The 57,671-nt window shown below is 51.4% G+C and carries 50 protein-coding genes (1 of these 50 running past the window's edge); 21 read left to right on the top strand and 29 right to left on the bottom strand.

What is annotated here, in order from left to right:
* The 19 genes from QUF18_RS06330 to QUF18_RS06240 all read right to left on the bottom strand — a co-directional run.
* Window positions 1-900 carry the 5' portion of a LysR substrate-binding domain-containing protein gene (locus tag QUF18_RS06330; RefSeq protein WP_289386230.1) on the bottom strand. Its footprint begins 54 nt before the window's first position, so 900 of the gene's 954 nt are visible here — the first part of the coding sequence; it begins with the start codon at window positions 898-900; the stop codon falls past the left edge of the window.
* Between the two features lie 81 nt (window positions 901-981).
* Complete coding sequence (locus QUF18_RS06325; protein WP_289386228.1) at window positions 982-2,187, bottom strand: NAD(P)/FAD-dependent oxidoreductase; 1,206 nt, start codon at window positions 2,185-2,187, stop codon at window positions 982-984.
* Window positions 2,184-2,999, bottom strand: a complete 816-nt coding sequence (locus QUF18_RS06320) for an NAD-dependent epimerase/dehydratase family protein (RefSeq protein WP_374807056.1) — start codon at window positions 2,997-2,999, stop codon at window positions 2,184-2,186. The genes QUF18_RS06325 and QUF18_RS06320 overlap by 4 nt, the downstream gene beginning before the upstream one ends.
* A complete protein-coding gene (locus tag QUF18_RS06315) occupies window positions 3,000-4,217 on the bottom strand; it encodes a pyridoxal phosphate-dependent aminotransferase (protein WP_289386226.1) in 1,218 nt (405 codons plus the stop codon).
* Window positions 4,214-5,833 (bottom strand): hydantoinase B/oxoprolinase family protein, encoded by a 1,620-nt coding sequence (locus QUF18_RS06310; protein ID WP_289386225.1) that lies wholly within the window; start codon window positions 5,831-5,833, stop codon window positions 4,214-4,216. Before QUF18_RS06310 ends, QUF18_RS06315 begins: the two co-directional genes overlap by 4 nt.
* Window positions 5,830-7,914 carry a hydantoinase/oxoprolinase family protein gene (locus tag QUF18_RS06305; protein WP_289386224.1) on the bottom strand — a complete coding sequence of 695 codons (2,085 nt, stop codon included), beginning with the start codon at window positions 7,912-7,914 and terminating at the stop codon, window positions 5,830-5,832. Before QUF18_RS06305 ends, QUF18_RS06310 begins: the two co-directional genes overlap by 4 nt.
* Window positions 7,911-9,578 (bottom strand): thiamine pyrophosphate-dependent enzyme, encoded by a 1,668-nt coding sequence (locus tag QUF18_RS06300; RefSeq protein WP_374807058.1) that lies wholly within the window; start codon window positions 9,576-9,578, stop codon window positions 7,911-7,913. The genes QUF18_RS06305 and QUF18_RS06300 overlap by 4 nt, the downstream gene beginning before the upstream one ends.
* Before the next feature lie 134 nt (window positions 9,579-9,712).
* Window positions 9,713-10,921 carry an FMN-dependent L-lactate dehydrogenase LldD gene (lldD, locus tag QUF18_RS06295; protein WP_289386222.1) on the bottom strand — a complete coding sequence of 403 codons (1,209 nt, stop codon included), beginning with the start codon at window positions 10,919-10,921 and terminating at the stop codon, window positions 9,713-9,715.
* Window positions 10,922-11,007: 86 nt separating this feature from the next.
* The gene (locus QUF18_RS06290) at window positions 11,008-12,285 is read right to left on the bottom strand and encodes an L-fuconate dehydratase (RefSeq protein WP_289386220.1); all 1,278 of its coding nucleotides are present in this window, start codon (window positions 12,283-12,285) and stop codon (window positions 11,008-11,010) included.
* 13 nt (window positions 12,286-12,298) lie between these two features.
* Window positions 12,299-13,144 (bottom strand): fumarylacetoacetate hydrolase family protein, encoded by an 846-nt coding sequence (locus QUF18_RS06285; RefSeq protein WP_289386219.1) that lies wholly within the window; start codon window positions 13,142-13,144, stop codon window positions 12,299-12,301.
* Between the two features lie 36 nt (window positions 13,145-13,180).
* Window positions 13,181-13,915 (bottom strand): SDR family oxidoreductase, encoded by a 735-nt coding sequence (locus QUF18_RS06280; RefSeq protein WP_289386485.1) that lies wholly within the window; start codon window positions 13,913-13,915, stop codon window positions 13,181-13,183.
* 2 nt (window positions 13,916-13,917) lie between these two features.
* Window positions 13,918-14,364 carry a MaoC/PaaZ C-terminal domain-containing protein gene (locus QUF18_RS06275; protein ID WP_289386217.1) on the bottom strand — a complete coding sequence of 149 codons (447 nt, stop codon included), beginning with the start codon at window positions 14,362-14,364 and terminating at the stop codon, window positions 13,918-13,920.
* 2 nt (window positions 14,365-14,366) lie between these two features.
* Window positions 14,367-15,446: a Gfo/Idh/MocA family protein gene (locus QUF18_RS06270; RefSeq protein ID WP_289386216.1), complete on the bottom strand. Its 1,080-nt coding sequence runs from the start codon at window positions 15,444-15,446 to the stop codon at window positions 14,367-14,369.
* On the bottom strand, window positions 15,439-15,771 hold the full coding sequence (locus tag QUF18_RS06265; protein ID WP_289386214.1) for an L-rhamnose mutarotase: 333 nt from the start codon (window positions 15,769-15,771) through the stop codon (window positions 15,439-15,441). Before QUF18_RS06265 ends, QUF18_RS06270 begins: the two co-directional genes overlap by 8 nt.
* Window positions 15,771-16,886: a mandelate racemase/muconate lactonizing enzyme family protein gene (locus QUF18_RS06260; RefSeq protein ID WP_289386213.1), complete on the bottom strand. Its 1,116-nt coding sequence runs from the start codon at window positions 16,884-16,886 to the stop codon at window positions 15,771-15,773. The genes QUF18_RS06265 and QUF18_RS06260 overlap by 1 nt, the downstream gene beginning before the upstream one ends.
* A 2-nt stretch (window positions 16,887-16,888) precedes the next feature.
* On the bottom strand, window positions 16,889-17,980 hold the full coding sequence (locus tag QUF18_RS06255; protein WP_289386212.1) for an ABC transporter ATP-binding protein: 1,092 nt from the start codon (window positions 17,978-17,980) through the stop codon (window positions 16,889-16,891).
* A 7-nt stretch (window positions 17,981-17,987) separates the two neighbouring features.
* Complete coding sequence (locus QUF18_RS06250; protein WP_289386211.1) at window positions 17,988-18,866, bottom strand: carbohydrate ABC transporter permease; 879 nt, start codon at window positions 18,864-18,866, stop codon at window positions 17,988-17,990.
* A gap of 2 nt (window positions 18,867-18,868) precedes the next feature.
* Window positions 18,869-19,762 (bottom strand): carbohydrate ABC transporter permease, encoded by an 894-nt coding sequence (locus tag QUF18_RS06245; protein WP_289386210.1) that lies wholly within the window; start codon window positions 19,760-19,762, stop codon window positions 18,869-18,871.
* A gap of 91 nt (window positions 19,763-19,853) precedes the next feature.
* Window positions 19,854-21,164, bottom strand: coding sequence for an ABC transporter substrate-binding protein (locus QUF18_RS06240; RefSeq protein ID WP_289386484.1), 1,311 nt, complete (start codon window positions 21,162-21,164; stop codon window positions 19,854-19,856).
* Between the two features lie 171 nt (window positions 21,165-21,335).
* Here QUF18_RS06240 and QUF18_RS06235 point away from each other — a divergent pair, with 171 nt between their 5' ends.
* On the top strand, window positions 21,336-22,115 hold the full coding sequence (locus QUF18_RS06235; RefSeq protein ID WP_289386209.1) for an IclR family transcriptional regulator: 780 nt from the start codon (window positions 21,336-21,338) through the stop codon (window positions 22,113-22,115).
* 33 nt (window positions 22,116-22,148) lie between these two features.
* Entirely contained in the window at window positions 22,149-22,997 is an 849-nt protein-coding gene (locus QUF18_RS06230; RefSeq protein WP_289386208.1) for an amidohydrolase family protein, read from the top strand.
* An 89-nt stretch (window positions 22,998-23,086) separates the two neighbouring features.
* On the opposite strand, the gene QUF18_RS06225 is transcribed toward QUF18_RS06230, so the two are convergent.
* The 3 genes from QUF18_RS06225 to QUF18_RS06215 form a co-directional block, all read right to left on the bottom strand.
* On the bottom strand, window positions 23,087-24,214 hold the full coding sequence (locus tag QUF18_RS06225; RefSeq protein WP_289386207.1) for an ABC transporter substrate-binding protein: 1,128 nt from the start codon (window positions 24,212-24,214) through the stop codon (window positions 23,087-23,089).
* On the bottom strand, window positions 24,211-25,368 hold the full coding sequence (locus QUF18_RS06220; protein WP_289386206.1) for a CaiB/BaiF CoA transferase family protein: 1,158 nt from the start codon (window positions 25,366-25,368) through the stop codon (window positions 24,211-24,213). The genes QUF18_RS06225 and QUF18_RS06220 overlap by 4 nt, the downstream gene beginning before the upstream one ends.
* Before the next feature lie 261 nt (window positions 25,369-25,629).
* Window positions 25,630-26,364, bottom strand: a complete 735-nt coding sequence (locus tag QUF18_RS06215; RefSeq protein WP_289386205.1) for a FadR/GntR family transcriptional regulator — start codon at window positions 26,362-26,364, stop codon at window positions 25,630-25,632.
* A gap of 249 nt (window positions 26,365-26,613) precedes the next feature.
* On the opposite strand from QUF18_RS06215, the gene QUF18_RS06210 reads away from it, so the two are divergent.
* The 9 genes from QUF18_RS06210 to QUF18_RS06170 all read left to right on the top strand — a co-directional run bounded on the left by QUF18_RS06210 (window position 26,614) and on the right by QUF18_RS06170 (window position 35,665).
* Window positions 26,614-27,615, top strand: coding sequence for an arabinose ABC transporter substrate-binding protein (locus QUF18_RS06210; protein ID WP_289386204.1), 1,002 nt, complete (start codon window positions 26,614-26,616; stop codon window positions 27,613-27,615).
* A gap of 103 nt (window positions 27,616-27,718) precedes the next feature.
* Complete coding sequence (gene araG / locus QUF18_RS06205) at window positions 27,719-29,254, top strand: L-arabinose ABC transporter ATP-binding protein AraG (protein ID WP_289386203.1); 1,536 nt, start codon at window positions 27,719-27,721, stop codon at window positions 29,252-29,254.
* Window positions 29,255-29,257: 3 nt separating this feature from the next.
* On the top strand, window positions 29,258-30,208 hold the full coding sequence (araH, locus tag QUF18_RS06200; protein WP_289386202.1) for an L-arabinose ABC transporter permease AraH: 951 nt from the start codon (window positions 29,258-29,260) through the stop codon (window positions 30,206-30,208).
* Window positions 30,209-30,213: 5 nt separating this feature from the next.
* The gene (locus QUF18_RS06195) at window positions 30,214-31,164 is read left to right on the top strand and encodes a 2-dehydro-3-deoxygalactonokinase (RefSeq protein WP_289386200.1); all 951 of its coding nucleotides are present in this window, start codon (window positions 30,214-30,216) and stop codon (window positions 31,162-31,164) included.
* Window positions 31,165-31,167: 3 nt separating this feature from the next.
* Window positions 31,168-31,809 (top strand): 2-dehydro-3-deoxy-6-phosphogalactonate aldolase, encoded by a 642-nt coding sequence (locus QUF18_RS06190; RefSeq protein WP_289386199.1) that lies wholly within the window; start codon window positions 31,168-31,170, stop codon window positions 31,807-31,809.
* A complete protein-coding gene (locus QUF18_RS06185; protein ID WP_289386198.1) occupies window positions 31,802-32,680 on the top strand; it encodes an SMP-30/gluconolactonase/LRE family protein in 879 nt (292 codons plus the stop codon). Before QUF18_RS06190 ends, QUF18_RS06185 begins: the two co-directional genes overlap by 8 nt.
* A gap of 12 nt (window positions 32,681-32,692) precedes the next feature.
* Window positions 32,693-33,616 carry an aldose 1-epimerase gene (locus tag QUF18_RS06180; RefSeq protein ID WP_289386197.1) on the top strand — a complete coding sequence of 308 codons (924 nt, stop codon included), beginning with the start codon at window positions 32,693-32,695 and terminating at the stop codon, window positions 33,614-33,616.
* Window positions 33,617-33,709: 93 nt separating this feature from the next.
* Entirely contained in the window at window positions 33,710-34,858 is a 1,149-nt protein-coding gene (gene dgoD / locus QUF18_RS06175; RefSeq protein ID WP_289386196.1) for a galactonate dehydratase, read from the top strand.
* Window positions 34,859-34,885: 27 nt separating this feature from the next.
* A complete protein-coding gene (locus tag QUF18_RS06170; protein ID WP_289386194.1) occupies window positions 34,886-35,665 on the top strand; it encodes an SDR family oxidoreductase in 780 nt (259 codons plus the stop codon).
* A 64-nt stretch (window positions 35,666-35,729) separates the two neighbouring features.
* On the opposite strand, the gene QUF18_RS06165 is transcribed toward QUF18_RS06170, so the two are convergent.
* Window positions 35,730-36,740: a zinc-binding alcohol dehydrogenase family protein gene (locus QUF18_RS06165; RefSeq protein WP_289386193.1), complete on the bottom strand. Its 1,011-nt coding sequence runs from the start codon at window positions 36,738-36,740 to the stop codon at window positions 35,730-35,732.
* A gap of 181 nt (window positions 36,741-36,921) precedes the next feature.
* On the opposite strand from QUF18_RS06165, the gene QUF18_RS06160 reads away from it, so the two are divergent.
* Window positions 36,922-37,812, top strand: a complete 891-nt coding sequence (locus QUF18_RS06160) for a LysR family transcriptional regulator (RefSeq protein ID WP_289386192.1) — start codon at window positions 36,922-36,924, stop codon at window positions 37,810-37,812.
* Between the two features lie 12 nt (window positions 37,813-37,824).
* Here QUF18_RS06160 and QUF18_RS06155 read toward each other — a convergent pair whose 3' ends face one another.
* The 6 genes from QUF18_RS06155 to QUF18_RS06130 form a co-directional block, all read right to left on the bottom strand.
* Window positions 37,825-38,622, bottom strand: a complete 798-nt coding sequence (locus QUF18_RS06155; protein ID WP_289386191.1) for an ABC transporter ATP-binding protein — start codon at window positions 38,620-38,622, stop codon at window positions 37,825-37,827.
* Window positions 38,619-39,683 (bottom strand): dihydrodipicolinate synthase family protein, encoded by a 1,065-nt coding sequence (locus QUF18_RS06150; protein WP_289386190.1) that lies wholly within the window; start codon window positions 39,681-39,683, stop codon window positions 38,619-38,621. The genes QUF18_RS06155 and QUF18_RS06150 overlap by 4 nt, the downstream gene beginning before the upstream one ends.
* Window positions 39,684-39,771: 88 nt before the next feature.
* Entirely contained in the window at window positions 39,772-40,599 is an 828-nt protein-coding gene (locus tag QUF18_RS06145) for a GNAT family N-acetyltransferase (RefSeq protein ID WP_289386189.1), read from the bottom strand.
* Window positions 40,586-41,653: an NAD-dependent epimerase/dehydratase family protein gene (locus tag QUF18_RS06140; protein ID WP_289386188.1), complete on the bottom strand. Its 1,068-nt coding sequence runs from the start codon at window positions 41,651-41,653 to the stop codon at window positions 40,586-40,588. Before QUF18_RS06140 ends, QUF18_RS06145 begins: the two co-directional genes overlap by 14 nt.
* The gene (locus QUF18_RS06135; protein ID WP_289386187.1) at window positions 41,650-42,462 is read right to left on the bottom strand and encodes an ABC transporter permease; all 813 of its coding nucleotides are present in this window, start codon (window positions 42,460-42,462) and stop codon (window positions 41,650-41,652) included. Before QUF18_RS06135 ends, QUF18_RS06140 begins: the two co-directional genes overlap by 4 nt.
* Before the next feature lie 88 nt (window positions 42,463-42,550).
* Window positions 42,551-43,195 (bottom strand): TetR/AcrR family transcriptional regulator, encoded by a 645-nt coding sequence (locus QUF18_RS06130; RefSeq protein WP_289386186.1) that lies wholly within the window; start codon window positions 43,193-43,195, stop codon window positions 42,551-42,553.
* Between the two features lie 187 nt (window positions 43,196-43,382).
* Between QUF18_RS06130 and QUF18_RS06125 the strand changes: the two genes are divergently transcribed.
* From QUF18_RS06125 to QUF18_RS06085, 9 genes are all read left to right on the top strand, one after another.
* Window positions 43,383-44,375, top strand: coding sequence for an ABC transporter substrate-binding protein (locus tag QUF18_RS06125; RefSeq protein WP_289386185.1), 993 nt, complete (start codon window positions 43,383-43,385; stop codon window positions 44,373-44,375).
* 468 nt (window positions 44,376-44,843) lie between these two features.
* Window positions 44,844-45,923 (top strand): HlyD family secretion protein, encoded by a 1,080-nt coding sequence (locus QUF18_RS06120; RefSeq protein ID WP_289386184.1) that lies wholly within the window; start codon window positions 44,844-44,846, stop codon window positions 45,921-45,923.
* A gap of 2 nt (window positions 45,924-45,925) precedes the next feature.
* Window positions 45,926-48,700, top strand: coding sequence for a ribosome-associated ATPase/putative transporter RbbA (rbbA, locus tag QUF18_RS06115; RefSeq protein ID WP_289386483.1), 2,775 nt, complete (start codon window positions 45,926-45,928; stop codon window positions 48,698-48,700).
* Between the two features lies 1 nt (window position 48,701).
* The gene (locus tag QUF18_RS06110) at window positions 48,702-49,814 is read left to right on the top strand and encodes an ABC transporter permease (protein WP_289386182.1); all 1,113 of its coding nucleotides are present in this window, start codon (window positions 48,702-48,704) and stop codon (window positions 49,812-49,814) included.
* A 63-nt stretch (window positions 49,815-49,877) separates the two neighbouring features.
* Window positions 49,878-51,062, top strand: coding sequence for an acetate/propionate family kinase (locus tag QUF18_RS06105; protein ID WP_289386181.1), 1,185 nt, complete (start codon window positions 49,878-49,880; stop codon window positions 51,060-51,062).
* Window positions 51,063-51,078: 16 nt separating this feature from the next.
* Window positions 51,079-53,460 (top strand): phosphoketolase family protein, encoded by a 2,382-nt coding sequence (locus QUF18_RS06100; RefSeq protein WP_289386180.1) that lies wholly within the window; start codon window positions 51,079-51,081, stop codon window positions 53,458-53,460.
* A gap of 98 nt (window positions 53,461-53,558) precedes the next feature.
* Window positions 53,559-54,491 carry a ribose-phosphate pyrophosphokinase gene (locus QUF18_RS06095; protein ID WP_289386179.1) on the top strand — a complete coding sequence of 311 codons (933 nt, stop codon included), beginning with the start codon at window positions 53,559-53,561 and terminating at the stop codon, window positions 54,489-54,491.
* On the top strand, window positions 54,491-55,849 hold the full coding sequence (locus tag QUF18_RS06090) for an MBL fold metallo-hydrolase RNA specificity domain-containing protein (protein WP_289386177.1): 1,359 nt from the start codon (window positions 54,491-54,493) through the stop codon (window positions 55,847-55,849). The genes QUF18_RS06095 and QUF18_RS06090 overlap by 1 nt, the downstream gene beginning before the upstream one ends.
* Complete coding sequence (locus QUF18_RS06085; protein WP_289386176.1) at window positions 55,846-57,366, top strand: thymidine phosphorylase family protein; 1,521 nt, start codon at window positions 55,846-55,848, stop codon at window positions 57,364-57,366. Before QUF18_RS06090 ends, QUF18_RS06085 begins: the two co-directional genes overlap by 4 nt.
* Window positions 57,367-57,671: the final 305 nt, after the last annotated feature.

Here is a 57,671-nt window from a genome sequence, read left to right as displayed (position 1 = left end):
CCAGTCTTCGCCTTTGATCCAGTCGCAAAAAGCCGCAATGGTTTTCACACGCCGGTAGCCGCGCGGCACAACCAGATAAAAACCCGGAATATCTTCTTCTTTCATGGTGCTTAAAGCATCAATGCCAAGCGGAGCAATCAGCCGTCCCTGACGCAAATCGTCAATCGCATCAATGGCTGAAACCAACCCCATCCCCATACCTGCCAGAGTGGCGCGGCGCATAGTGGCGGCATCCTGAAACTGCACATCACCTTTGGCTTCAATATCCTGCAGATCAAGGTGACGCAGAACTTTTTGCCATAGATTGGTGGCCAGAACAGGATGCAGCAAAGTCATGCTCAGCAGATCCTCCGGTTTGCGCACCCGATGTGCGAGCGCCGGTGCACAGCAGATAATTTTGGGGTCGCGTACCAGCAATGTCTGGTCAAATTCCGCCCATTCGCCAAAGCCCCATTGAACTGAGACATCAATATCATCGCGGCCAAAATCGGGGATTTCCACCATAGTGGTCAGCTGCAATACCACACCGGGCATTGTGGTGCGGAATTGCTCAAGGCGGTCCATCAGATAGCGGGTGGCGAAATAGGGGCTGGCATTGACATTGATACGATTGCGGTGGCCGGTCTTGGTAACACGACGCACACCTTCGGCGAACTCGTCAAAACCGGCTTGCACAAAATGCGCGAGCAGAATGGCCTGTTCTGTCGGATCAACCATGCGGCCTTTGCGGTCAAACAGCATAATCCCCAGCGTGTCTTCCAGCAGTTTGATCTGCTGGCTGACCGCTTGCGGACTGACAAATAATTCGTCAGCCGCTTTGCGAAAACTGCGATAGCGCATCACCGCGTGAAAGACGCGCAAAGCATTGAGCGGGGGAAGACGCGGCACCCTGTCATTCATGGTCTGTAACCAATCTTGATTGTGACCTGACTGATATGCATTGCCTGCCTCCGCTCTCCCTTATGCTCGTTATGGTTTATATCAAATCACAGCCTTTTCAAGGAAAGGCTTATTGGCAATCACGCGCTCATAACCGACCTCTGAGAGATCAAGCGTGCGGAACGCATTATAGGTGATCAGCTCGGACACAGCGCGTCCTGTTGCCGGACCTTGCTGCAAGCCGTGGCCGGAAAAACCATTGGCATAGATGAAGTTTTCCACCTCAGGATGACGGCCGACGATTAGGTTATGATCCAGCACGTTGAAATCATAATGCCCCGCCCATTGGTTGACGACTTTGATTGCCTCAAAAGCCGGTGAGCGTTCTGCGAGCGCTGGCCAGATGATATCTTCAAACTCTTCATAGCGCGGCGTGAAATCATCCCAATCGACTGCTGGGTCTTCTACCGGTGGGCAACCAGTCAAGAAGAAACGGCCTTCTGGACGGCAGAAAACGCCGCTCGGATCAATCATCAACGGCAGGCGGCCGCCATTGACTGTGGCACTGCCTTCCGGTGTTTGGGCGCAGTCATAGACAAACAATGTGCGTTTGCGTGGCTCAATCGGCACGTCCAGCCCTGCCATACGTGCGGTCAAAGCCGCACTGACACCAGATGCATTGACGATTATACCCGCCGAAATCGTCTGGCCGGACTTCAGTTCCACACCGGTGACACGATTATTGTCACGGTGAATGGCCACCACTTCATCGGTGATATAATCGGCACCGAGTTCACGGGCTTTATTCTTGAATCCATACATCAGGCCGGTATTGTTGAACCAGCCTTCACCGGAGCGGCCATAGGAGGCCAGCAGAATATCGTCAGTATTGAGGTGCGGGAAAGCACGGCTCAGTTCCTCACGATCCCACAGCACAACATCAGCGCCGCAGGCGATTTGCACTTCGTGATTTTCACGCAAAGTCTGCACCTGATCCGACGTATTGGCGAGGAACAGATAACCGCCTTCATGGAATTGCAGATCCGGCTTGTCACCGGCAACTTGCATCACCTCCGCAAAATTGCGGATAAATTCTGTGCCGAAACGACTGATTTCCACATTAATCGGATTGGAAAACTGGTTGCGGATCGAAGAGGACGACAGCGAGGTGGCCGCGCGCACATAGGTCGGATCGCGTTCCACAACGAGGATTGAACCGTTAAAATCAGGGTTCTGTGACAGAAAATAAGCGACCGAAGAACCGATGACCGCGCCGCCGATAATCACGACATCATAATGTTGTTTCATGATTTCACCTCATCATCAGGATGGCCGATATCGACGAACCAGCCGCCGAGATAGCGGGTTGCTGGTGCATATGGATCGGAGCGCTTGGTGCGGCTTTCGACAGCGGCACGATAGCTTTCCGTATTATCCTGCGGCTGATAACCGAGATGGCTTGCCTTGCTGTTATCGACCGGCGACACGCAATTATCCGACATGCCGAAACTGACGGTAAAGCCGACACGCGGTGCAGTGAGCGCGGCGGAAACGAGACGCACGCAATCATCAAATGACAGCCATGACCATAACATGCGGCGGTCTGCCGGTTCAGGGAAGGAAGAGAAAATGCGCAGTGCGACTGTCTCAATGCCGAATTTATCCCAATAAAGCCGTCCGAGGTCTTCGACAAAACATTTGGACAGACCATAGAAACTGTCAGGACGATGCGGGGCATCCGCATCAATATGGCTTTCCAGTTCATGATAGCCGATGGCATGGACGGAGGAGGCATAGATCACGCGTTTCACACCATTTTTACGGGCGGCTTCATAAATATTATAGCTACCCTGAATATTGGAGCGCAGAATACGTTCCCAAGACACTTCCAGCGGTTCACCGCCGAAATGCAGGATTACATCCACACCTTCCGCCAGTTTCATGATCGCATCAGCGTCATCAAGATCGCAGATCACGGCTTCTTCATTCGGCTGAAGATCATTGAGTGCAACACGATCCGTGAGACGCAATTTACGTGCCAGCGGTGCCAAGCCGCGGCGCAGTTCGGTGCCGAGCCTTCCGGCAGCGCCGGTGATAAGAATTGTATCAAAATCCATGATTTATGCCTTTGATGCCGGTTTCAGACGTGCAACAGCACCGGCAATGCGCCTGATCGCTTCACTCAGCACCTCATCAGATGTTGCTGTCGAGATGCGGAAATAAGGTGACATGCCGTAAGCAGTACCCGGCACTGCGGCGACATGGCCTTCATTGAGCAGGTAGTTTGCAACCGCCGTATCATCACTCAGCACAGAGCCGTCCGGACATTGCTTGCCGATCAGACCGGCGCAATTAATAAAGGCATAGAACGCACCTTCCGGCACACGCAGGCTCAAACCTTCAATCGCATTGATGCCTTTAACCACCAGATCGCGGCGATTTTGAAATGCATCGCGGAAAGTGCGGATATGATCCTGCGACCCTTCAAGCGCCGCTGTACCGGCGGCCTGTGCAATCGAGCAGACAGATGTAATCGACTGGCTCTGCACCGTGGCCATAGCTTTGATGAGAGGCAAGGGGCCAGCGGCAAAGCCGACACGCCAACCGGTCATCGCATAGGCTTTGGACATGCCGTTGACGATCAGGCTGCGGTCTTTAAGCTGCGGACAGGCTTTGGCAAAAGAGATAAATTTCAACCCGTCAAAGATGATGTGCTCATAAATCTCGTCGGACAGAACCAGCACATGCGGGTGGCGTTCCAGCACCGCACCGAGCGCCTTGAGGCTGGCTTCATCATAGACTGCGCCGGATGGATTGCCGGGGGAGTTGAGAAACAGCCATTTGGTTTTCGGTGTAATTGCCTGTTCCAGAATTTCCGGTGTCAGGCGAAACCCGTCTTCTTCACGGCACTGGGCAATCACCGGTTTGCCGCCAAGCAATTTCGCCATTTCCGGATAGGACACGAAATACGGTGTCGGCAGAATAACTTCGTCACTATCTTCCAGTGTTGCCATCAGCGCATTGAAAATGATCTGTTTGGCACCGTTGGAAACGATGATCTCATCAGTGGCATAATCCAGCCCGTTCTCGCGGGAAAATTTGGCCACGATCGCCTTGCGCAGCGCCAATGTGCCAAGCGCTGCCGTATAGAGCGTATCACCGGCTTTGGCTGCCTGATAGGCAGCCTCAGTAATATGCGCCGGTGTCGGGAAATCCGGCTCGCCAAGTCCCAGATCAATCACATCAATGCCTTTGGCACTGAGTGCTTTGGCAGCTTGCGAAACGGCCATGGAGGCAGACGGCTTAACCGCTGCCAGCCGTGAAGAAATATAGGTCATTGTCTCTCCTCCGTGACATAACCCTGAATTTTATCCTGCTCGTGTGCCTTTGCGCAGCGCTGCGCCGGATCGCCATATCCGCCGCCGCCCGGCAGGTTAAGCACCAGTCTTTTACCTGCAGGCACATGCTGCCAGCCTTTAGAGCGCATTGCGGTGCCGTCATCGAGTTTCACAGAACCTGCAGTTCCGTTTTTCCCGCCATTACGGCCACGCGGCGCTTGTGTAACACGGTCAAACATCGCGGAAAAATCAAATTCATGATTGTCCGCCGCACCGATTTCAATGACCTGTCCGAGACCGCCGCGGAACTCACCGCCACCACCGGAATCCGGTCGCAATTCTTTACGCCAGATAATCACGGGGCCGGTATGTTCAGTTGCTTCAATCGGCATCGTGTGAACACCCGACGGGAAGGCGGTTGCTGACAAGCCGTCAAGGGCAGGGCGCGCACCCATGCCGCCGGAATTGAACATCAGCACTTCGGCATTCTGTCCGCTTTGTCCTGCCACAGGGCGCACGGAAATATGAATATTCCACAATGCACCGGCACCTTCAGCCATGATCTGACCCGGCAAAGCCTTGGCCAGTGCGCCGAACACCAGATCCGGCACCATGTGACCGATCACATGACGCAGGCTAACCGGCGCAGGGCGTTGCGCATTGAGAATATTGGTCTCGGATGACACGGTGAAGAAAGCCAGCGAGGCGGCATTATTCGGAATTTCCGGTGCCAGCACGCATTTCAACGCATAGGATGCATAGGCCTTGGTATAGATGATCGGAACATTGATACCCCAACGGCTCATCGGGTCGCTGCCGGTGAAATCCACATTTACCAGACCGTCTTTCATATCAACTACAGCTGCAAGACGGATCGGTTCATCATAACCGTCTGTCATCAGCTCATTTGACCACGAGCCTTCAGGAAACTGCGCCAGACGCTCGCGCATGGCATTGGTGGTGCGTGAAAAGATAAATTCCGACAGATTATCAAGCGATGTCAGGCCGATCTCGCGCATCATATCGACAAGACGACGATGGCCGACTTCGTTACAGGCGGAGAGGGAGTAGAAATCGCCGATCACCTGATTAGGCTCGCGCACATTGGCACGCAGAATGCGGATCAGGTCTTTATTGACCACACCACGTTCGGCAAATTTCATAATCGGAATCTGAATGCCTTCTTCATAGACGGATTTACCATCTGCACCGAAGCCACGGCCGCCAACATCGACCACATGGGCAGTACAGGCGAAGAAGGCCACCAGCTCGCCATTGAGGAAGGACGGCGAAACCATCGTGATATCATGGAGATGGCCGGTGCCTTTCCATGGATCATTAGTGACATAGGTGTCACCCTCGAACATCTCTTCACGCGGAATTTCATTGATAAATTCCAGCACCGCTTCGGCCATGGTGTTCACATGACCCGGTGTGCCGGTCACTGCCTGTGCCAGCATCTGACCCTGCGGATCAAACACACCGGCAGAAAGATCGCCTGCCTCACGCACAGAGGTGGAAAAAGCCGTGCGCAGTAGGGTCAAGGCCTGTTCTTCGACCACGGAGATCAGACGGTTCCACATGACCTGCATGCGGATTTCATCCAGTTCACTCATGCGGATTTTCCTTTTTTCACCAGCAGAATTGTGCCGTCTTGCTGGATAACCGCATCAAATGGTGCGGTCACAATGGTGGAGGTTTCGCGCTCGGTAATAATCGCAGGCCCTGCTACACGATCGCCGGTCTGTAAGGTGCCACGATCAAAAATACCGGTCGGCAACATAGCGCCATGGCTCGGGTCAAATACATCGCGCTGTAAGGCAGGGGTGATGACACGATCGCCATGGCTGACAGTGCCGCTTTGGGTGAAGTTTTGTTTGACTTCCACTTTCACCGACCATGTGACGATTTCAATTTCCGCACCTTCAATCGGGCGGCCAAAGAAGCGTGCGTAATTCTCAAGGAAACGCTCGCGGATTGTCGCCAGCGCCTCATCGTTAAATGGTGGCTGTGGTGCGGTGACCGGAATTTCCCAACCCTGACCCGCATAGCGCATGAAGGCGGTGACTTCGCGCTCCAGCGGCGCATCAGTGCCGCTGCGCACAAAGCTTTCCGCTGCCGTGCTGAGGTCCGCCAGCGTGGCATTGACCGCATCAAGATTGATACCGGATAATTTGGCGAGATGCGAAACCAGAGCTTCATAACCGAATGGTGCTTTGAGGAAGCCGATAGCGGAACCGACACCTGCGCCCTGCGGGATGAGACATTGCTCAACGCCGAGTTTTTCGCACAGGCGGGCAGCATGCAACGGTGCGGCACCGCCAAAGGCGATCATAATATTATCGGAGATGTTTTTGCCGTTTTCCACTGCATGAACACGGGCGGCATTGGCCATATTTTCATCGACCACTTCGCAAATGCCGAAAGCAGCAGAAAGCGGTTTCAGATTAAGCTTGGAGCCGACATCTTTGTCGATGGCCGTTTCTGCATTTTGTACCGAGAGCTTAATCGCGCCACCGGCGAAATTATCGGCATCGAGTTTGCCGAGCATCAAATCGGCATCGGTAATCGCAGGGCGGGTACCGCCACGCTGATAACAGGCAGGGCCGGGTTCAGAGGCAGCGCTTTCAGGGCCGGTCTGGATGCGTCCCATCGAGTCTACCCATGCAATGGAACCGCCGCCTGCACCGATTTCAATCATCTCGATCACCGGAATGGAGATCGGCATGCCGGAACCCTTGCAGAAGCGATAGGTGCGGGCGACTTCAAAAGTACGCGCGGTTTTCGGAACGAAATTTTCGATCAGGCAGATTTTGGCTGTGGTGCCGCCCATATCGTAGGAAACGACATTTTCAATGCCAAAACGACGGGCAATATCGGCCGCGAAGATCGCACCACCTGCAGGGCCGGATTCCACCAGACGCACTGGAAATTCAGACGCTGTATCAACGGAAATCAGACTGCCGCCGGAATGGATCATGAAGACAGGGCAGGAAGCGCCCATTTCTTTGAGCCGTACTTGCAGACGCGCCAGATAATCCGCCATTTGCGGACGCACATAGGCATTGGCGCAAACAGTGTTGAAACGCTCGAATTCACGCATTTGCGGTGAAACTTCCGCCGAAATGGAAATCGGCACGGAAAGTTTGCGTTGCAAAATCGCACGGGCGCGGCGCTCATGCTCCGGATTCATGTAAGAGTGGATAAAGCCGATCGCCACTGCACCGAAGCCGCCTTCCAGAATGGCATCGGCGATTTCTTCCAGCTTTGCCTCATCCAGCGGCTGCAATTCCTGACCCTGCACATTCATACGGCCTTTGACCGTAAAACGATGTTCACGCGCGACCAGAGGGGCGGGGAGTTTCAGATTAAGATCATATTGCTCGAAACGATTTTCACTGCGCATTTCGATAACATCACGGTAGCCTTCGGTGGTCACAAAAGCTGTCTTGGCACCGCGCCGTTCAATCAGCGCGTTGGTGGCCAGCGTGGTGCCGTGAATAACAATATCGAGCTCGGCAGGGCTGATGCCTGCCTGTTCCGTGACAATGCGGATACCGTCGAGAATAGCCTGTTCCGGTGCGGTGTAATTGGTCAGAACTTTGGTGGAATAGAGCGTTCCGCGCATATCCAGTGCGATATCGGTGAAAGTGCCGCCGATGTCTGCGCCAAGCCGGATGTCGTTTCGGGATGTCATGCCATTTCCTTCGCTGCCAATGCGGCAGCGCGCATCTGGCTTAATGTCTGGCGGGGTGTAAGGGCTTCCGGTGAAATATTGAGTTCCAGCACCGCGCCGGTTTTAGACGCTGCAGCACGCTCGAAAGCAGCGGCAAAATCTGCTGTGGTTTCCACCCGTTCGGCATGAAAACGATAGGATTTTGCCAGTGCCACAAAGTCCGGATTTTCCATTGTGGTGCCGGAGACGCGTGCCGGATAATGCTTTTCCTGATGGGCGCGGATCGTGCCGTAAATCCCGTTATTGAGTATGAGGATGATCGGCTGCGCACCTGCTTGCATGGCAGAGCCGAGTTCCTGACAATTCATCTGGAAATCACCGTCTCCGGCAAAGCAGATCACCATACGCTCAGGCTCAGCCACTTTGGCGGCAATCGCTGCCGGAACCCCATAACCCATGGCACCGGATTGCGGAGCGAGCAGCCGTGCTTTGGTGCCGAATTTTGCAAACTTATTTGGCCAGACCGTGAAATTGCCTGCGCCATTGGTCAGGATCACATCTTCCGGCAGGCGGTCGCGCAAGTAGGTCATGACCGCAACCATATCCACCGGTGATGGCTGGGCAGGGGCATCAAAACTGGCAAGATAGGCATCACGGGCGGTTTTGCGCCAGTCTGTCCATGCACCGCTGACCGGTTGCAGGCTTTGTGCAAAACTGTTCGGGCAGGCGTGAATGCCTAAATCCGGCACATAGATTTTGCCGATTTCCGCATCGGACGGATGAGCATGAATCAGGTTCTGCTGCGGCACCGGTACATCAAGCAATGTGTAGCCGTCGGTGGTCATCTCGCCGAAACGAACATTGATTGCGAGAATGAGATCGGCATCACGGATCAGCGCTTTGACATGGGGCAACATGCCCACACCGGCTTCACCGACAAAGGCTGAAGAGAAATTGTCAAACTGATCCTGATAGCGGAAGGCTGCAACCACAGGAATATCGGACTGTTCAGCGAAGCTTTGCAGTGCGCTGCGACCTGTTTCGGTCCAGTTGGTGCCGCCCATCAGAATGACCGGTTTTTTCGCGGCTTTCAGCATTTGCTGCGCTGTCGTCATTGCTTCCACTTGCGGAGCAGGAAATGCGATTTTAGCCGGTGCGGTCAGAGGTGATTTGTCGGTGAGGCTGGTCAGCATATCTTCCGGTAGTGCTATCACCACAGGTCCCGGACGACCGGTCGTAGCCACTGTCCATGCGCGTGCCAGAATTTCCGGAATACGCTCGACCTGATCGATCTGCACTGCCCATTTAGCGACCGTACCGAACATGGCGCGGTAGTCAATCTCCTGAAAAGCTTCACGGCCGGTCATATCTGTGCCGACCTGACCGATAAACAGCAGCATCGGTGCGCTATCCTGCATGGCTGTATGCACACCTATGGAGGCATTGGTGGCACCGGGACCACGGGTAACAAAGCAAAGGCCGGGGGTATTGGTCAGTTTGCCATAGGCAGCAGCCATAAATGCCGCGCCGCCTTCATTCCGGCACAGGATATAATCTAGCTTGCCTTTGGTGTCATGAAGTGCGTCCAGCACTGCCAGATAGCTTTCTCCCGGAACACCGAAACTCTTTCGCGCTCCAAGCGCGATCAGACTTTCAACAAGGAGCTCTCCCCCGTTACGCATTATGCCTTACCCTCCGACTTATAAACTGCGGAACCTTCTCAGGTTCGTCAAAGCCGGAGATACCCATTTCCGGCCTTGTTTATAAATGCATGCCGGGGAGGGTTCAAAAATCAAGAAAACGCGTTAATCGACAAGATTTACTTGTTCGTAGGCTTGGATCGATTTGTTGAATCGGTTCGGTAAAACTCATGCATTTGGTGCTGAGTATGAGAAAAACTTGCTAAAGTGTTTTTATTTATCTCTGCAATTGAGTTGGTTCCGGTCAGCGTCATGGCCACACGCATTTCGTGATGAATTAAATCCAAAACGTGCTCAACGCCTTTTTGGCCAGCAGTGGCAAGGGCATAAATAAACGGCCTTCCCAGCAAGATGCAATCTGCCCCAAGTGCAATCATGCGCACCACATCAAGGCCGGAGCGCACGCCTGAATCCGCTAAAATTTTTATATTACCTTTAACCGCATCAGCGATTGCAGGCAGTGCTTTTGCGGTGGACAAGACGCCGTCTAATTGCCGTCCGCCATGATTGGACACAACAATACCGTCTGCTCCGAAGCTGACGGCATCTCTGGCATCTTGTTGATTCAAAATGCCTTTAATAATGATTGCTCCGTCCCAGTAATCCCTGATCCACTCTAAATCTTTCCAGCTGATTGACGGGTCAAAATTTTTGCCGAGCCAGCCAATATAATCCTCCAGTTTTGTCGGCTTGCCGCGATAGGCGGATATATTCCCTAGATCATGGGGACGCCCCATCAAGCCGACATCATAAGCCCATTGCGGATGGGTGATGGCCTGCAACATCTGCCGGATTTTCGCATATTGCCCCGACATTCCGGAGTGGGCATCACGATATCTGGTGCCGGGCACCGGCATATCAACCGTAAAAACCAGTGTGTTAATGCCTGCCTGTTGCGCACGCTCAAGAACGTTTTTCATAAAACCGCGATCTTTAAGCACATAAAGCTGAAACCAGATCGGTTCAGAAGACGCAGTTTGCACCTCCTCAATCGGACAGACAGACACTGTTGAGAGTGTAAACGGTATCCCTTTATTGCTTGCGGCTTTCGCAGCCTGAACTTCACCGCGTCTGGCATACATGCCTGTTAGTCCGACAGGTGCGAGTGCCACAGGCATTGCCAGTTTTCGTCCAAAAAGCTCTGTCTCTAATTGAAGCTGGCTCATATTGCGTAAGACATTTTGGTTGAGTGCAATTTCAGCAAGGTCTTCTGTATTTCGCCGCAAGGTTGTTTCCGCATTTGCGCCGCCATCAGCATAATGGAACAAAAAAGGCGGGAGTTTTCGTTTTGCCGCTTCACGGTAATCGGATGCAGATGAAATGATCATAATTCACTCCCGAATGATAAACGCCATGCGCGAACCGCTGCATTGAGCAATGCAGCGGTCGGATTACTGTGTCGCAAGAACTATTCTCAGCCTCGGAAAATATAATCCGCAATCGATTGTGGCTTCATTTCAATCGAGAAACCCGGCAGCGATGGCGGCATATAAGCCGCATTCTTGATGATGCATGGCTCGATGAAATGCTCGTGCAGATGGTCGACATATTCGATCACACGACCATCCATCGTGCCTGAAACGGCAACATAATCGATCATCGAAAGATGTTGCACATATTCACAAAGACCAACACCGCCCGCATGCGGCCAGACCGGCTTATTGTATTTCGCAGCAATCAGCAGCACGGCCAGAACTTCATTCAGGCCACCCATGCGGCAGCTGTCGATCTGAACAATGTCGATGGCACCTTCCGCGATGAACTGCTTGAACATGATGCGGTTCTGGCACATTTCGCCGGTCGCAACTTTCACATCGCCAATGGCTTCGCGGATTTTGCGATGGCCTGCAACATCATCCGGGCTGGTTGGTTCTTCGATGAAGAACGGCTTAGAGAAGGCAAGCTTGTTGACCCACTCGATTGCCTGATCTACTTCCCAGACCTGATTGGCGTCGATCATCAGATAACGATCCGGACCAATCACCTCACGCGCGATGGTGAGACGACGAATATCATCTTCGAGATCGCGGCCAACCTTCATCTTGATGTGGTTGAAACCTTCATCAATCGCTTCCTGACAAAGACGACGCAACTTATCGTCGCCATAGCCAAGCCAGCCAGCCGAGGTCGTATAGCAAGGATAGCCGGTGGCTTCGATTTTGGCGATACGTTCCGCCTTGCCGCTTTCTGCTTTGCGCAGAATTTCGACGGCTTCATGGCGGGTCAGCACATCCGTGATATAGCGGTAATCGACAATATCTGCGATTTCTTCTGCCGACATTTCCGACACCAGACGCCAGACCGGCTTGCCGGACTGCTTGGCCAGCAGATCCCAGAAAGCATTGACCACAGCGCCGGTTGCCAGATGCATCGCACCCTTTTCAGGGCCAATCCAGCGCAACTGGCTGTCGCTTGTCAGATGGCGCCAGAACTTGCCGGGAGCTTCGCGGACAGTGTCGAGATCGGTGCCGACCACCAGATGGCGCATGGCAAGAATGGCCTGACAGCAGATGTCATTGCCGCGACCAATGGTGAAGGTGAGGCCGTGGCCCTTCAGCGCTTCGTCATCCGTATCGAGGATGACATAAGCCGCCGAGTAGTCCGGGTCCGGGTTCATCGCGTCAGAACCGTCCAGACTTTGCGAAGTCGGGAAGCGCAGATCAAAGACGCGCAGATCAGTAATTTTCGTCATGGTTTATTTCGCCTTAAATATCAGCGCGCACGTTCTGCTTCTGGGATCCGAGACCTTCGATGCCGAGTTCTACAGTGTCGCCAGCTTTGAGATAACGCGGTGGCTTCATGCCCATGCCAACGCCCGGAGGCGTACCGGTGGAGATGATATCGCCCGGCTGCAACGACATGAACTGCGACAGGTAAGAAACCAGATGGCGCACGCCATAAACCATGGTCTTGGTGGAACCGTCCTGCATGGTTTCGCCATTGACCTTGAGCCACATGGCAAGGTTTTCAGGATCAGCGATTTCTTCCTTCGTCACCAGCCATGGGCCGGTTGGACCAAACGTGTCGCAAGACTTACCCTTGGTCCACTGCCCCTGACGCTCGATCTGGAAGGCGCGTTCGGAAACGTCGTGGATGGTGCAGTAGCCGGCAACATAATCAAGCGCATCCTCTTCCGAAACGTATTTCGCGGTCTTGCCGATAACGATGCCGAGTTCGACTTCCCAGTCGGTCTTTTCCGAACCGCGCGGGATGAGCAGATCGTCATTCGGGCCAACAATGGCGGAAGTCGCCTTCATGAAGATGATCGGTTCAGGTGGTACGGTCGCGCCCGTTTCAGCTGCATGGTCGGAATAGTTGAGGCCGATGCAGATGAACTTGCCGGTGCCTGCAACACATGGACCAAGACGCGGATTGCCTTCGACCTTTGGCAGGGCGTTGACATCCAGCGAACCGAGCTTGGCAAGCGCTTCAGGGTTGAGAACAGCACCCGACAAATCGCTGACATGGGCGGACAGATCACGGATATTACCGTCAGCATCGAGAAGACCCGGCTTTTCCTGTCCGGTTTCGCCAAAGCGAAGAAATTTCATGAGTTTACTCCTTGTGGGGATTAGCAGCAGGCGAACTTAAATCGTCCAGCCTCCATCAATGTTATACGCCTGACCCGTGGTATAGGTCGCACCCGCGAGATAGACCGCGAGATCGGCAATTTCTTCCGGCTGGCCGATGCGGCCAATTGGCTGACGCGCGACGAAGGCAGCACGCTGCTCTTCATAATCGCCCTGCGCGCGCAGACGATCTTGCAGCGACGGGCTTTCAACCGTACCGGGGCAGATGGCGTTGCAGCGGATGCCCTTGGCAACATAATCGGCAGCAACAGCCTTAGTCAGACCGATGACAGCCGCCTTGGTGACGCCATAGGCAAAGCGGTTCGGCACGCCCTTCACACTTGAAGCGACCGACGCCATGTTGACGATCGCACCGTCCTTGCGTTCCAGCATACCCGGCAGCACGGCCTGAATGGTGCGGATCATCGCCTTGATGTTGAGATTGATCGCGAAATCGAGGTCTTCGTCCTTCATTTCCAAAATCGAACCGCCATGGACGACGCCCGCGCAGTTGAACAGGATATCGACCTGACCGATCTCGGCAACAAGCGCCTTCACTGCCGCCTCGTCAAGCACGTTGAGTTTGCGGGTGATGATACCCGAAACGCCTTCGAGTTCCTTGAGGGCGCTCTCGTTGATATCGGTCGCATAGACCTTGGCACCGGCCTCAGCAAATGCCAGCGCACTCGCACGACCAATGCCTTGGGCTGCGGCTGTGATCAGCGCAGTTTTTCCATCAAATCGTATCGTCATAGTCATGCCTTCCGTTCGACAAGCAGGATGTGGTCGCATGCAAGCACCACTTCGTCCCGCTGATTAAGCACTTCGCACCGCTCGGTAACGCGGCCCAAATTTGTTCTTTTCGGGTCGTCTTCTTTTGTGCTGATCGTCACGCGCGTGCGGATCGTATCGCCGATATGCACCGGACGCACGAACCGAAGACGGTCATAGCCATAGGAAAACGCAACAGGGTTAATCAGCGTTGCCGTGAGGCCGACGCCGATTGCAAAGATCATCGTGCCATGCGCGATACGCTGACCACCAGGCAGGTTTTTTGAAAATTCCGCATCCATGTGGTGCGGAAAGAAATCGCCCGTATGACCAGCATGAACCACGAAATCCGTTTCGGTGATCGTGCGGCCATAGGTTATGCGCTGAGCCTCAAGTTCATAATCTTCAAAATAGATCACCTGTTCAGACATGATCAAAACTCCGGTTTTGCAGCAAGCGGCGTGGCAGGAGCAGCGCTTGACTGATAGGCCGCTTCGACCAGCGCCATCGTGTGCCATGCATCTTCGACCGAGCCGATAAGCTCTGCATCTTCACCAGTGGCGAAACGCTGCAATTGCGCCATGCGGTTTAAGAATGCATCCGGAAACCATGCGCCTTGAAGCGCAACGTGCACCCAGTCGTCTCCGCCCTTTGGCTTGATCCAAAGTTCGTCCGGTTCGCCACGCGGATAGTCGAGATTGACGCCAAGTTTCACATAGGCAACCCCTTCGGTGCCGCAAATGCGGAACTCGCATGCCTGAAACTTGCGGCCGAAATCATGGTCATGATTGATCGACAGCGCGCAACGGACACGGTTGCCATAATCAAGGATCGCAGCCGTACGGGTCTGGGAAACTTCATGGCTCGGATGGCCAATAGTCTTGGCGTGAACGCCTCGCGGATTGCCAAGCAGGCCACGCACGAAATCCAGATAATGGATTGAATGCATGGCGATTTCGATACGCGGCAGACCTTTCAGGAACGGCCACAGACCCCAAGGGGTAGCAAGCGCCAGCCATGCGTCGAAATCGACCACTTCACCAAGCAAGCCCTTATCGACGGCGTCGTAAAGAGCGAGCATCATCGGCGCGAAACGCAGCTGAAAATTCACAGCAGCTTTGAGATTGCGTGCACGGCAGACTTTCAGAATCTCCGTTGCGGCGGCGAGGTCGCTGCCCATCGGCTTCTGGATGAGACACGCAGAACCTTCCGGCAATTGCGCGAGGATCGAAGCATGAGCTGACGGCGGTGTTGCCAGATCGAAGATTGCGTCTTCAACCGCAATTGCGGCTTCAAGACTTGCAAAGGCCTTAATGCCCCACTGGTCGGCAAGCGCGGATGCTTTTTCCAGATTGGGATCGAAAATACCTGCAACCGGAAAGCCGCCCTTCTTATAGGCGGGCAAGTGCGCGTCGCCGACAATGCTGCCCGCACCAAAAATAACAATCGGCTTTGGCTCGGACGGTTTGGCCCACCACTGGCGCAGGGTTTTGGGATCAAAGACCTCAGTCATGATGGAAAACCTCCTCCATCATTGCCCACCACTCACCCTCTTTACGGGTTTCAAGCGGCTTCTGGCACGGCATACAGACGGACCACCATTCCTGATTTTTAGGATTAGCGGCCATCTTTTTCATGTCGGCTTCAAAGTCAGTGCCGACATAGTCCCATGTGCCAAACAGCAGATTTTCCGGCTCTTTGAGAAAGATCGTATAATTGGTGATGTTGCACTCGGAAATAAGTGCGAGAATTTCCGGCCACACGCTCGCGTGCAGCTTCTTATATTCTGCGATCTTTTCAGGCTTAAGTCCGATCACCATTCCCATTCTTTGAATCATTACGACCTCACGATCTCGCGTGTAAATTCAGAAATCGAACGTGCACGCACGGCATCCCAATCCCATGCAATACCAATGCCCGGTTCTGATGGTGCAATGGCGTGGCCATCACGAGTTTCCATACCCTTGGTGGTCAGATCATCAAGCTGCGGAATATATTCGACATAGCGCCCGTTCTGCACGGCACAGGTGAGGCTGACATGCAATTCCATCAGGAAGTGCGGGCAGACAGGAATGTCGAAAGCTTCTGCCGCATGTGCCACTTTCAGCCATGGCGTGATACCGCCGATACGCGCCACATCCACCTGCACGATGGAGCAAGCGCCCTTCTGCATATATTCGCGGAAATGGCGGATCGAATAGATCGATTCACCTACAGCAATGGGTGTCGCGGTCGAGCGATTCAGGCGGATATGACCGTCAAGATCATCCGCCGGAAGCGGCTCTTCAATCCATGCGAGGTCCAACTCTTTCAGACGTTCGGCACGACGGATTGCTTCGTCCACCGTAAAGCCCTGATTGCAATCGGTCATGATCTCAAAGCCGTCGCCTACGGCTGCACGAACAGCCGAAAGACGCTCATAGTCTTCCGAACCATGTGGCTTGCCGATCTTCACTTTGGAGCCAGAGAACCCCTTGGCTTTGGCGGCTAGCGCATCCTCGACCAGCGCTTCTTTCTCGATATGCAGCCAGCCGCCTTCGGTCGTGTACAGCGGACAACGATCCTTGGCGCCGCCAGCAAGCTTCCATAGCGGCAGGTTCTGTTTCTTCGCACGCAAATCCCAAAGTGCCGTGTCAATGGCAGCAAGCGCCAAAGCTGTAATTGCGCCGATGGTTGTGGCGTGGGTCGCAAATTCGAGCTTGCGCCAGATCGCCTCGATGCAATCCGCATCCTCATTGATAATCAGCGGCACCAAATGGTTGTTCAACAAGCGCATGACCGATGAACCGCCGGTGCCGATGGTGTAGCTATAACCTGTCCCCACCGCACCATCACTGTCTGTGATGGTAACGATTGGTGTTTCCTGACTGACAAAACTCTGGATCGCATCAGTGCGCTTGACCTTCGGTGGTAAGTCCACCATGCGCAGTTCAACTTTTTCAATACGTGCCATGATTATACCGCTAAACTTTTGCCGCTTGCCGCATCAAACAGATGCGACTGCGACAAATCAAATTGCATAGGAATGGTTTCGCCCGGTTGCAGATGGCGTGGGTTCAACATACGCGCTACCCATTCCTTGCCTGCGAATTCGGCAAAAACCAGTGTTTCATTGCCGAGTGGCTCGGTGATGGAAACGCGCAAACCACCTTCGTGAATGGCCTCACCCGACGAAAGGCCGTGGCCTTTCGGGAAAAGATCATCCGGACGCAGGCCGAACGTCACCTTGGCACCATCCGTAACCTTGGCCTTGAATTGGGCAGGAACCGGCAAGCGGTCACCATTGGCAAAGACCAGCTCTGACGCTTGCACTGTTGCCTCGGCCATATTCATCGGCGGCGAGCCGATAAAGCCTGCAACAAACTGTGTGTCTGGGCGCTTAAACACTTCATCCGGTGTCCCGATCTGTTCGATATGACCATCGCGCATGATGACGATGCGGTCAGCCAGTGTCATGGCCTCAACCTGATCATGCGTCACGTAGACGACCGTGGATTGCACCTTGGCATGAAGCTTCTTGATCTCCGTGCGCATCTGCGTGCGCAGCTTCGCATCGAGGTTGGAAAGCGGTTCGTCAAACAAAAACACTTCAGGATTGCGTACGATGGCGCGACCCATGGCAACGCGCTGGCGCTGACCGCCCGAAAGTTGCGCCGGACGCCGCTCCATCAGCGTTTCAAGACCAAGAATGGCTGACGCTTCATTCACACGGCGGTCAATTTCCGCCTTTGGTTGCTTGGCGATTTTGAGCGAAAATCCCATATTCTCGCGCACCGACATATGCGGATAAAGCGCATAGGACTGAAACACCATGGAGATATTGCGATCACGCGGCGGAAGATCGTTCACCACCTTGCCGCCGATTTCGAGCACGCCGTCGGAAATGCTTTCGAGACCTGCGATCATGCGCAATGTCGTGGACTTGCCACAGCCGGACGGGCCAACAAGTGCTACAAATTCCTTGTCGGCGATTTCAAGATTAATGCCATGCACCACTTCAATTGCGCCGTAGCGCTTGACGAGATTTTTAATGGAAAGCTGAGCCATTTTAATATCAACCTTTAACCGCGCCGAACGTCAGACCAGCAACAAGATGCTTCTGAACGATGAATGTGAGGGTCAGCGCCGGAATAATCATCACGACCGCCAGCGCGCACATGCCACGCCAGTCGATAGTGAATTCAGCGGTGTAATCGAGAAGACCAACAGGAAGGGTCTTGGAATTAATGGAACGGGTAAGCTGGGAAGCCAGCGCATATTCGTTCCATGAGGTGAGGAAGGCGAAGATGCCGGCGGTTGCAATGCCGGGACCAGCCAGCGGAAATTCCACCTGCCAGAAAGCCTGCCAGCGCGTGCAGCCGTCAATCTGGGCTGCTTCTGCCAAGTCTTTCGGCACTTGACGAAAGAAACCGTCAATTAGCCAGATCGTGAACGGCACATTGAGCGCTACATAGGTGATAATCAGGCCGAAATGCGTATCGATAATGCCAATGCGCGAATAGAGCATGAACAGTGGAAGCGAGAGGGCAATGCCCGGCACCGAACGCGTCAACATGAGGCCTAGGAAGGTCGTCGACTTACCCCAGAAGCGGAAGCGCGCAAAGGCATAGCCGCCCGAAACGCCGACAATCAGCGCAATGATTGTTGATGTTACCGAGATAATCAGTGAATTGCGGAAATAATCCCAGACCGGAATACCGCCAGCACCTGCACCTGAAAACATTGCATAATAAGCGTCGAGCGTGATTTCTTGCGGAATCCACACGGGCGGCTTTGCCATGATTTCAACCGGCGGACGCAGCGAGGATAGCACGATCCACAGTCCCGGCAGACAGATGATCGTCATCGCCAGAAACAGGCCAATCAGATAGGCGGCTTTTTTAACGCGACGCAGCAGGCGATGCTGATCATTAGAGAGGGTTTTGGAAGCCATGATTACCACTCCGCTCCGATTTGCGCACGTGCGGCTGCAAGCTTGCGGAAGAAGATTACGGTGAAAATGATCGAAAGCAGGATCGCGACATAGGCCATAGCGTTAGCAAGCCCCATTTGCGCATCCGAATAGGCCGTGCGCCCGACAAGCGTCCAGATCAGCTCGGTTCGCCGTGCTGGGCCACCATCGGTCATGATCTTCACAATGTCATAAGCACGCGCCACATCGAGCGACCGAATAGTCATCGCGATGAAGGCAAATGGCATCAGATAAGGCCAGATAACATAGCGGAATGTCTGCCATGGCGTGCAACCATCAACGCGCGCGGCTTCTACTGGATCCTGCGGCATGGACAGAAGACCACCCAAAATAAGGATCGCAAACACCGAAGTCGACATCCAGACTTCTGCCATCAGAATGGCAAACAGCGCCAGATTGCCGTCGATCAGCCAAGGTATAGCGGCATCCGTTATGCCGAGTGATTGCAGTGCATTATTCACCAGACCAATATTGTCGTTGAACATAAATTTGAACTGGAAGCCGACGAGTACCGGCGAGAACATCATCGGGAACATCATCATGGTACGCAAAACGCGCTGACCACGTGTGGCTTTATTGACGAGGAGCGCCAAGCCGAGACCAAGCAGCATTTCCAGATTAAGCGCAATTGTCAGAAAAACCACGGTGCGCAAAAAGGCTGCCCAGAATACCCAGTCAGTCAAAATGCGTTCATAATTCCGCAATCCAATCCACTTGAACAAACTGTCAGGGCGCGTCAGCCGGAACGGCGTGAAGCTCGAATAAAGTGACAGGATAAGAGGAAACAGAACAACTGCTGCAAGGATGATGAAGGCAGGCAAAAGCAGAAGTGTCGGTGGAGAAAGACGTTTTAACATTGTTTTCCCAAACGATGGCTTGGCACGCGCATAGTTGAAATGACCCGTCGGGAGATACGCACACGACAGGTCATTTCAGTATCAGGCCGGATTAGAGTTCTCCGGCGTCTTCCAGAATTTGTGTCGCTTTTTGAGCGGCATCATTCAGTGCCTGTTGAGAGGTTTTATCTCCGAGGATCGCTGCCTGAAGTTCCGGATAAACTGCATTGGAGATTTCAATCCATGACGGTGTTTGCGGAACAGGGAATGCATGCGTTGCAGCTTCCTGAAAGACAGTCAAAACTTCAGTTTTATACGGATCTGATGCGGCCTGCTGAATAACGTAATCCCAGACAGCGGTACGTGTTGGCAGTGTGCCAGCAGCAGATTCCTGTTTCTGGGAATCTTCATTGGTCAGGAACCAGACCAAAGAGGCTGCGGCTTCTTTATTATCGCAGGATTCTGTAACAGAAAAACCGTGATGGCCAGACCATCCGGTATGTTTGCCAGATGAGCCTGTTGGCGCAACAATAATGCCGACATTACCAGCGACTTTCGAAGATTTAGGGTCGTTAAAATAAGACGCCCAGCCCGGCCAGTCCAGATTGAGTGCAATGGTGCCGGAAGCAAAGCCAGCGCCCAGCTCATCCCAGAGATAGTTGGTCGTACCGGCAGGAACGGCTTTAGCCTTATAGAGGTTGACGAACCAGTCGAGCGCACGAACACCGGCTTCCGAATTGAAAGCAGGTTTGCCGTCTTTAAGATATTCGCCGCCTTCAGCGACCAGCATTTCATAGAAGCGGCCGTTGATGGCTTCTTCCTTGCCTGCAAACTGCGTGCCATAGAAATTTGGCGGGTCGGCAAAGAATACAGCCTGATCGGAAACTTCTTTCCATGTTTTTGGCGGCGCCAGATCATAGCCGTATTTTTCTTTAAATGCGGCTTTTTTAGCGTCGTCGCTATAGAGGTTTTTTTGGTAATAGAGCGCTGACACATCGAACTGCGCGCGCGGCAGCATGACCAGCTTGTTATTCAGTGTCGAGGCACCAATAACCGCAGGCACAAATTTTGCAATTTCTTCTTGCGGGATCAGCGTGGTTAAATCCGCATAAAGCGTAGGATATTGCGGTGCAAAGGATGAGTGGTTTGATCCCACACACCAATTGACCGAGCCGGAAGCTATGTCGGACTTGATTTCCTTATCCAGCTCAAAGTGATTTTTCTTAGACAGAATATTGACCTTGGCGCCTGTCGCTTTCTCCCAGTCAGCGATACGCGAATAAAGGGCCTCATATTGCTGGCCGCCAATCAACTTGGCATTGATAGTCACATCTTTAAATGTGCCCGGCAAGTCTGCGGCATATGTCTGGCTGGTTAATATGGCAAGCGCAGTTGTGCCTGCCAGCATCCATGATGCTTTCATCATTTTTTCCTCCTAACTTCCGGCAGTATTCTGCCTGTTCCCCATTTGTGAAGTTAATATTTATATGCAAACATAATATTCAGCAGTGGTCAAGCTGGTTTAAGTGTAATACTAACTTTAACAAGTTTTCGCCTTCATATATGAAAGCTGGATTTCATTGAGGAGATTGTTATGGATATTGACGATCGTTACCGCGCTCCTGCCCTTGATAAAGGGCTGGATATTTTAGAGCTGCTCGCCACGGTTGATGGCGGGTTGACGCAGGCTGAAATCTCAAAACATCTGGATCGCAATCCGAATTCTTTTTACCGGATGCTCGATCGTCTGGTGAAACGTGGTTATGTGACCAAACTCGACGGTGACCGCTATAGTTTAACACTCAAGCTTTTTGGTTTGGGGCAGCTGCATGCGCCTGTCCGCCGCCTTGCCTCATTTGCAATGCCGTACATGCGTGATCTGGCTCAGGCCTCAAAACAGGCGAACCAGCTTGCGGTGTTTGATCGTGGTTCTGTTGTGGTGATTGCCCAGCAGGAAGCACCGGATTATTGGGGCATTTCTATTCGGGTTGGCTCACATATTAGTATGTTTGATACCGGCTCCGGCCATATTCTTCTGGCTTTCAGCTCGCCGGAAGAACGCGAAATGATGATTGCTGCGCATATAAGAAACGATGAAAAGGTGCAGCTGGGACAGGGTTTTTATGAGCGGCTCGATCAGATACGTGAGCGTGGCTATGAAATGATGCCGAGTGCGCAAATGGCTGGTGTTTATAATCTTTCTGCGCCCATTCTTGGCTCTGATGGTACCTGTATTGCAGCGCTCACCTGTCCTTACGTAACGCTGGTCAATTCATCATCAGGTCCCGATATAACTCAGACAATAAATTTACTGCAAAAAACGGTTAAGGATCTCTCGAAACTTGTTGGTGCAGATATCGCGGCTACAGAATAAATTCAGAGAAAACTGGTCGGAGGAGGACCTGCCATGTTGATCGACACTCATCTGCATCTTATTGACAAGACTGCATTAAATTACCCTTGGCTTGCCAGTGCGCCTACATTGGACAGAGATTATTTATTCGCAACTTACCGGCAAGAGGCTGAACGCTGCGGTATAAATTCTGCACTGCATATGGAAGCAGACGCTGCCCCCGATTTGATGCATGCGGAGACAGAATATATTCAAAAAACAGCACGGGAATCAGGTGGTTTTATCAAGGGGGCGATTGTTTCTTGTCGCCCGGAAGACGCTGGTTTTTCGGATGATTTGCAACAACAACGCAGCAATGGTTTTGTAAAAGGATTTCGTCGTGTTCTGCATGTTATGCCGGATGATTTTTCCGCGCAGCCTCTTTTCAGAGAAAACATCAGACAGATACAGGGCTCTGGTCTGACATTTGATCTTTGCGTCTTACCACACCAGCTTGATAAAGCGGCAGCACTTGCTGATGTGGCACCTGATATGACCTTTATTCTGGATCATTGCGGCATCCCCGACATTAAATCCGGTGCGCTGGAGAGCTGGAAAGAGGGCATTTCGGAGCTGTCGAAACGCAAGAATGTTATGGCTAAAATTTCCGGCGTCGTCGCCTATTGTAATGCTGATAGTTGGAATGTCGGGACGCTGCGCCCCTATGTTGAGCATGTTATTGATGCATTCGGTTGGGATCGGGTGGTGTGGGGAAGTGACTGGCCGGTCTGCACTTTGGCGAGCCCGGCCGGTGGCGGATTATCTGTGTGGGTTGCCGCAACCCATGCCTTGCTTGAAGGCTGCAGTGAAAGTGAAAAGGCGCAGCTCTTGTCAGAGAATGCGCGCCGGATCTGGAAGCTGTAAATCTCCGGTTGCGGGTTGAAAAGACATGAGACAACAGTGATAGAGCGTTTCTGCTAAATCAGAAACGCTCTGTCGATTTCACTTTAATCTTATTTGAAGCTTTCCGCGAAAAGTCGATTAAGATCAGTTATGACTGTTTCTGACGTTTCGTTCTCCTGCAGAGCTTTGTTGATCCGTTGGGACGCCGCATCCTGAAAGGGCATATATCCATCATGACGCGGTCGCACCCATGCGCCTTCGAGCGTTGCTCTTGTCTGACGATAAAAATCATATGCAGCCCGATTGACACCATCATCCTCCCAAGCGCTCGCATGACCGGACTGTCCGTTAGAGGCAGCATAGAGCCCTTTCTGCACCTCGCCGCTTGCAATCCAATAAGCAAAATCACTGGCTGCCTGAGAATGCTGCGTGAATGCGGAAACAGCAATACCGGTTCCGCCCAGAGCAGAACCCGCCACACCTGCCGTACCAGCTGGAATATCGGCAAAGCGGATCAGACGCTCACGAAACTCTGGCATAGCATAATTTACATAGCCGTAAATCAAGGGTGTGCAGGCAATGCCGGATTGCGGCGCGGCCATCTCTTCGAACACAGCAATTGGATCCATCTGAAAACAGTCCGGCTTCACCAAAGCGGCAAGTGCTCGTAATTTTTCAAAGGCCTCACAACCATCCTCAAGCGCGATAAATACGTCTTTTTCAAAACATGGTTTTCCTGCATTGGCAGCCAATGTATAAAAACTCATCAGCGAATGAGGCGGAAGTAACGGAATTAAAACCTTACCTGCGCAAGCCAATTGCAAAACGTCATCCCATGATGCCGCCGGATTGATCATGAGATCGGGTCGCCATGCCTGCACTTGCGCCGCCGCGTCCAGCGGCAAGGCCCACTGCTGTCCCTGCCAGTTGTAACTTGGAAAAGACTCTCCGACGGAGCCTTCAGCAAGCGCGCGCAGTTCCTCTTCATGACCGGCCATGTCGAGCGGGAGAAGGCAGTTTTCTTTGGTAATCTGCCCGACATGCGGATGATCTATCACGATCAAATCGAAATTGCGTGCAAGTTCCTCGACCGAAAACGTCTCAAAATCTTGCAGGGAACGTTTTTCCCATGAGATTTCAACGCCTTTATCTTTGAACCATTGTGCAGCGCCGGCGACGAGAGGATCAAAACCACGGGGATGGTTCCAGGTCATACCTTTCAGACGGACAGAGCTCATAGTCCGAATTCCTCTCTGATGTTTTGGCTATGCTGGCCAATACGGGGGGCTGCATTGTCGATCTTTGCGCGCTGCCCGTTAATGCGGAGCGGTGATCGTGTGGTTGTAATAGCAACATCATCCTCGCGGGTAACAGTTTGCAACATATCCAGCACCGAGAAACCTTCGCTTGAGAGAAGCTCTTCCCAGTTCAACACACGGGCGCACCAGATATCGGCGGGTTCCAGTACCGCGAGCCAGTCATCGACAGTTTTTTGTGCAATACGGGCGGCAATCAGCCGTTTAATGTCATCCCGCTTTGTGAACCAGCTTGCGCTGTCCTCTGCAAATGGCGCTAGTTCCGGCATCTCCAGATGCGCTGCGAGTTTTGGTATCGGCATCATTGCAATTGCCAGAAAGCCGTCTGAAGCCTGATAAACACCATATGGCGCAGACAAATATGCATGGGCGCTGCGGAAACTTGAGCGTTTTGGCAGGCGGCGGCCGTCATTGAGATAGGTTGTCAGGACTTCGAACTGAAAATCGACGAGCGCTTCCAGCAGGCTGGTTTCGACATGCGAGCCTTTATTGGTAATCCCTCGACGGACGAGCGCTGCAAGAATACCTTGCGCAGCCGCCGCGCCTGCCAGCATATCGGCAACGGCCAGACCAAACGGTACCGGTCCTTGCCCTTCATCGCCATTGAGCCACATCAGACCTGAACGCGCCTGTGCCAGCAAATCCTGCCCCGGCCGTGAGACCCACGGACCTTCTTCGCCATATCCGCTGATGGACGCATAGACGATGCGCGGATTGAGTGCTTTTACAGCTTCGTAATCGAGGTTGAGCCGTTGAATAACGCCGGGGCGAAAGTTCTGAATGACCACATCTGCCTGAGCGATGAGTTTTCTCAACGATGCCAGATCGTCAGGATTTTTCAAATCAAGCGCAATGCTCTCTTTGCCGCGATTAATGGCGTGAAAGATCGTGGAGTCGCCGCCAATTTCCGTATCGCTCAAATAAAGGCCGCGAGATAAATCACCTCCGTCGGGACGCTCAATTTTAATAACACGGGCACCCAAATCCATGAGCCTCAGCGAGCAATAAGGGCCAGATAAAAACTGGCTCATATCTAAAACTACAAGTCCGCTGAGCGGAAGCTCATTCTCTGTCATTTTATTATACCCTCCCGGATAATTCGTATTTGAATGTAATATTCACATGCGAATTACTTTATAGCAAGGTTGAAAACAGCAAATAACAAGCGCGCTAAGCCAGTGCTCAGGATGTGTGTCGCTTTAACAATTGGCGAGTGGGGGCAGTATAAGAGGACGCTGTTACAGATCACCTGAATGCGGTTGACAATGGATGAAACAAATAAGGCGGCTGAATAGCCGCCTTATTTGTTCTTGGATGACAGGTAAGTTGTCGCCTCGTTATTGATTGATCATCCCGAGATCGCGGGCAGCAAGATCAAGCATTTTGTGCGAACTTTTTCGCGCACGTTCTTTATCGCGCAAGCGGATTGCCTCTATCAGCTCCAGATGCTCTGAGATTGCCTCTTCCCGGCTTGGAACAGCATCATTCGACGTATAGAGCGTGTAACGCAGCGCGGCTTCAATAATGCCGCAAAGTTGACGAAATACCTGATTATGGCTGGCACGCAATAAGGCAATGTGGAAATCAACATCGCCCTGTGTGAATGCTTCAATATCGCCACCCGCCTCATTCATACGGTTCCACGCTATTTCCAGAGCAGCAATATCCATAGCAGAGGCGCGCTGGGTTGCGAGTTCTGCGGCCACCGGCTCAATGGCACGTCTGGCTTCCAGAACGCACAGCAGCAAATCAAGATCGACAATACGCGGACCCAGCCAGTCTAAGACTTGCTGATCGAGCAGGTTCCAGTCATCCTGATCGCAGACCATTGTGCCAATGCGTGGTTTTCCGCGCACTAAGCCTTTGGATTCGAGTGTTTTAATCGTTTCCCGAATAACCGTACGGCTGACTTCATATTCTTCACAGAGATCATTTTCCCTTGGCAGCATCGTGCCTTGTGCATAACGGCCATTCAGAATTTCAGTTGCCATCATTGCCGTGACGTTTTTCTGCACGCGCGGACGCTGCGCACGGGAGGGAGTGGTTTGTTGCTGCTCCGATATTTCAGTCACGGTATGTCTCTCAGTTGCTATGGCTGGAATCACAGGCATTTCGTCAGGTAGAGCTTCGATCTGTGGTGCTATATGCCATAAGATAATATTTTTGTCTTCTTATGTATTATGATGAATTTTAAATCATCATACAAGATGTATTGACCAGTATGATGATTTGATTTAGCCTCACATATTGTTGGAGGACAATTGCACTTTTTACTGCGCTATAAGCCCAGTCTGGGTGCTGCATTCTTTGGGAGGAAAGAAATGCATTTTCTAAAAGCGGCCGCTTTGGCCGGTATCATGACCGGAACAGTCTATGCTGCTGTTGCCGGATCATCCGCTGCCTATGCGGCAGATATTAAAATCGGTTTTGTTGTTAAACAGCCGGAAGAACCATGGTTTCAGGATGAGTGGAAATTTGCCGATGTAGCGGCAAAAGAAAAAGGTTTCACGCTGGTCAAAATCGGTGCGGAAGACGGCGAAAAAGTTCAGTCTGCGCTGGATAATCTGGCAGCTCAGGGTGCAACCGGCGTGATTATTTGTACGCCTGATGTCAAGCTCGGACCTGGTATTATTGCCAAGGCTGAGGCCAATGGCCTGAAACTCATGACAGTTGATGACCGTCTTGTCGGCGCTGATGGACAGCCGCTGGAAGACGTGGTGCATATGGGCATTTCCGCTACCAAAATTGGTGAAGAAGTTGGCCGTGCTATTAGTGAAGAAGTCAAAAAGCGCGGATGGGACTGGAAAGATGTCGGTGCTATCCGTGTTTCCTATGACCAGCTGCCAACGGCTGTTGATCGTGTTGAAGGTGCGCTTTCGGTATTGAAAGAAAACGGTTTGCCGGAAGCGAATATTTTCGCCGCTCCGCAAGCGAAAACCGATACTGAAGCAGCGTTGAACGCTTCAACTGTTGTCCTTAACAAGAATGCCGGCATTAAACATTGGGTTGCAGTTGGTCTGAATGATGAATCTGTTCTGGGTGCCGTGCGTGCTACGGAAAGCGTGGGCGTTCCTTCAGAAAATGTTATTGCAGTTGGCATTGGTGGTGCGGATTCCGCGATCAATGAATTCAAAAAACCAAACGCGACCGGTTTCTATGGGACTGTGATTATTTCACCAAAACGCCACGGCTATGAAACTGCCATGAATATGTATGCATGGCTTGCCGATGGCAAAGAGCCGGAAAAACTGACTTTGACATCGGGTCAGCTTGCACTGCGCGATAATTATGCTGCTGTTCGTAAAGAACTTGGCATCGAATAACTGTGCTTTGAATGTTTGAGAGCCGGAAAACATATCGTTCCGGCTCTCATTTTCAGACTTTATTGTTCAAGTGGCATAACCACTGCTGAGAGACAGGTGCAGCATGGATGACTTCCTGACGTTTAAAAATATTTCCAAATTTTATCCCGGCGTCAAAGCGCTGACTGACGTATCTTTCAATGTTGCCAAAGGTGCCGTACACGGGGTGATGGGGGAGAACGGCGCGGGTAAATCCACGCTTATTCGTGTGCTTTCGGGCGATCAGCAGGCAAATAGCGGTGCAATCATCATTAATGGCGAGGTGCAGAAATACGCCACTGTGCGGGATGCATTTGATGCCGGTGTGATTGTTATTCATCAGGAATTGCAGCTGGTGCCGGAGCTGAGTGTTGCTGAGAATTTATTGCTCGGGCGTTATCCTGCCAAAGCCGGACTGATCAGCTTTAAAGCGCTGGCCAAAGAGGTTGGTGAAAAGCTGCGGATGATTGGCATCGATATTGATCCGGCCACCAAGGTTGCGCATCTTTCCATTGGCGAGCGGCAGATGGTGGAAATTGCCAAAGCGGTCATGCTTGATGCCCGTATTATCGCACTGGATGAGCCGACATCTTCTCTGTCATCGCGGGAAAGCGAAATCCTGTTCCGGTTGATCGGACGATTGAAAGCCGAGGGTAAGATTATCCTCTATATTTCTCATCGTCTGGATGAGATTTTTCAGCTTTGCGACAGTCTGACGGTATTGCGTGACGGCAAATTGGCAGCGCATCACGCAAGTCTTGAAAATGTGAGCCGCGATCAGATTATTTCTGAAATGGTTGGTCGTGAAATCAGCAATATCTGGGGCTGGCGCAGCCGTAATATTAGCGATCAAGTGCTGCTGAAGGTCGAAAATCTGAGTGGTAGCAAATTGTCTGTACCTGTTAATTTTGAGGTGCGGGCTGGCGAAATTACAGGCTTCTTCGGGCTGATTGGGGCAGGGCGCTCTGAAATGAGTCGCCTGATTCACGGCGCAGATCAACGCCACACGGGTACGGTCAGCGTTGAGGGGATAAAAGTCGCCGCGAATGATCCGCGCAGTTCGATCCGTGCAGGGATTGTATTGTGTCCCGAGGATCGCAAATTTGACGGAATTATTCAGGGACGCTCCATTGAGGAGAATATCGCTGTTTCTGCCCGCCGTCATTTTTCGCCGTTTGGGCTGATCCGCCCGAAAAGGGAAGCAGAACTGGCCGAGACTTATATCGCAAAACTGCGGGTCCGCACGCCGTCACGTAAGCAGGATATTGTTAATCTGTCGGGCGGCAACCAGCAGAAAGTTATTCTTGGTCGCTGGCTTGCTGAGCAGAATATCAAAGTGCTGATCATTGATGAACCGACACGCGGCATTGATGTCGGTGCCAAGGCTGAAATTTACGAAATTCTCTATCAGCTTGCTGAAAACGGTATGGCGATTGTGGTGATTTCCAGTGAGTTGCCAGAGGTGATGGGCATTTCTGACAGGATTATGGTGATGTGCGAAGGGCAGATTGCGGCCAGCTTTAAGCGCGTCAATTTCAATGACCGCGCAATTCTTAAAGCGGCACTACCGGATAAGACCGTCTCTGAAGCGGCAGCCGGATCATTACAAAAGGTATCCTGAACGATGACTTCAATTAAAAAAATTCTGCTTGGTGAACAAGGTCTTGTGGTTATCTTCCTGCTGGCTTTTGCAGTGGTTGCGCTGACGGTGCCAAACTTCCTGACTGAGCGTAATATGCTCGGGCTTTTACAATCTGTGGTCACTATCGGCATAGTTGCCTGTACCATGATGTTCTGTCTCGCATCGCGTGATTTTGACTTGTCTGTTGGCTCGACCGTTGCTTTTACCGGCATGATCGCGGTGATGGCATCCAATGCTACGGGATCAATTTTTCTCGGTTTGCTGGCGGCATTGGCAGGTGGTTTTATCGTCGGGCTATTCAACGGCGTTGTCATTGCAAAATTTCGCATTAATGCTCTGATCACCACGCTCGCGACGATGCAGATTGTGCGCGGACTGGCGCTTATCTCCAGTGACGGGCGCGCTGTCGGCATCAATGATCCGTCATTCTATCAGCTGGCACTGTCAAAATTCCTCGGTATTCCGACGCCGATCTGGGTGATGCTGTTGCTGTTCGTGGTGTTTGGCTTTGTGTTGAACCGTACGGTTTTTGGTAAAAACACACTGGCTATCGGTGGTAATCCCGAAGCCTCACGCCTTGCCGGCGTCAATGTGGTTTCTATGCGGGTCTGGATTTTTGCTCTGCAAGGACTGGTATGCGGTATTGCCGGTATTTTGCTGGCATCGCGCATTACATCCGGCCAGCCGAATGCGGCAACCGGACTGGAATTATCTGTGATCTCAGCCTGTGTGCTCGGCGGCGTTTCGCTTGCCGGTGGTCGCGCCGCGATGCTGGGTGTGATTGTTGGTGTGCTGATTATGGGCATTGCCGAGAATGTTATGAACCTGCTGAATATTCAGGCCTTTTATCAATATGTTGTTCGTGGGTGCATACTTCTTATCGCCGTGCTGCTTGATAACCTGCGCTCAAATATCGTTGGTTTCAGAGGGTGATCACAATGGCAGAGCCGGTAATGAATTACGCTTTAGCGGACTGGGGAACGAGCAGCTTTCGTCTCTGGATCACAGATGCTCAAGGTTATGTGCTGGGTGAGAGCCGCAGTGATGAAGGGATGATGCATTGTTCTTCATCAGGTGGCGCAGCGGGCTTTGCACCTGTGCTGGAAAAGCATTTGCAAAAGCTGGATGCGCCCGCAAATCTGCCGGTTATGATTTGCGGTATGGCCGGAGCACGGCAAGGATGGGCGGAAGCACCTTATATCAACCTGCCGACGCCACTGGACGGGCTGGCCACGCAAGCCCTCAGAATTGAGCATCAGACACGGGACATCCGTATTCTGCCGGGTTTAGCGCAGCGGGAACAGCACTCCGCAAATGTCATGCGTGGGGAGGAAACACAGCTGGCAGGGATTGCAGCCTTCATGCCCTATGGCCTGATATGCATGCCTGGCACACACAGCAAATGGACAAAAGTGGAAGGCGGTATTGTCACACAATTCACCACCTTCATGACCGGTGAATTATTTGCGGTACTGTCACAAAATTCCATTCTCCGGCATGCCGTAGACGCAGAGTTGAACTTTGATTCAAGCGCGCCTGCATTTGTCCGTGCGGTTGAAACGGCACTCGCAGAACCGGCGCGTATGGCGGAGAGCCTTTTTGGCGTTCGGGCATCCCAATTACTTGGATTTGAAGAACATTCAGATGGGGCAGCGCATCTCTCCGGCCTGCTGATCGGCAGTGAAATCGGCCGTGTAAAGCAACTCTATGGCACCGGCACAATCGGATTGCTGGCCACGGGAGCGCTTGGCAGACTTTATCAGGCTGTTCTGCAACAGGCGGGTTTTGACGTCATCCTTCATAATGGTGAAACAGTTGTCCGGCAGGGATTATTTGCAGCGGCAAGCCGGTTGTGGCCGGTTGCCGATATGTCGGGTTCAAAGGAATAAATCATGGGTTCTGTCATCTGGCCATCATTACAACGCTCACTGGTAGCGATTATTCGCGGTATCCGCAATGATGAGGTTGAACCGGTTCTTGAAGCCCTGATTACGGAAGGTTTTGAGGTTATTGAAATTCCGCTCAACTCGCCGAACCCGTGGGCGTCGATTGAAAAGGCCGTGAAATTATTCGGTGATAAGGTTCTGATTGGTGCAGGAACGGTACTGACAACAGCGGATGCGCAACAGCTTGCGGATATTGGCGGGCGGATTATGGTGAGCCCGAACACGGATGCTGATGTGATTAGCCATGCCTCGTCCTGCGGGCTGATTACAATGCCCGGCTGTTACACGGCAAGTGAAGCTTTGCTGGCAATCCGCAGCGGTGCATCCGCATTGAAGTTTTTTCCCGCCGGATCGCTAGGTGCTTCCGGTATTGCGGCGATTAAAACGATTCTGCCTGAAAATGCAGTCATCGGGGCAGTCGGCGGTGTATCGGATCAGAATTTCAGCGACTATGCCCGTGTCGGTATACGAACATTCGGCATTGGTTCCAGCCTTTATCGACCGGGTGACAGTGCTGAAACTGTGCGGGCAAAAGCGCGCCTGACCATAACAGCCTATGATGAAACCTTCGGTGATGTTCATGGCTGAGATGTTTATGCCTGCTGCGCTCAATGTTCCGCTATGCAAGCTGGGTGAGGGGCCGACCTATGATCCTCATACAGATACAGCATGGTGGTTCGATATTCTGAATGCGAAACTTTGTGAATATCAGTTCGGGAGTGGCGTCAGCAGGCAGCATGAACTGCCTTTGGCGGCCAGTGCGCTGGCGCGCGTGGATGGGCATACGCAACTCGTTTTCACCGAGCGCGGCTTATATCTGCGTGATGTAACAACGGGGGATTTATCCCTGCATCTGGAGCTTGAGGCTGATAATCCGCTAACCCGTTCCAATGATGCGCGGGTGCATCCAAGCGGGGCACTTTGGCTCGGTACCATGGGCTGGCAGGCAGAGCCGGAAGCCGGTGCAATTTACTGGTATTATAAGGGTGCGTTGCGCAAGATTTTCGACAAGATCACTATTAGTAACGCCATTTGTTTCTCGCCTGACGGGGCTGTCGGCTATTTTGCAGACACTGCTTTGCGCAAAGTGATGCGCGTTTTGCTCGATCCCGCTAACGGGCTGCCGGTTGGTGAGGCATCAGTCTTTCTGACTGCGTTTCCTGCGGGCAACCCCGATGGCGCGATTGTGGATGCAGAAGGCAATTTCTGGGTGGCACTATGGGACGGTTCACAGATTGCCGGATATGCACCGGATGGCAGTTTTCTGCGCTCGATTGCTTTGCCTGTTTCACAGCCGAGTTGTCCTGCTTTTGTTGGCAAGGATGCGAACCAAATGCTGGTCACCTCTGCGTGGCTTGGCATGGATGAGGCCGCACGCCAGCAACAACCTGCAGGCGCTACCTTTGTGCTGGATTTGCCATTCAAAGGCAGGTTTGATCCTGATATTAAAATTGCCTGATCGGAAGTGTCCATGAGCATTATCATTTTGAAAACGGCACAATTCGAGGCCCATATTGCCACTGAAGGCGGTACTGTGCATGACCTCTGGTGGATTGAACTGGAAAAGAGGGTTCCGCTGTTACGTGAAGCCAAAAACATGGCCGTTGCACCCGTCGAAACCGGTGGTTTTCCGCTCATTCCGTTCGGCAACCGTATCCCGCAAAACCATTTCAGTTTTGAGGAATATGACTACCAGTTTCAACCCAATACGGATGATGATCCCCTCTATATTCACGGCGAGAGCTGGCAGGGCATCTGGCAGGTTGCGGAAATATCAGATCACCGGTTGGTATTACGTTTTACGTACAATAAAGCTGGAGCTGCTTTTATCTATGAAGCGGAGCAGGTTTTCAGCCTGGATGAGACAGGATTCAGTCTCACCATGCGCGTGACCAATAAAGGTGACAGAGCCATGCCTTTCGGGCTGGGCTGGCATCCGTATTTTCATCTGAGCGAGCAAACACAATTACAGCTCAATGCACACAAGATGTGGACGCAAGGAGCGGGCTTCTTGCCTGAGAGCCGTATTGATCTGCCGGATGATCTGAATTTCAGCACATTGAAACAATTGCCCGATCATTGGGTGAATAACGGATTTGAAGGGTGGGACGGCAAAGCCCGTATTGTCTGGCCGGAACAGAACACAGCGCTGACGATCAGCGCCGACCCGCTATTTGACCGGTTCTTTCTCTATGCGCCGCACGGTGTGCCGGAACCGCAATCCCGCTCGGATTATTTTTGTCTGGAGCCGATGTCCCATATGGCAGGGGATCACTGCCGGAGTGACTATGGCGGGTTGAAGATATTGCAACCGTCTGAAAGCCTGTCTGGAACAATTCGCTTGCAGCCTGAGTACCTTCAAACATCAGGTCTGGAGCATTCCAGTTTTAATTAGAACAGGGAAATGCTCCATTTTTGTTTTTACGCATTTCCTGACGCAAAACCGGTTCCCACTTTTACTGGAATTGCTTGATAAAAGGGTAACAAAATGAAAATCACCAAGCTCACGACCTATATTGTGCCGCCGCGCTGGCTGTTTGTAAAAGTGGAAACCGATGAGGGGATTTCCGGTTGGGGAGAGCCGATTGTTGAAGGTCGTGCATTGACGGTTGAAGCGGCGGTGCATGAACTGGCGGATTATCTGATTGGTAAAGACCCGTTCCTGATCGAAGACCACTGGAATGTCATGTATCGCGGCGGTTTTTATCGCGGTGGTGCGGTGCATATGAGCGCGATTGCCGGTATTGATCAGGCTTTGTGGGATATTAAAGGCAAGGCACTGAATGTGCCGGTGCATCAGTTGCTCGGCGGCCAGTGCCGTGATCGCATCAAAGTCTATTCATGGATCGGCGGTGATCGCCCGTCTGATGTGGCACGCAATGCGCGAGAAATGGTTGAACGCGGTTTCACGGCTTTGAAGCTCAACGGCGCGGAAGAGCTGCAGATTGTTGACAGTTATGCCAAGATTGATGCAATTGTGGAAACGATCGGTACAGTGCGCGATGCGGTGGGGCCGCATGTCGGGATTGGCGCGGATTTTCATGGACGCGTACACCGGCCAATGGCGAAAGTGCTGGCAAAAGCGTTAGACCCGTTCAGGCTGATGTTCATCGAAGAGCCGGTTTTGTCTGAAAATTATGAAGCGCTGAAAGAGATCGCCAACCATACATCCACCCCGATTGCACTCGGAGAGCGCCTATACTCTCGCTGGGATTTCAAAAATATTCTCTCCGGCGGGTATGTGGATATTATCCAACCTGATTTGTCTCATGCGGGCGGGATCACCGAATGCCGCAAGATTGCTTCAATGGCAGAGGCCTATGATATTGCACTGGCGCCGCATTGTCCGCTCGGGCCGATAGCACTGGCGGCCTGCCTGCAAATCGATGCTGTGAGCTATAATGCCTTTATTCAGGAGCAGAGCCTGAATATCCATTACAATCAGGACAATGACATTCTGGATTATATCACCAATCGTGAAGTCTTTGATTATAAAGACGGATTTGTTTCTATTCCGCAAGGGCCCGGTTTGGGTGTCGAGGTGGATGAGGCCTATGTGATTGAACGGGCAAAGACCGGACATCGCTGGCGCAATCCGGTCTGGCGTCACGAAGACGGTAGCTTCGCTGAGTGGTAAATCGGGCGTTCAAAAAGGATAGTTATTATGGTTGATCGTCTGATCGGAAAACGTATTTTTGTTACCGGCGCCGCACAAGGGATCGGGCTTGCTATTGCACAATGTTTTGCCCAAGAGGGAGCGGCTCTGTTCCTGATTGATACAGATGGCGCATTGCTGGAAAAAGAAGCACTGAGCTTACGGGAGAGTGGTGCGAAAGTTGGTTTTGCTCAGGCAGATATTTCTGATGCAGAAGCGATTGAACGTGTTTTCATGCAGGCCGATGCGGAAATCGGACAGATTAATGCACTGGTCAATAATGCCGGTATCAATGTCTTCAGCAAGCCGCTGGAGATGGATGATGAAGCATGGAACCGTTGTTTTGACGTTAACCTCAAAGGTGCGTGGAACTGTTGTAAGGCTGTGTTGCCACGATTGATAGAGCAGGGCGGCGGCGCCATTCTCAATATTGCTTCCACGCATTCCTTCACCATTATTCCGCATACTTTTCCGTATCCGCTGGCAAAACATGCATTGCTTGGTATGACCAAGTCACTGGGGCTGGAATATGCACCACAACAGGTACGGGTGAATGCAATTGCACCGGGTTATGTGCTGACGCAGAAGAACGTGGATTACTGGAATAGTTTTCCTGATCCGGTGGCTGCAGAAGCTGAAACCATGCGCCTGCACCCAGGCGGACGCATTGCGACGACGCAGGAAATTGCGATGGCAGCAGTGTTTATGATTTCGGACGAGTGCCCGTTTATGACGGCAAGCTGTCTGACTATTGACGGCGGTTTGAGTGTTTTGCAGCATGCCGTGTAAGTGAGAAAGCAACCACGCTGTGCCGGATAATTCTGCACAGCGTGGTGTTTTTGACGAGCTTGTTTTAAAAACCCTCAAGCACGATTTTGCCTTTGGCCGTTTCTGTTTCAATCCGGCGATGGGCTTCCCGTAGATTGGTTGCATTAATCGGTGAGAGAATTTCCGAAATCGTGGTACGCAAACGTCCGGCATCGATTTCATCCGCAATAAAAGATAGCAGTTTATGCTGTTCTACCATGTCCGGCGTTTTAAACATGGAACGTGTAAACATCAGCTCCCAATGCAGGCTGGCTGCTTTGGTTTTCATGCGCTCCATCGGCATTGGCAGATTTGTATCGTCGATTGTGACGATGGCGCCTTGCGGACGGATGAGCTCAACAGCATCGTTCCAGTGGCGCATATCATTGAAAATAGCGATATAATCGACATAGTCAAAACCAAGTGCGGCTATCTGTGCAATCAGTGGCTGGCGATGATTGATTACATGGTCTGCACCGAGTTCCCGTACCCATGAAATTGTTTCCGGGCGTGACGCTGTGGTAACAACCGCCAGACCGGCGCGTTTTGCGAGTTGTATACCGATCGAACCAACCCCGCCGGCTCCGCCAATGATTAAAATCGATTTGCCAGCATCACTACCATTGAGATCAATTTTCAAACGATGGAAAAAGGATTCATAGGCGGTAATGGCTGTTAACGGGAGCGCGGCAGCTTCGGCGAAAGACAGGCTTTTGGGCTTGCGCCCGACAATCCGCTCATCAACAAGATGAAATTCCTGATTAGTGCCTGAGCGGGTTATATCACCAGCATAGAAAACTTCATCTCCGGTTTTAAACAGGGTGACATCTGATCCGACAGCAGTGACAATACCGGCGGCATCGTAGCCGATAATGCGAGGGCTCTCTTCAATTTTGTCCTTTGGAGCACGGACTTTTGTGTCAATAGGGTTAACTGCAACGGCGCGCACATGAACCAATATATCATGGCCGGTTGGCACCGGTTTCCGGAGTTCGATGTCGAGAAAAGCTTCCGGATCGCTAACTGGCAAATAGCGGGTAAATCCAACGGCCTTCATAGTAATATCCTTCAAGCAATGTGTGAAATATGAGTTATCGGATTAGTGTGATGGCTGGTGCCATAACCGTCACCGAACCTGTATGGCCCTGTGATTTTCTGTTCTGCCAATGAATTTACACCTTGCGGTTTATTCTGATAATTGATTTAATTTCAAAATTATAATTCGGATTAATCGAATAATGATTTTAAATCATCTTACCCTTTTTCTCCGGATCGTAGAAAAAGGTGGTATGTCAGCCGCAGGCCGTGAACTTGGGCTTTCTCCTGCGACTGTTTCAGAACGGCTGGCTGCGTTAGAAACCTATTACGGCGCAACATTACTGACGCGAACAACGCGGGCGATCAGTTTGACAGATGAGGGGCGTCTGCTTGTTGACGGCGCGCGACGCTTGCTGGCTGAGGCTGAGGAACTACAAAGCCGGATACAACTGGGATCGGAAAAAATTTCAGGGCCGATTAAGCTCAGCGCTCCAAAAGATTTTGGCCGACACCGTATTGTACCGATCATTGATGGTTTTTTGGCAGAACATTCGCAGGTGACGGTCGATCTCAATCTCACGGATGGTTATGTTGATTTGATCGGGCAGGGATTGGATTTTGCAATCCGTCAGGGAGTGTTAGCAGATAGTACGCTGCGGTCAAAGCTGGTTGGTGAAAACAGGCGCGTTGTTTGCGCAGCGCCCGTTTATCTGGAAGCAAACGGCATTCCTCAGTCTCCTGATGATCTTGCACAACATGAATGTATCATTATGCGTTTCGGTCAGAACATAGATCGTGAATGGCCGTTTCTGGTTGACGGGCAAGCACACAAGGTAACGGTGCATGGTCGGCGTATCGTCAATGATGGCGGACTTGTGCGCCAATGGTGCAAAGAAGGGTATGGTATTGCTCTGAAATCCAGTCGTGATGTTGAAGATGATTTGAAGACTGGTGTTCTCGTCGAGATATTGAAGGAATATTCGGCGGGACATACGGCACTACAAATTGTTTATCCAAAGAGTGCTGTGCAACCCCGCCGTGTTCGTATGCTGATTGAGCGCATTGCCGGTGCTTTCAAAGCATCAGAATAATTTTGTATAAAGTCAGTTCATACCCAGCTGTTTGTAAACACGTTGAACATATTGCCCGAATTGCTCGGTGAGCTTGATATCTAAGGTGCGTGGTGAGGGAAGATCAATTTTAAAGTAATCTGCCATTCTCGCAGGCCCAGCACTGAGTACTGCACAATGCGAGCCTAAGAAAATTGCCTCCTGAATTCCGTGTGTCACAAAGACAAAGGTTTTCTTGCTTTCCTGCCATATCCGCAGCATTTCAAGGTTCATTTTCTCACGGGTAATGGCATCCAGCGCGCCAAAAGGTTCATCCATCAACACCAGTTTCGGATCATGGATCAGCGAGCGTGCAATGGCTGCACGTTGCTGCATGCCGCCGGAGAGTTCATAAGGATATTTATCCAGCGCATGACCAAGACCCACCATGTGCAGCAGGTCTTTTGCACGTTCTTTGGCGGCCTTTTTCGGCAGCCCTAAAATTTGTGCAGGCAGAATAACATTCTCTGCGATTGTGCGCCATTTCAACAGCAAAGGCTGCTGAAAAACCATACCGATATCCGTGCCTTCAAAATCATTTTTTGTGCCGTCACCAATGGTCAGAGTACCGCCACTGGCTTTGTGCAGGCCTGCCAGAATTTTAAGCACAGTGGTCTTGCCGCAGCCGGATGGGCCAACGACTGATAAGAGGTCGCCTTCATTAATTTCAAGCGTCACATCCGATACCGCGACGGATTCCTTATTGCCGGTATGATAGGTTTTGCGCACATTTTGCAGGCGAATCAGAGGTGTCGGGGCAACTGTGTTTTGCTGTGTTGATAAGCTGTTCATGCGAGCCACCTTTCGCGATTGGCCTCAACAAATTCATCATCATTCAGATCAGGATGTGCCAGATAAACGCGAGTAATTTCCTCTGCCTGCCCCTTTGAAAGACCTTCATCGGGATCAAGGCACCAGATACCTTCGAGCAGCCCCTGACGGCGCAAGACCTCATGACAACCAGCAATGCAGCCGTGAAAATTATTGGCGACATCAAAAAAGGCTGCGTTACAATCCGTCACTTTGGCATCCATCGCAAGCAGGGATTGCGAGACAGGCTGACCATCCGCAGTCTCGTCATGAATACGCTCCAGCAGTTCCGCGGCGCGTTTTGTCCATACAGACCAGTGTCCGAGTAGGCCGCCTTTAAACCTGAGTGTCACCGCTTCAGAGCCGCGCGCAACGGTAAAAGGCAGCGTGAGATCGGCGACGATGTGATCATCATTGCCGGTGTAAAGTGTGATTTTATTCTCTGCTTTAGCCTTCACAACACCACGCAGAACGTCCAGTGTACGGTAGCGATGGAATGGTGCGACTTTGATCGCGATGGCATTGTCGATTTGTGCAAATTCACACCAAAAATCTTCATCAAGAAGAATGCCGCCGACAGATGTCTGCATGTAGAAGCCGATTATCGGCATTTCCGCGGCAATCGCTTTGCAATGCTTAATCAGTTGATCGCTTGTTTGTCCTTTAAGCGCGCCCATGCTGATGAGAACCGCATGGTAGCCCAAAGATCTCGCGACTATTGCTTCATTAAGAGCCTGTTCTGTTTGACCGGCAACACCTGCAATCATAGCAAGCGGACGGTCAGTCCATGCCTTACTGTCTTCAACCGCTGCTTTAAGTACCGGTTCGTATAAACCATTGTCACGAATGGCAAATTGTGTGGTGTGTACACCTACAGCCAGTCCGCCGACACCTGAATCAACATAATAGCGGGTTAAGGCGCGCTGACGTTTGCGGTCAAAATTCCGCTCTGCATCAAGCGCCAGAGGATGCGCCGGAATAACGGCACCCTGACGAATGATATTGAGAACGTCCTCAGGCAGTTGTGTGTAATGTAATCCCATTTTCTGCACTCCTTGCGCCCCTCTGATGGCCTTACGGCTTAGCGCTTATTCTTGTGTCATCATGCGTCTGTTCGATGAGGTGCTGGTCTTATCCAAATTCCGGCCCTGCAATCGCGATTGTTCTGTATGGCGGTCTTTGAACGTGATCTTTGCCTTTATACATGCGCAGAAAAGACCGCTGTCTGGTAAACCCGAGTTCAGTCAGGCGCTGTGCTGCGTGTATGCAATCGTCGGGTACATCAATGAAAACGGAACCGGACAATTGTCCGGTCATGGCTTCAATACAATCAGTTCCTTCACGCTCACTCATGCTGACAACCGGACCGATCTGCCAGGCTATACGGCCATCACGGGCAAAGCACGCAACGGATGCACAAGTGTGTGTCAGTGTTGCCGGAGCGCGTTCAAGAAAGCTCTCTAGCAGGAAACTTCTGTCTGCGCCGAAGGCCATATTCGCCATTTTAATCGCATTAGCAGTATGGAGGTTTGAAGAGGCCTTAGCTTTTTTACCTGATCCTGTCCCCTGCCATCTGGTGATGCGCAGTGATGGCTGAAAGCCCAGACTACGATAAATCGGTTCACCAGCCGGTGTTGCATCAAGATAAGCCACGCGTTTCTGCTGCTCTGACCATTGCAGGCAATGTTTCAGCAGTGCCGTGCCAAAGCCCTGCCCGCGCCATTCTGTTTTCGTAAGAACCATGCTGATCCATGCAATATCATCGCCATAAGGCATGATTGCTGCACTGGCGGCCAGTTGTTCGGGCATAGCAAAAGTACCAAAAACAACCCCGTGGCTGAAAAACAAATCCCAATCCCGTTCAGTCTGGTTCCAGCCTGCTTCCATGGAAAGGAAGCAGGCTTGTTCCATGTCATTGTGAGACAGCTGAACGATATGACAAGCGTCAATAGGTGCCATCGCGCGCCTCGAAATGCGTCGGCTTATTATGCGACGGCATTTGAGCCATGACCCAATCTGATGTCCATTGCATCATTTGCTTAAGAGAAATCACCGGATAACCGAAGAGATGGTTGGAAAGTGCGGCATTGGACAGCCATGCTTTATCGGCTTCTTCGCCTGTGATGATCGCTTCTTTGTCCATCATGACTGCAAATTGCTTGGCCAGCCAGCGGATGGAAATCGTCTCAGGTCCTGTGACATTGATCGGTGATGTCGGAACGGTTGCCTGAAGCAAACAACGCAAAGCAATGGCATTGGCGTCACCCTGCCAGATCACATTTGCATGTCCCATAGTGACATCAATCGGCACACCATCGCGAACTTTGACAGCCACATCATGCAAAACGCCATAGCGCAGATCAATTGCATAATTCAGACGATAGATCATGCCCGGTGTCTGATGGGTCTGCGAGAAATATTCCAGCAAGCGCTCACGCCCGATGCAGGACTGCGCATATTCTCCCGGAGGGTTTAAGGGAGAGGATTCATCACTGCCCATGCTGTCAGTGGCCACAAATTCATAGACGCAGCCCGTTGAGAAGGCCACGATGCGGGACTGGTGGAAAACCTCCGCAATGAGAGCAGGCATAAGGGTATTAGTTGCCCATGTGGCGGCCTGATCACCGCTGGAGCCGAATTTACGACCGGCCATGAAGATAATGTTTTTGATTTTAGGCAATTGTGCCAAAGCGTTGCGATCCAGCATATCGCAGGCGATGGTCTCAATGCCATGCGCTTCTAACAGTACCCGTGCTGCGGGATCATTATAGCGCGCAACGGCAATAATGCGTTTATCAGGTGCCGCATTTTTGGCAAGACGTGCCAGGGAAGGCCCCATTTTACCAGAGGCACCAAGGATCATGATATCGCCTTCAAGTTTGCGCATATCATCAATCAAAACCTCTGTCGGCAAAGACAGGAATGTTTCGAGTTCTTCAGTGGTAGAAAACCGCGCAGGATGCGAGCCGTGTTTCAGAATTTGTGTATCTGTATGTATTGTAGTCTGTGTCATGATTTTCTCGCATCTTGGGGTACAACCATATGCTCAAGGAACAGCACTGCGAGATAAAGCAGCATGCCAATAAGCGTGATCAGTGTGACGGCCATAAACATTGCCGGTGTATCCAGTGAGGCCTGTACCTGTATCATCAGATAAGCGAGGCCACGGTCTGAGGCGATAAACTCACCGACCACAGCACCTGCGACTGCAAGGATGGTTGCGACCTTCATACCGGAGAAAATGAACGGCATCGCACCCGGCAACTGAATATAGATAAATTGCTGCCACTTGGTGCCGCGAAGCGAGTTCACCAGATCCAGCAGATCAGGCTCAATTTCCCGCAACCCCCGTATTGTGGTCAGCAAAATAGGGAAATAACAGAGCGAAAAGGTGATCAGAATATTGGTGCTGATACCGTAGCTAAACCAGACGATCACCAAAGGGCCGAGGGCAACTTTCGGGATCATGTTGAGGGTAATCAGTAAGGGAAAGGCCAGAGTGCTGAACATCTTGGACCATGAGAACAATAGAGCTGTTACAATGCCTAAGATAATGGCGAGAAGATAGCCGCCTAATATTTCACTGGCGGTGACCAGACTATTGTTAAACCAGTCATATTTAGCAGCAGTGATGGTCTGAATAACTTCGCTGGGAGATGGCAGGATAAATTTTGGCACTTCAAACCAACGAACGCCAAACTCCCATATCAGCAATGCCGCGATATGGACGGCAACCGCTATTGTGCGATTTTTATTCGCCTGCCGGCGTTGCAGCCGGATCAGTTCCTTTTGCTCACTGCCGGAATCAATTGCTTCGGCCATTCGATATTCCCCTTATTATTGCGATCAGTAAAACGCGCAATCAGAGGAATGTCAACCAACTAGTTGGTTGATTAATAATTTTGAGTAATTACGGCTTTAAAGCACTCAATATAAGGTCGATTACATGCTGTCGTCTGGCGTCGATACTTTCTTTGGCGGTCATGTCGCGCTTGAAAATGACAGACAGTGTTTTGTGATTGGAAAAATAGAAGAAAGAAAGTCCGGCGATTGAGAGATAAAGATTGATGGGTTCAAATCTTTCATTGAACAGTCCGGCTTTAATGCCTCTCGCCAGAGTTTCATCGATCATTTTCACCAGAGGGGAATGCATCTCGGCAATATTATCAGAAGCCTTGATGTGACATGCATCCATGCGGTTCTCATCATTGAGTAAAGCTATGAATTCAGGATGATCTGCAAGATAATCAAATGAGAAAGCAACCAGTTTGCTCATCGCCTCGATAGGTGGCAAATCTTCCAGATGGAGTTGCATCTCACTTTCGCGGATCTCACGATACACTTCCTCGAGCGTGAGTTTATACAACTCGGCTTTGCTGCCGAAATAATGATAAACAAGCTGTTTATTGCAGCCAGCCAGCTGAGCAATACGGTCAACGCGCCCGCCTTCAAAACCATATTGGGTAAATTCTGTCATGGCCGCCTGCAACAGAGCCTTTGAGGTGGCGACGGGGTCACGTTTTTGTACGGCTTCTTGTTTTTGGGGTTTAGTCAAAGCATATCCTTTTATCAACCAACCAGTTGTTTGATTATTGCGTTACGCTAACATCTATGTAAATATTTTACCAGATATGAACGCAGCGCGTCATCATAATGAATAAGGGCTCTTCATTGCTGTTAAGTATTTGAATTTTAGCGATGACTTGAAGAAATCTATAGGAACATGTTGGGAGGCATTATCTATGAAGTCGTTCGGTAAGCTTGTTGCGGGGCTGTTGACCGCATGTGTAATTGCGCCTGCCTCAGCCTCCGCTGAGAATGTCAATATTGTCTTGAACTGGGTGCCGACAGCGGATCACATGCCATATTTCTATGCCAAACAGGCAGGTTGGTATGAAAAAGAGGGGCTGACAGTCAATATTGAAAGCGGTCGTGGTTCGGGCGCTGTTGCACAAAAAGTCGGCGCGGGGTTTTCTGAATTCGGCATTGCGGATATGGCAACTGTGTTGCTGGCCAAAGGGCAGGGGGCAGACAGTGTTGCCCTGATGACGGTTTATACAAACTCTCCGCAAGGCTTTTACTGGTTGAAGAGCAAAGGCATTAAAGGGCCGGAAGATTTCCCCAAACATTCGATCGGCAATCCTCCGGCAGATGCTTCGCGCGTGATGTGGCCGATGTTTGCGGAAGCGGTTAAGATTGATCCGGCTTCTGTTAAATTCGTCAATATTTCGCCACAGGCCAAAGTCGCGTCTCTTAAGAGCGGTGCCATTGATATCACCAGCGATTTTTATAACGAACATGATATGAAATTGCGTGAGTTTGGTGAGGATCTTGGTTTTGTTGCATGGCGTGATTTAGGCATTAATCCTTATGGGAACTCTGTGATTGTCAATGCGGATTATCTGAAGAAAAATCCTGAATTGGTGCGAAAATTTACACAGGTAACACAAAAAGCATTCGAAGCCTGTGTGAAGGATAAAAATCCGTGCCTCGACGCATTGCTCAGTCAAGTCTCAGGGCTGGACAGAAGCAATCAGGAGAATCAGTGGAACCGTATTCAGGAGCTGATGCGTGATAAAACCACCACTGAAGTTGGTCTTGGTGCTTTTGATGATGCGCGGATGAAAAGAGACTACGATATGGTTGAGAAATATTTTGATCTGGAAAAGCCGTTTGATTTCAAAACGGCTTACAGCAATGATTATCTGGATTTGTCGATAAAAATGCCAAAGTAAAAATTTCGAGTTTTAAAAGGCACGGTATCGAACCCGTGCCTTTTCAATCTCTGTATTAAATGGCGTATGAGTACGCTACGGCATTATGAACTCGCTGGAGCAATGATGCTTTTCAAAGAGTGAAGCACCGACTCTCATATATTTCGAAATTTACAAATGCGCTGTTCGGCGCAAAAATGTTTATTTTCAAACAATGTTTTATATTTGCAGACTTTCTAAAAACACAAAGTCGTGAGGTCTGTCTCTCGGCTAAATGATACTGAATCTGCTATTATTGTTCGTAATTTTGAATGAACTTTACAGAAAGCGCTACGAAATTGAATATTTCGTACAAAATAGTAATTTTTACTATGCCGATTGAATGATTTCTTTAGCACAATAAATAATTAACATTGACTAAAATCAATGACTCTTGTTCATTATTACAGCATTCCGTGAAGAAATTTTATGAATAGTCAGGCGTAGTCAATGGCAAACACTGAAACCAATCCCTATAAAAAATACACTTTTGTTGTGGTTGCGGCATTAATTGCAGCCGGTGGTTACTATGCGTGGCAAAAGCTGAATAATGACAGTTTGCCCGATGGTATTGCTTCCGGTAATGGCCGGATTGAAGCCGTTGAGATCGACATTTCGACCAAAAGCCCTGGTCGCATCCGTCAAATTCTGGCTGATGAAGGTGACTTTGTGAATGCCGGTGATATTCTGGCGCAAATGGATACGGATCAGGCCGAAAGCCAGCGCCGTCAGGCTGAAGCTCAGTTGCGCCGTGCAGAAATCAGCATTGAAACAGCTCGTAGTCTAGTTGCGCAACGCGAAGCGGAGCAAAAAGCGGCCGCAGCCATCATCGCGCAGCGCGAAGCACAACTGGATGCCGCACAACGCCGGTTGGCACGTTCGCAGCAGCTGAGTGAATCCCGCACTGTCTCCCAGCAAATTCTCGATGATGACCGTGCCAATGCGCGTGGCGTTGAAGCTGCCGTAAGCGCCGCCAAGGCACAGCTGGCTGCGACTGATGCCGGTATCAGCGCCGCCAAAGCACAGGTCGTTGATGCGGAGGCTGCTGTTGACGCTGCTAAGGCTGCGATTGCAACAATTGCCGTTGAGATCAATGACGCCACATTAAAAGCCCCGAAACCCGGCCGTGTACAATATCGTGTTGCCCAGCCGGGTGAAGTGATTTCTGCCGGTGGCCGTGTGCTTAATCTGGTTGATCTGAGCGATGTTTACATGACCTTCTTCCTGCCGACTGCGCAGGCCGGTCAGGTCGCAATCGGTGCTGAGGCTCGTATTGTTCTCGATGCTGCACCGCAATTTGTTATTCCGGCCAAGATCAGCTTTGTTGCCGACGTTGCCCAGTTCACGCCGAAATCCGTTGAAACAGAAGAAGAGCGTCAGAAACTGGTGTTCCGCGTTAAGGCAAAAATTCCGCAGGAATTGCTGCAAAAACATATTCAGCAGGTAAAAACCGGTCTGCCGGGGATCGTCTATGTCAAGCTGAACTCTGAAGCGACTTGGCCACAGAACCTTGCGGAACCTGTACAATGAGCATGGATTTGGCGAGCGGTAACAGCGCGGACGATGAACCTGTCGTCCGCATTCAAAATGTCAGCCTGTCCTATGGCACCAAGCAGGCCTTACGTGATCTGACGCTCGACATTCCGGCAGGGCAAATGATCGGCCTTATCGGCCCTGATGGTGTCGGTAAATCCAGTTTACTGTCACTGATCGCCGGTGCCCGCATTATGCAGCAGGGGCGCATTGATGTGCTGGGCGGGGATATTGCCGATAAGCGCCATCGCCAGTCCGCTTTTCCACGCATTGCCTATATGCCGCAAGGCCTAGGTAAAAATCTTTATCCGACCCTGTCGGTATTTGAGAATATTGATTTCTTTGGCCGTTTATTTGGCCATAATAAACAGGAGCGGAAGCGCCGCATTGCCGATTTGCTGGCGCGCACGGGCATGTCGCCTTTTGCGGATCGTCCTGCCGGTAAACTCTCCGGCGGGATGAAACAGAAAACCAGTCTGTGCTGTTCACTCATTCACGATCCTGATCTGCTGATCCTTGACGAGCCGACAACCGGTGTTGATCCTCTGTCGCGCCGTCAGTTCTGGGAGCTGATTGACGACATCCGCAAGGATCGTCCGGGTATGAGCGTGGTCGTTGCAACGGCCTATATGGAAGAGGCCGAGCGTTTTGACTGGCTTGTTGCCATGAATGACGGGCAGATTCTTGCCAGCGGTACGCCAAAAGAGCTGATGCAACAAACCAGCACGCCAAATGTGGATGATGCCTTTATCGCCCTGCTGCCGGAAGAACTGCGCCAAGATCATCATAAAGTGGTGATCCCTCCACGCGATGAAAACATCACGGATATTGCTATTGAAGCCGAGCACGTCACTGTGCGCTTTGGCAAATTTACGGCCGTTGATAATGTTAGTTTCCGTATTCCGCGCGGCGAGATTTTTGGCTTTCTCGGCTCCAATGGGTGCGGCAAGTCCACCACCATGAAAGTGCTGACCGGTCTGCTGCCTGCAAGTGACGGGATTGCCCGTCTTTTCGGCCGTGAAGTTGACCCGAAAGATATCGATATCCGTCGCCGTGTCGGCTACATGTCACAGGCTTTCTCGCTCTATTCAGAGCTGACTGTACATCAGAATTTGGAACTCCACGCCAAATTATTCGGCATGGAAGAGGCCAGAACCAAACAGCGCATTACAGAGCTGTCGCAGCGTTTTGATCTGACCGAGATGATGGATATTTATCCCGATGATATGCCGCTCGGTATTCGCCAGCGTCTGTCTCTCGCAGTGGCTCTGATCCATCAGCCGGATATTCTTATTCTTGATGAACCGACATCCGGTGTTGATCCGGTTGCACGCGATGCGTTCTGGCAAATTCTCGCTGATCTTTCGCGCAAAGATAATGTGACGATTTTCGTCTCCACCCACTTCATGAATGAAGCAGAGCTTTGCGACCGTATCTCGCTGATGCATGCCGGTAAGGTGCTCATCAGTGATACTCCGGCTGCGATCACGGCCAGCCGGTCTGCCGCAACGCTGGAAGAAGCCTTTATCGGTTATCTTGAAGAGGCAATTGGTGAGACCGCTCCTGCGCCGCAGCCGGCACTTGTGACTAAAGATGAGGCTTCCGTTAAACCGGCTAAACAACTGCCTGCGCCATCTAAGACTTGGATGCCGGATCTGCGCCGTATGCTGGCCTATACCAGACGCGAAACACTGGAACTGAGACGCGATCCTATCCGCGCCACATTGGCAATGCTTGGCAGTGTTATTCTGATGTTTGTGATTGGTTACGGTATCAATCTGGATGTGAACAATTTGAGTTTTGCGGTGATTGACCGCGATGACACTACTATTAGCCGTGATTATGTGCGGCAATTCTCCGGTTCACGCTATTTTATCGAAAAAGATCCGATCCTTGATTATGACGATCTCGACCGGCGGATGCGTAACGGCGAGATCAGTCTGGCGATTGAGATACCGCCGAATTTTGCCCGTGATGTTGAACATGGCCGTCCTGTTGAAGTCGGTGCATGGATTGACGGTGCAATGCCGACACGCGCTGAAACTATTCAGGGTTATGTGCAGGGCACGCATCTGAACTGGTTGTCGCAAAAAGCCCGCGAGCTTTATGGTAATACCTCGGCGCTTACCAGTTTCAATATGGAAATCCGTTATCGTTATAATCCGGATGTACAAAGTCTGGTGGCGATGGTGCCGGCGGTTATTCCGCTGTTGCTTCTGGTTATTCCGGCAATGCTCTCGGTGTTGAGTGTTGTGCGTGAAAAAGAACTTGGCTCTATTATCAATTTCTACGTGACACCGGTCACGAAGTTCGAGTTTCTGATCGGCAAGCAACTGCCCTATATCGGTCTTGCCTTATTCAATTTCCTGATGCTGACAGCCTTCGCGGTGTTCATCTTTCAGGTGCGGTTTACCGGCAGTTTCCTGACTTATTCCACTGCTGCATTGTTGTATGTGATTATCACCACAGGCATGGGACTGGTGCTCTCCACTTTCATGAACAGCCAGATCGCCGCGATTTTTGGCACCGCATTGATGACACTGATCCCTGCAGTGCAATATTCCGGTATTGTTGATCCGGTCTCATCGCTGCGTGGTGCAGGTGCTTTGATCGGGCAGATTTATCCGACAACCCACTTCACCACTATCTCGCGTGGCACCTTCTCCAAGGCGCTCAGTTTTTCTGATCTGAGTATGCCCTTCCTGATGTTGCTGATTACCATTCCGGTGCTGATGGTGCTGGGTATTGTTCTTCTCAAGAAACAGGCGCGCTGAGATGAGGATTTCCAACATATTCCGTCTCGGCATCAAGGAATTACGTGGTCTTTACCGCGATCCGATGCTGATGATCCTGATTGTCTATGCGTTCACGCTGGCAATTTATACGGCTTCAAAAGCTATGCCGGAGAACCTCAATAATGCGGCCATCGCGATCGTTGATGAGGATCAGTCGCCAATCTCCGGCCGGATCACAACTGCATTTTATCCGCCTTATTTTGTGCCGCCGAAACTCATCTCCACCTATGAGATGGACAGGCGCATGGATACGGGGCTGGATACGTTCGCTCTGGATATTCCGCCGAATTTTCAACGTGATCTGCTGGCCGGACGTAGCCCGACCATTCAACTGAATATTGATGCGACACGGATGAGTCAGGCCTTTAGCGGCGGGCGCTATGTGCAGTCTATTGTGACTAATGAAGTGAGCGAGTTTCTCAATCGCTACCGCAGTACCACCAAACTGCCGGTTGAGCAAAACTTGCGCGCCCGCTTCAATCAGGATCTGAATAAAGGCTGGTTTGGTGCGGTCACCAACGTGATTGCCTCGGTGACGATGCTGTCGATTATTCTGACCGGTGCAGCGCTGATCCGTGAGCGTGAACACGGCACAATTGAGCATCTGCTGGTGATGCCGGTGACACCGATTGAGATCATGATTAGTAAAGTCTGGTCAATGGGGCTGGTCGTACTGGTGGCCACCGCACTCTCATTGCTTTTCATCGTCAAAGGGGTGTTGTCGGTGCCAATCAATGGCTCGATCATCCTGTTTCTGCTCGGTGTCGCCCTGCAACTTTTTGCAACGACAAGCCTCGGCATTTATCTGGCAACCATTGCCGGTTCCATGCCGCAGTTCGGGCTGTTGATTGTGTTGATCCTGCTGCCATTGCAAGTCCTCTCGGGTGCGATGACACCGCGTGAGAGCATGCCGGAAATCATTCAGAACATTATGCTGGCAGCACCGAATACGCACTTTGTCATTCTTGCCCAGTCTGTGCTGTTCCGAGGTGCCGGATTAAGCGTGGTCTGGCCGCAGTTTCTCGCCCTCATGGTTATTGGTTCTGTGCTGTTCTTCTTCGCACTCAAGCGCTTCCGCAACTTCCTGAGGTAATCAACATACAAACCAGACTTGCCTGATACGACCGCAAAACAGCCGATTATGTAAGGACTTGGAATGAATGATTTAATTCTCACATTCAATACAGGATCATCGACCGTCAAAATCGGCAGTTTCGAGTATGACGGCGCGTCTTTACATAAATCCGCCAAAGCAGGCATCGACTTTGCCGCGTCTCCATTGCGTTTTCATATGGAGCGCGGCCATGAGCGGCTGGATTTGGAACTGCAATCCGGCGCGTCTGCAGATATTGTCAGCGTTTTGCGTGAGGTTTTCGACAAGCTATCTTCGCATATTGATTTAAGCCGTATCAAAGCCATCGGGCATCGTGTGGTGCATGGCGGTGATGTTTTTGCAGGCGCTGCTATTATCGATGAGCAATCCATTCAAGCCATTGATGCATTGTCGGCCTATGCGCCGCTGCATCAGCCCAAAAGTCTGGCGCTGATTCAAGCAATCCGGCAGCTTTTTCCTGAAATCCCGCAAACAGCGTCTTTTGATACGGCTTTTCATCGTAGCATGTCTGATACTGTCCGCCGTTTTGCTATTCCGCGTGAAATGCATGATCAGGGCATCAAGCGGTATGGTTTTCACGGACTGTCTTACAAATCTATCGCGCATCAATTTACTGGGCTTGAGCCGGTTTTAAGCAAGGGCAAAGTTGTTGTCGCGCATCTTGGCAGCGGTGCCAGTCTTTGTGCGCTGGATAACGGCAAAAGCGTTGATACCAGCATGAGTTTTTCAACACTGGATGGTATTCCGATGGCAACGCGCTGCGGTAATATTGATGCCGGTGTTCTGCTGCATCTCTTATCGCAAAAAGATGTAAGTACAGATGCTCTGACTGACATGCTTTATCACCGTTCAGGTCTGCTTGGTATGTCCGGTATCAGCGGTGATAGTCGGGCGCTGCTGGTCAGCACAGCGCCGCAAGCCCGTGAAGCTATTGACGTGTTTACCTTGCGCATTGCCGGTGAAATCTGTCGTTTGGCCGCAACGCTTGGCGGGCTGGATGCCGTGATTTTTACTGCCGGTATTGGTGAGCATCAGCCAGCCATTCGGGCATCTATCTGCAAAAAACTGCAATGGCTGGGTGTTGAGCTGGATGAGACTGCCAATGAAGCCAATGTTTTTCGCATCTCTGCACAATCAAACCGCATCAGCGCCTTCATGCTCGCAACCGACGAAGAGCGGGTAATTGCCGCTGAAACTCTGCAAATTTTGAATACTCTCTCCCAATAGGTCAAGGAATTCCGCAATGAATACACGGTCTGCCAGTCAGCCTCTTACACCCCAGAAACTTGCTCTTACCGATCGTTATTGGCGTGCGGCCAATTATCTGTCTGTTGGTCAGATTTATCTGATGCAAAATCCCCTGCTGCGTGAACCGCTCAAAGCTGACCATGTCAAGCCGCGCCTGCTGGGCCATTGGGGTACAACGCCGGGTCTGAATTTTATCTATGTGCATCTTAACCGCATCATTAAAGAACGTGATACAGATGTGCTTTATGTCTGCGGCCCCGGTCATGGTGGTCCGGGCATGGTGGCCAATACTTACCTTGAAGGCACCTATTCGGAAATCTATCCGGAAATCAGCGAAGACACGGATGGTATGCGTAAGCTTTTCCGTCAGTTTTCGTTTCCTGGCGGTATTCCAAGCCATGTGGCTCCGGAAACACCGGGCTCGATCCATGAAGGCGGCGAATTGGGTTATGCACTCGTTCATGCTTACGGCGCAGCCTTTGACAATCCTGATCTGGTGGTTGCCTGTGTGGTAGGCGATGGTGAGGCTGAAACGGGGCCGCTCGCTGCCGCATGGCATTCCAACAAATTCCTGAACCCTGAGCGCGATGGTGCGGTGCTGCCTATCCTGCATCTCAATGGCTATAAAATTGCTAATCCGACGGTGCTTGCACGATTGTCGGATGAAGACTTGCATAGTCTTTTCAGTGGTTATGGCTATGAGCCGTTTTTCGTTGAAGGCCATGACCCCGAAAAAATGCACCAGCTGATGGCTGCGACTTTCGACACGGCGTTTGACCGCATTGCAGCGATCAAGAAGCAGGCCGATGTCAAATCGGCGGAGCGTCCGCGCTGGCCAATGATTATCCTGCGGAGCCCGAAAGGCTGGACAGGCCCAAAAATCGTTGATGGTAGAATGGTGGAGAACCATTGGCGTTCCCATCAGGTGCCGGTTGCTAATTGTCGCGGTGATGATGCACATCGTCAAATTCTTGAAGACTGGATGCGCAGCTATAATCCTGAAGATCTGTTTGATGAAACCGGCAAGTTGAAGCCGGAATTGCGTGCGCTGGCACCATCCGGCGAAAAACGTATGAGCGCTATCCCGCATTCCAATGGTGGTTTGCTGCGTAAAGAACTGAAGACACCGGATTTTCGCACTTATGCAGTGCAGGTCACTGAACCAGGTGCAGTAGAAGAACAAACAACCAAAATTCTTGGCGACTACTTACGTGATGTCATGCGCCTGAATGATACGGAAAAGAACTTCCGCGTCTTTGGCCCCGATGAAACGGCGTCCAATCGCCTTGGTAGTGTTTTTGAAGCAACCGATCGCGTCTGGATGGCTGAAACGCTAAACAGCGACGATCATCTGGCCGCTGACGGTCGGGTGATGGAAGTCCTGAGCGAGCATCTGTGTCAGGGCTGGCTGGAAGGTTATCTGCTCACCGGCCGCCATGGCTTCTTTTCCTGTTATGAAGCCTTTATCCATATTGTGGATTCTATGTTTAACCAGCATGCCAAATGGTTGCAGGTCGCGCGTGAATTACCTTGGCGCAAACCGGTTTCCTCTCTCAACTATCTGCTGACTTCCCATGTATGGCGACAGGATCACAATGGTTTCTCCCATCAGGATCCGGGCTTTGTCGATCTGGTCGCCAATAAGAGCGCCGATATTGTGCGCGTTTACTTCCCGCCGGATGCCAATACCTTGCTTTGGGTCGGTGACCACTGCCTCAAAACCTGGAACCGTGTGAATGTGATTGTTGCCGGTAAACAGCCTTCACCACAATGGCTGACCATAGATGAGGCCGAAAAACATTGTGAGGCCGGTCTTGGTAAATGGGATTGGGCAGGTACTGAAGACGGGCTGGAGCCGGATTTGATCATGGCCTGTGCCGGTGATGTACCAACCATGGAAACGCTGGCGGCAACCGCCATGCTGCGGGAGGCTCTGCCGCACTTGCGCATCCGTGTTGTCAATATTGTGGATCTGATGGCGCTGCAATCACCACAGCACCATCCGCATGGAATTGCTGATACGGAATTTGATGCGCTGTTCACGACAAACCGTCCAGTGATTTTTGCCTATCACGGCTATCCGTATCTCATTCACCGGCTGGTTTATAAGCGTCAGAATCATCCTAATTTCCATGTACGTGGCTTTATTGAAAAAGGCACAACAACAACGCCTTTTGATATGGCGGTGATGAACGAGCTTGATCGCTATCATCTGGCGATAGAAGCGCTTAATCGCTTGCCGCTTTCAGCCGAGATTGCAGAACCGATTATCGCGCAATTACAGCAGAAGCTTCAGCAGCATCATGATTATGTGCGTGAATATGGTGAGGATATGCCGGAAATTCGTGACTGGAAGTGGCCTTATACGCGCGCTTAATGTGCCCGATCAGGTTCGCGGAGCGGTTTTTTGCTGCTCCGCCGAAGTTTCCCGTAAAAAGACAATATCCATTTTAATTATAGAAACGGATTGGCAAAATGGCTATCCATCATGCTCAAAAACGCTTGATTATCCCTTTGCCGGGTAATGAAGAGCTTGCAACGGCGATTGCCACAGCCGGCAATTATCGCCTCGGCGCGTTGGAAACCCGTAAGTTTCCGGATGGCGAAAGCTATATCCGTTTTCTCGATGATGTCGAAGATTACGATGTGGATTTTATTTGCACACTTGCGCATCCCGATGGCAATTTTTTGCCATTGATTTTTGCCGCCGATGCAGCACGCGAATTCAAAGCCCGCTCTGTCAATCTGATTACGCCCTATCTGGCTTATATGCGTCAGGACAAACGCTTCAATCCGGGTGAAGCGATCACCTCGCATACATTCGCGCGCCTTGTGTCATCATCCTTTGATAGCCTGCTGACCATTGACCCGCATCTGCATCGCTATCATGCATTGTCGGAAATCTATACCATCCCTGCCACCAATTTAGCATCAGCGCCTGTATTGGCTGCATGGATCAGCAAAAACATTCCGGCACCATTACTCATCGGTCCTGATGAGGAAAGTGAGCAATGGGTCAGCCAGATTGGTGAGCTGTCCGGCGCACCATTTACTGTGCTTCGCAAAACTCGTTACGGCGACCGCAATGTGGAAATTCATATGGGCGACCTCTCGCAATGGCAGGGCAGAACACCGGTACTTGTTGATGATATTGCCTCTTCAGGCCGCACAATGGTGGAAGCTGCAAAACAACTCGCAGACCAAGGTTTACCAAAACCTGTCTGTGTCGTGGTGCACGGCCTCTTTGCTGAGGATGCCTACGAACGGTTGAGCGCCATTGCTGCCAAAGTCGTTTCGACCGACTGCGTACCGCATATCAGCAACGCCATCTCTGTTGCAGAGCTGATTGTGGAAGAACTCAACGCATCTGCCCGCCACAGCGGCAATCCAAAAGAAAAGAACGCCTGATGCTGACATTAACATCTTTAGGGGCAGCCGGAACGGTTACAGGCTCTAAGCATCTCCTGACGCATGGCAATCGTAATGTGCTGATTGATTGCGGTTTGTTTCAGGGGCTGAAAAATTTGCGCGAATTAAACTGGGGCAGCCTTAGTATTCCTGCGCGTGAGATTGATGCTATTATTCTCACCCATGCACATCTTGATCATAGTGGTTATCTGCCACGCCTTGTCAAAGACGGTTTTCGCGGCAAAATCTATGCAACACCGGCAACAAGAGATGTTGCTGAGCTGATCCTGAAAGACAGCGGGCATTTGCAGGAAAAAGATGCCGAGTTCCTCAATCGCCATAAGCTCTCTAAACACTCACCTGCATTGCCGCTATATGGCGTGCGGGATGCGGAACATGCGCTGGAACATTTCTCTACGGTCGATTTTCATCAGTCAATTACCATTCTGGACGGCCTGCGCTTCCGCTTCCGCAGAGCCGGGCATATCCTGGGTGCTGCCAATGTGCAAATCGACTGGGGCGGCAAACGCATTGTCTTTTCCGGTGATATCGGTCGTTACAATCATCCGCTCATGCCCGATCCGGCTTCTATTGAAGAGGCGGACTATGTTGTTGTTGAATCAACCTATGGTAACCGGCTGCATGACCAAGGCGATCCGGTTGAGGCACTGGGTGCCATCACTGAAAAAACTGTGCAGCGCGGCGGCACGTTGGTTATCCCGTCTTTTGCAGTCGGTCGTGCGCAGGAACTGCTTTATTACTTCTGGAAGCTGAAACAAGCCGGACGCCTCAGTTCTGTGCCGATCTTTCTCGACAGCCCGATGGCCATTGATGCAACGACATTGATGAGCAAGCATATGCAAGATCATAAGCTAAGTGAAAATGATGCGCGGGAAGCTTATAAAATTGCGCGCTATACGGAAGATGTCGAGGATTCAAAGGCAATCAATAATAACCCCTATCCTAAAGTTGTCATTTCTGCCTCAGGCATGGCAACAGGCGGGCGTATTTTGCATCACCTGAAAAATTATGGCCCTGACATTAGAAACACCATTCTGCTGGCTGGCTTTCAGGCAGCAGGCACACGCGGGCGTGCTTTACGGGATGGTGCCAAAGAGTTGAAAATTCATGGGATGTGGGTGCCGATCAATGCAGAAGTGGCGCATATTGATACGCTGTCTGCCCATGCGGATGCCAATGAGCTGATCCGTTGGTTATCCGGCTTTAAAAATCCACCGCGCAAAACTTTTATTGTTCATGGTGAACCCGAGGCATCTGAGGGGCTGCGTATGCGCATTGGCCGTGAATTAGGTTGGGACAGCGTTGTGCCGCGTCAGGATCAGGAATTTATACTATGAATACAGTGATAACCGATCACCCGCCGCTCAAAGCCAGACGATTGGGATTATACACCCAGCATCAGGCCATTGTGATTATGCGCACCGATTGTCCGGCTTGTCATTCGGCGGGGATTACATCCCGCTCGCATGTGCAAGTGAGTGCAGGTGATCGTTCTATCTATGCTGAACTCCTGCAAATCGACAGCGACCTGTTGGCGCTCGACACAATCGGCTTATCCCAAACGGCGTGGGAGTTGCTCGGCGTTACAGAGGGCGATCCTGTTGAGATCAGTCATCCGCCTGCTTTGACATCGCTGTCTTATATACGCAGTCGCATTTACGGGAACCGTTTTGATGATAAAGGGCTGTCAGCGATTATCGAAGATGTAGTGGCGCGGCGTTATACGGATGTGCATCTGGCTGCCTTTCTAACCGCCAGTGCCACCCCGCCTCTTGATACACAAGAAACCATCTACCTGACTAAGGCCATGATCGGGGCTGGCGAACGGCTAAATTGGGACAAGGAAATTGTTCTCGATAAACATTGTGTCGGCGGCTTGCCAGGCAATCGTACAACCCCGCTTGTTGTTGCGATTGTCACTGCGCATGGGCTGACCATGCCCAAGACATCATCCCGCGCAATCACCTCACCGGCAGGAACAGCCGATACGATGGAAACGATTACGCCGGTTAATCTGGAGTTGGGCAAGCTCAAACAGGTTGTTAAAGAGCAGGGTGGTTGCATGGCATGGGGCGGTGCAGTGCAGCTTAGCCCTGCTGATGATGTTTTCATCCGTGTCGAGCGTGATTTGGATATTGATACAGAAGGTCAGCTTGTGGCCTCTGTTCTTTCAAAGAAAGTCGCAGCAGGTTCCACGCATGTGGTGATTGATATTCCGGTGGGGCCAACGGCCAAAGTCAGAAGTCTTGAAGCGGCGGACCAATTGGCCAGCTTGCTCACATCTGTCGGTAAAGAATTTGGTCTGACCGTTGCTTGTATCTACACCGATGGCAGTCAGCCGGTTGGTAACGGCATCGGCCCCGCGTTAGAGGCTCTCGATGTGCTGGCAGTCTTACGTAATGAAGAGGGCGCGCCGCAGGATTTACGTGAACGTGCAGCAGTCCTTGCCGGTGCAGCTTTAGAGATCGGCGGTGTAGCGGAAAAAGGTCAGGGCACGGCTCTGGCTTTAGCAACGCTCGCTGATGGTCGCGCATGGGAAAAGTTCCGAGCCATATGCATTGCGCAAGGCGGTTTACAAATCCCTGAAGTCGCACCACACTTTTATACTATGACAGCTCAGCATGATGGTCTGGTGAACAGCATAGATAATCGTGTCCTTGCCCGCGTGGCCAAACTTGCCGGTGCGCCACTTTCCACGGGTGCTGGTATTCGGATGGAAGTGCGGCTTGGGGATTATGTCCACAAAGGACAACCTTTATTCAGGATTTATGCTTCTGCACCGGGGGAGCTCGCTTATGCGGTGCAGTTTGCTAAAGAAGCCGAAATGCTGATTGAAATCCAACCCTTTATATAAGTGTATTGAAAGCTCTGAGAAGAGTGCTTTCTCTGGTGGCTCATTTAGTGGCGGTTGCCGATATCATAATGCAATATACGAATCCGGTTTTACCGAAACCAAGAAGTGGCTAATAATTCCTTAAGATTTAAAGTTTTCCCTGTGGAAAGAAATTTTGAGAATTATGCATTTTTCTTAGTTTGTCGTGTTGACAGTTTTGGTTAGTGGGGTCTATATGAGGCCAACAACGAGGGCGGCGGCGCTGCTAGCGGCAGAGAGCTTCGCCCCTGAGATTGGTTGATTGAGAGATTGGCTAATCGGTAAGG

The sequence above is a fragment of the Pseudochrobactrum kiredjianiae genome, from assembly GCF_030362795.1.
Taxonomy (GTDB): Bacteria; Pseudomonadota; Alphaproteobacteria; order Rhizobiales; family Rhizobiaceae; genus Pseudochrobactrum; species Pseudochrobactrum kiredjianiae.
The sequence above is the reverse complement of the archived record's forward strand: the minus strand, read 5'-3'. Positions and strand labels throughout refer to the sequence as shown.

What these genes read in the sequence shown, in the direction of transcription:
- QUF18_RS06325 (WP_289386228.1), bottom strand. Translation starts at nt 2,187, where the DNA reads ATGAAACAACATTATGATGTCGTGATTATCGGCGGCGCGGTCATCGGT.
- QUF18_RS06315 (WP_289386226.1), bottom strand. Translation starts at nt 4,217, where the DNA reads ATGACCTATATTTCTTCACGGCTGGCAGCGGTTAAGCCGTCTGCCTCC.
- QUF18_RS06310 (WP_289386225.1), bottom strand. Translation starts at nt 5,833, where the DNA reads ATGAGTGAACTGGATGAAATCCGCATGCAGGTCATGTGGAACCGTCTG.
- QUF18_RS06305 (WP_289386224.1), bottom strand. Translation starts at nt 7,914, where the DNA reads ATGACATCCCGAAACGACATCCGGCTTGGCGCAGACATCGGCGGCACT.
- lldD (WP_289386222.1), bottom strand. Translation starts at nt 10,921, where the DNA reads ATGATCATTTCATCTGCATCCGATTACCGTGAAGCGGCAAAACGAAAA.
- QUF18_RS06290 (WP_289386220.1), bottom strand. Translation starts at nt 12,285, where the DNA reads ATGACGAAAATTACTGATCTGCGCGTCTTTGATCTGCGCTTCCCGACT.
- QUF18_RS06285 (WP_289386219.1), bottom strand. Translation starts at nt 13,144, where the DNA reads ATGAAATTTCTTCGCTTTGGCGAAACCGGACAGGAAAAGCCGGGTCTT.
- QUF18_RS06280 (WP_289386485.1), bottom strand. Translation starts at nt 13,915, where the DNA reads ATGACGATACGATTTGATGGAAAAACTGCGCTGATCACAGCCGCAGCC.
- QUF18_RS06275 (WP_289386217.1), bottom strand. Translation starts at nt 14,364, where the DNA reads ATGTCTGAACAGGTGATCTATTTTGAAGATTATGAACTTGAGGCTCAG.
- QUF18_RS06270 (WP_289386216.1), bottom strand. Translation starts at nt 15,446, where the DNA reads ATGACTGAGGTCTTTGATCCCAAAACCCTGCGCCAGTGGTGGGCCAAA.
- QUF18_RS06265 (WP_289386214.1), bottom strand. Translation starts at nt 15,771, where the DNA reads ATGATTCAAAGAATGGGAATGGTGATCGGACTTAAGCCTGAAAAGATC.
- QUF18_RS06260 (WP_289386213.1), bottom strand. Translation starts at nt 16,886, where the DNA reads ATGGCACGTATTGAAAAAGTTGAACTGCGCATGGTGGACTTACCACCG.
- QUF18_RS06255 (WP_289386212.1), bottom strand. Translation starts at nt 17,980, where the DNA reads ATGGCTCAGCTTTCCATTAAAAATCTCGTCAAGCGCTACGGCGCAATT.
- QUF18_RS06250 (WP_289386211.1), bottom strand. Translation starts at nt 18,866, where the DNA reads ATGGCTTCCAAAACCCTCTCTAATGATCAGCATCGCCTGCTGCGTCGC.
- QUF18_RS06245 (WP_289386210.1), bottom strand. Translation starts at nt 19,762, where the DNA reads ATGTTAAAACGTCTTTCTCCACCGACACTTCTGCTTTTGCCTGCCTTC.
- QUF18_RS06240 (WP_289386484.1), bottom strand. Translation starts at nt 21,164, where the DNA reads ATGAAAGCATCATGGATGCTGGCAGGCACAACTGCGCTTGCCATATTA.
- QUF18_RS06235 (WP_289386209.1), top strand. Translation starts at nt 21,336, where the DNA reads ATGGATATTGACGATCGTTACCGCGCTCCTGCCCTTGATAAAGGGCTG.
- QUF18_RS06230 (WP_289386208.1), top strand. Translation starts at nt 22,149, where the DNA reads ATGTTGATCGACACTCATCTGCATCTTATTGACAAGACTGCATTAAAT.
- QUF18_RS06225 (WP_289386207.1), bottom strand. Translation starts at nt 24,214, where the DNA reads ATGAGCTCTGTCCGTCTGAAAGGTATGACCTGGAACCATCCCCGTGGT.
- QUF18_RS06220 (WP_289386206.1), bottom strand. Translation starts at nt 25,368, where the DNA reads ATGACAGAGAATGAGCTTCCGCTCAGCGGACTTGTAGTTTTAGATATG.
- QUF18_RS06210 (WP_289386204.1), top strand. Translation starts at nt 26,614, where the DNA reads ATGCATTTTCTAAAAGCGGCCGCTTTGGCCGGTATCATGACCGGAACA.
- araG (WP_289386203.1), top strand. Translation starts at nt 27,719, where the DNA reads ATGGATGACTTCCTGACGTTTAAAAATATTTCCAAATTTTATCCCGGC.
- araH (WP_289386202.1), top strand. Translation starts at nt 29,258, where the DNA reads ATGACTTCAATTAAAAAAATTCTGCTTGGTGAACAAGGTCTTGTGGTT.
- QUF18_RS06195 (WP_289386200.1), top strand. Translation starts at nt 30,214, where the DNA reads ATGGCAGAGCCGGTAATGAATTACGCTTTAGCGGACTGGGGAACGAGC.
- QUF18_RS06190 (WP_289386199.1), top strand. Translation starts at nt 31,168, where the DNA reads ATGGGTTCTGTCATCTGGCCATCATTACAACGCTCACTGGTAGCGATT.
- QUF18_RS06185 (WP_289386198.1), top strand. Translation starts at nt 31,802, where the DNA reads ATGGCTGAGATGTTTATGCCTGCTGCGCTCAATGTTCCGCTATGCAAG.
- QUF18_RS06180 (WP_289386197.1), top strand. Translation starts at nt 32,693, where the DNA reads ATGAGCATTATCATTTTGAAAACGGCACAATTCGAGGCCCATATTGCC.
- dgoD (WP_289386196.1), top strand. Translation starts at nt 33,710, where the DNA reads ATGAAAATCACCAAGCTCACGACCTATATTGTGCCGCCGCGCTGGCTG.
- QUF18_RS06170 (WP_289386194.1), top strand. Translation starts at nt 34,886, where the DNA reads ATGGTTGATCGTCTGATCGGAAAACGTATTTTTGTTACCGGCGCCGCA.
- QUF18_RS06165 (WP_289386193.1), bottom strand. Translation starts at nt 36,740, where the DNA reads ATGAAGGCCGTTGGATTTACCCGCTATTTGCCAGTTAGCGATCCGGAA.
- QUF18_RS06160 (WP_289386192.1), top strand. Translation starts at nt 36,922, where the DNA reads ATGATTTTAAATCATCTTACCCTTTTTCTCCGGATCGTAGAAAAAGGT.
- QUF18_RS06155 (WP_289386191.1), bottom strand. Translation starts at nt 38,622, where the DNA reads ATGAACAGCTTATCAACACAGCAAAACACAGTTGCCCCGACACCTCTG.
- QUF18_RS06150 (WP_289386190.1), bottom strand. Translation starts at nt 39,683, where the DNA reads ATGGGATTACATTACACACAACTGCCTGAGGACGTTCTCAATATCATT.
- QUF18_RS06145 (WP_289386189.1), bottom strand. Translation starts at nt 40,599, where the DNA reads ATGGCACCTATTGACGCTTGTCATATCGTTCAGCTGTCTCACAATGAC.
- QUF18_RS06140 (WP_289386188.1), bottom strand. Translation starts at nt 41,653, where the DNA reads ATGACACAGACTACAATACATACAGATACACAAATTCTGAAACACGGC.
- QUF18_RS06135 (WP_289386187.1), bottom strand. Translation starts at nt 42,462, where the DNA reads ATGGCCGAAGCAATTGATTCCGGCAGTGAGCAAAAGGAACTGATCCGG.
- QUF18_RS06125 (WP_289386185.1), top strand. Translation starts at nt 43,383, where the DNA reads ATGAAGTCGTTCGGTAAGCTTGTTGCGGGGCTGTTGACCGCATGTGTA.
- QUF18_RS06120 (WP_289386184.1), top strand. Translation starts at nt 44,844, where the DNA reads ATGGCAAACACTGAAACCAATCCCTATAAAAAATACACTTTTGTTGTG.
- rbbA (WP_289386483.1), top strand. Translation starts at nt 45,926, where the DNA reads ATGGATTTGGCGAGCGGTAACAGCGCGGACGATGAACCTGTCGTCCGC.
- QUF18_RS06110 (WP_289386182.1), top strand. Translation starts at nt 48,702, where the DNA reads ATGAGGATTTCCAACATATTCCGTCTCGGCATCAAGGAATTACGTGGT.
- QUF18_RS06105 (WP_289386181.1), top strand. Translation starts at nt 49,878, where the DNA reads ATGAATGATTTAATTCTCACATTCAATACAGGATCATCGACCGTCAAA.
- QUF18_RS06100 (WP_289386180.1), top strand. Translation starts at nt 51,079, where the DNA reads ATGAATACACGGTCTGCCAGTCAGCCTCTTACACCCCAGAAACTTGCT.
- QUF18_RS06095 (WP_289386179.1), top strand. Translation starts at nt 53,559, where the DNA reads ATGGCTATCCATCATGCTCAAAAACGCTTGATTATCCCTTTGCCGGGT.
- QUF18_RS06090 (WP_289386177.1), top strand. Translation starts at nt 54,491, where the DNA reads ATGCTGACATTAACATCTTTAGGGGCAGCCGGAACGGTTACAGGCTCT.
- QUF18_RS06085 (WP_289386176.1), top strand. Translation starts at nt 55,846, where the DNA reads ATGAATACAGTGATAACCGATCACCCGCCGCTCAAAGCCAGACGATTG.